At 69.7% G+C, this 48,446-nt stretch carries 20 protein-coding genes and 1 CRISPR repeat array; of the genes, 14 read left to right on the top strand and 6 right to left on the bottom strand.

The window, feature by feature from the left end; all coding sequences use genetic code 11:
* Positions 1–93: 93 nt before the first annotated feature.
* The 4 genes from ACYQ2W_RS10940 to ACYQ2W_RS10925 form a co-directional block, all read right to left on the bottom strand.
* Positions 94–2,055, bottom strand: coding sequence for a RiPP maturation radical SAM C-methyltransferase (locus tag ACYQ2W_RS10940; RefSeq protein ID WP_459866392.1), 1,962 nt, complete (start codon positions 2,053–2,055; stop codon positions 94–96).
* A 263-nt stretch (positions 2,056–2,318) separates the two neighbouring features.
* Positions 2,319–3,296, bottom strand: a complete 978-nt coding sequence (locus ACYQ2W_RS10935) for a TauD/TfdA family dioxygenase (protein ID WP_459866389.1) — start codon at positions 3,294–3,296, stop codon at positions 2,319–2,321.
* Entirely contained in the window at positions 3,293–10,288 is a 6,996-nt protein-coding gene (locus ACYQ2W_RS10930; RefSeq protein WP_459866386.1) for an amino acid adenylation domain-containing protein, read from the bottom strand. The genes ACYQ2W_RS10935 and ACYQ2W_RS10930 overlap by 4 nt, the downstream gene beginning before the upstream one ends.
* 843 nt (positions 10,289–11,131) lie before the next feature.
* On the bottom strand, positions 11,132–23,776 hold the full coding sequence (locus tag ACYQ2W_RS10925) for a non-ribosomal peptide synthetase (protein WP_459866383.1): 12,645 nt from the start codon (positions 23,774–23,776) through the stop codon (positions 11,132–11,134).
* A 342-nt stretch (positions 23,777–24,118) separates the two neighbouring features.
* On the opposite strand from ACYQ2W_RS10925, the gene ACYQ2W_RS10920 reads away from it, so the two are divergent.
* From ACYQ2W_RS10920 to cas2, 14 genes are all read left to right on the top strand, one after another.
* Entirely contained in the window at positions 24,119–24,340 is a 222-nt protein-coding gene (locus tag ACYQ2W_RS10920) for an MbtH family protein (protein WP_459866380.1), read from the top strand.
* A 176-nt stretch (positions 24,341–24,516) separates the two neighbouring features.
* The gene (locus ACYQ2W_RS10915; RefSeq protein WP_459866377.1) at positions 24,517–25,257 is read left to right on the top strand and encodes a hypothetical protein; all 741 of its coding nucleotides are present in this window, start codon (positions 24,517–24,519) and stop codon (positions 25,255–25,257) included.
* Positions 25,254–26,495: an outer membrane beta-barrel protein gene (locus tag ACYQ2W_RS10910; protein WP_459866374.1), complete on the top strand. Its 1,242-nt coding sequence runs from the start codon at positions 25,254–25,256 to the stop codon at positions 26,493–26,495. Before ACYQ2W_RS10915 ends, ACYQ2W_RS10910 begins: the two co-directional genes overlap by 4 nt.
* A gap of 185 nt (positions 26,496–26,680) precedes the next feature.
* On the top strand, positions 26,681–28,690 hold the full coding sequence (locus tag ACYQ2W_RS10905; protein WP_459866371.1) for an autotransporter domain-containing protein: 2,010 nt from the start codon (positions 26,681–26,683) through the stop codon (positions 28,688–28,690).
* Positions 28,691–28,785: 95 nt separating this feature from the next.
* Positions 28,786–29,292: a YcjF family protein gene (locus ACYQ2W_RS10900; protein ID WP_459866368.1), complete on the top strand. Its 507-nt coding sequence runs from the start codon at positions 28,786–28,788 to the stop codon at positions 29,290–29,292.
* 74 nt (positions 29,293–29,366) lie between these two features.
* Positions 29,367–29,561, top strand: a complete 195-nt coding sequence (locus tag ACYQ2W_RS10895) for a hypothetical protein (RefSeq protein WP_459866365.1) — start codon at positions 29,367–29,369, stop codon at positions 29,559–29,561.
* A 30-nt stretch (positions 29,562–29,591) separates the two neighbouring features.
* Entirely contained in the window at positions 29,592–31,307 is a 1,716-nt protein-coding gene (locus ACYQ2W_RS10890; protein ID WP_459866362.1) for a cyclic peptide export ABC transporter, read from the top strand.
* Between the two features lie 169 nt (positions 31,308–31,476).
* A complete protein-coding gene (locus ACYQ2W_RS10885) occupies positions 31,477–32,706 on the top strand; it encodes a prohibitin family protein (RefSeq protein WP_459866359.1) in 1,230 nt (409 codons plus the stop codon).
* A gap of 81 nt (positions 32,707–32,787) precedes the next feature.
* Complete coding sequence (locus ACYQ2W_RS10880) at positions 32,788–34,257, top strand: Cas10/Cmr2 second palm domain-containing protein (RefSeq protein WP_459866356.1); 1,470 nt, start codon at positions 32,788–32,790, stop codon at positions 34,255–34,257.
* On the top strand, positions 34,254–36,044 hold the full coding sequence (locus ACYQ2W_RS10875) for an RAMP superfamily CRISPR-associated protein (RefSeq protein ID WP_459866353.1): 1,791 nt from the start codon (positions 34,254–34,256) through the stop codon (positions 36,042–36,044). The genes ACYQ2W_RS10880 and ACYQ2W_RS10875 overlap by 4 nt, the downstream gene beginning before the upstream one ends.
* Complete coding sequence (locus ACYQ2W_RS10870) at positions 36,034–37,497, top strand: RAMP superfamily CRISPR-associated protein (protein WP_459866350.1); 1,464 nt, start codon at positions 36,034–36,036, stop codon at positions 37,495–37,497. Before ACYQ2W_RS10875 ends, ACYQ2W_RS10870 begins: the two co-directional genes overlap by 11 nt.
* Positions 37,494–39,377: a TIGR03986 family type III CRISPR-associated RAMP protein gene (locus ACYQ2W_RS10865; protein WP_459866347.1), complete on the top strand. Its 1,884-nt coding sequence runs from the start codon at positions 37,494–37,496 to the stop codon at positions 39,375–39,377. Before ACYQ2W_RS10870 ends, ACYQ2W_RS10865 begins: the two co-directional genes overlap by 4 nt.
* A 245-nt stretch (positions 39,378–39,622) precedes the next feature.
* Entirely contained in the window at positions 39,623–42,637 is a 3,015-nt protein-coding gene (cas1, locus tag ACYQ2W_RS10860; protein ID WP_459866344.1) for a CRISPR-associated endonuclease Cas1, read from the top strand.
* 12 nt (positions 42,638–42,649) lie between these two features.
* Complete coding sequence (gene cas2 / locus ACYQ2W_RS10855; protein WP_459866341.1) at positions 42,650–42,928, top strand: CRISPR-associated endonuclease Cas2; 279 nt, start codon at positions 42,650–42,652, stop codon at positions 42,926–42,928.
* Between the two features lie 243 nt (positions 42,929–43,171).
* A CRISPR array of direct repeats spans positions 43,172–45,371; the repeat unit is 35 nt; unit sequence GTCGCAGACCCCTTAGCCGCAGAGGCTGTTGAAAC.
* A gap of 257 nt (positions 45,372–45,628) precedes the next feature.
* On the opposite strand, the gene ACYQ2W_RS10850 is transcribed toward cas2, so the two are convergent.
* Both ACYQ2W_RS10850 and ACYQ2W_RS10845 read right to left on the bottom strand, forming a co-directional pair.
* A complete protein-coding gene (locus ACYQ2W_RS10850) occupies positions 45,629–46,444 on the bottom strand; it encodes a hypothetical protein (protein WP_459866338.1) in 816 nt (271 codons plus the stop codon).
* Entirely contained in the window at positions 46,432–48,018 is a 1,587-nt protein-coding gene (locus ACYQ2W_RS10845; protein ID WP_459866335.1) for a hypothetical protein, read from the bottom strand. The genes ACYQ2W_RS10850 and ACYQ2W_RS10845 overlap by 13 nt, the downstream gene beginning before the upstream one ends.
* Positions 48,019–48,446 lie beyond the last annotated feature (428 nt).

Raw genomic sequence — 48,446 nt, 5'->3', positions numbered from 1 at the left:
GTACCGGGTTACGACGCAGAGCGTCCAAGGTACCGGGTTACGACGCAGAGCGTCGTAACCAGAGAACCGGCGACCCGTGGTTGAACCCCGAACTCAGAAGGTCAACCCCAAAGCCGCCGCCTCGGCGCTGCCGCGGGGGCCGGTGAAGTCATGGAGGCCGGCGTCCAGCGGGTGGCGGGTGCCCTCCATCACCAGCGACATCACCCGTGAGCCCTCCTCGAAGAGCAGCCCCTGATCGCGCAGGTAGGCGAGGCTCTCGCGCTTTTCCTCCGCGATGGTATTCACCGAGCAGGGCTCCTCCAGCTCGCGCAGCAACGCGACGTCCTCCTCCTCCAGCTCGTGCTCCAGCCGGTGGCCGCTGCGCGAGTCCTCGACCAGCCAACCCATGTCGTCCTCCACCAGCCGCAACCGCGGCGCGCCGCCCGCGGACTCCCAGCGCTCGCGCCAGCGCGCCACCGCCTCCACCAGGTGGCCCAGGTGTTCGGCCAGGTCCACTTGGTAGGGGGCGTCGATGTTGCGGTCGCGGAAGTAGTAGGCGAGGTTGGCGATCACCTGCGGCGCGAAGGGGTAGATCAGCTCGTGGTAGTCGAGCGGCTCCAGATCGAGACCGTAGTCTGCGTAACCGGTGAAGTAGGGGCTGAAGCGGTCGAAGCGCACCGGGAAGGCCCCCGACGGCGGCGGCAGGTGGACCAGCCGGGGGAGGTTCTTGCGGTACATCTCGAAGGTGTCGGCGGCCTCGCCGGGGAAGCCCACCAGCAGGTTCCACACCGGCTTCACCCCGGCCGCCGCGCAGTCGCCGAGGAAGCGGAGGTTGTTGAAGGCGGTGGTCCCCTTGCGCATCAGCTTGAGGGTCTTGGTGGCCAGCGACTCCACCCCCGGCTGCACCTCCATCACCCGCGCACGGGCCAAGGTGCGTAGCTGCTCGCGGCTCAGATCGGCGCGCACCTCGTAGAACAGGCTGACGTGCCCGGGCACCTTCAGCTCCGGCAGCAGTTGGTCGACGTAGCTGCGCGGGATGATGTTGTCGACGCTGGCGAAGCGCTTGGCCCGGTCGGCGTAGCGGCCCACCAGCGCCTCGATGGTGGCGCGCGCGGCTGCGATACCCATCTCGCGGAAGCCCATGTTGGCCCCGTTCAGCCCGCAGAAGGTGCAGTGCGCCTTCTCCCCCCACCAGCAGCCGCGGGAGGTCTCGAAGAGCAGCTCGATCTCGTCGGCGCGATGCTCGCCGAAGTGGCGGGCGTAGGAGTCGAGATAGACCGTGTAGTCCACCGCCACCGCCTGCTCGATGGGCCGCTCGGCGCCGTTGGCGGCGATCCCGTCGAGCTGCATCTCGGGCTTGGCGTCCCCCGGCAACGGCGGCTCGGCCAAGGCGGCGATGGAGCGGCTGTTGGCGCGGCAGAAGACCCCGTCGATGGCGGCCGGCGCCGCCTCGTCACCGGCCAGTTTCGCCTCGACGAAGCGCGGGAAGGAGCGCAGCGCGTGGCCGGCGAAGACGTAGTCGATCCACGGCACATGGTGGACGATCTCGATCCCCATGGTGCCCTCGCAGTTGGCCCCGCCCATCACCACGGTGGCCTTTGCGCCGCGCGCCTTCAGCCGGCGGGCCAGGGCGAAGCTGGGGACGTTCTGGAAGAACATCGAGGTGAGGCCGACGATGTCGGCCTCCATCAACCCGCAGCGATCGATCATCGCGTCGAGGATCGCCGGCAGCTCGGCGCGCACCGGCGCCAGCTCCCGTTGGTAGCGCGCCACCTGTTCGGCGCCGAAGTGGTGGCTGTAGCGGGAGAAGTAGGCCTCCTCGTTGACCGTCAGGTCGGGGAAGGCGGCCTCGCGGAACAGCCACTCGCCGAAGCCGCAGGTGTGGCCGGCGAGGCTCTCGGAGATCCAGGCGTAGAGCTCCGCGCCGACCCGCGCGCCGAAGTCGTGATTGAGGTAGTGGACCGCCACCTCCACCCGATCGCCGAAGCGCTCGGCGAGCACGCTCTCCAACTGGTGCAGCGCGATCGAGGGGAGCTGCAGCGAGGAGAAGGGCATATTGACCAGGGCGATACGCATGGTGGCGTTCTCCATCGAATCAGAGCAAGAGAATGAAGAGGAAAAGGTCCGCAAATGAACGCGAATAAACGCAAATAGGGCGGGCCGTGCCCGCCGCAGCCTATCCGCCAGCACCAACCTTGGACACGGGGTTCACCGCCTCCTTGAGGCTTGTACCTTCCCGTAGGAGCGGCCCCTAGGCCGCGATCGGCGCGGAGGAAGGCTCCTCGGTTCGGCTGACGGTAGTAAACGGAAACGGCGTCATCGCGGCCTAAGGGCCGCTCCTACAGGGGGAAGCTCGACATCATTTTGCCGAAGCTCACCAGCACCTTGCGGCTGCCGGTGAACGGACGGCGGCCGTGGGCGGAGAGCATGTTGTCGAAGAGCATCACGTCTCCCACCCGCCAGTCGAACTGGCGGGCACAGGCGGCGAAGGCGTCGCGCACCCGGTCGAGGATCTCCGCTTCGATCGGCGCACCGTCGCCATAGTAGGCGTTCCGCGGCAACCCCTCCTCGCCGAAGATATCGAGCAGATCCTCCATCACCTCCGCGCCCAGCGCCGAGGGGTGAAAGAGGTGCGCCTGATTGAACCAGAGGCGATCGCCGGTAACCGGGTGACGGGCGGTGCCCTGGCACACCTGGCGGGTGCGCAGGTGGCCGTCGGCGAGCCACTCGAACTGGATGTCGTTGGCCGCGCAGTAGGCCTCCACCCCCTGCGGGTCGTCGGTCTGGAAGACGGTGCGCCAATCGAGATCGAAGCCGTCGTGGTAGTTGCGCACGTACTGCACCCCGCGCCGCTCGAATTCGGCCACGATCTCCTCGCCGATCGCCCCGGTAATGGCGCGCACGTCGGCCATCGGGCTCTGCCCGCCGCTGTCGGGGGCATCGACGCAGCCGAACAGCATGCGCAGCGGCCAGTCGCGCTGGTAGGCGTTCTCGCAGTGGAGCAGGATCTCCCGCTCGGCCGGGTACTCGGTGGTGGTGAGCACCCCGTCGGCCAGTTCGGTACGCGGGGTGGAGCGGTAGACGTAGCCGGCCGGCTGCGGGATCAGACGATCGCGCACCCGCTTGAAATCGTCCTCGTCGCGCGCCCCGAAATCGCGCAGCAGCACCACCGGATAGTCGGCGGCCAGCGCCTCGATCGCCGCGAGGTTCGCCTCGGTCCAGGCGGCGGCATCGGTCACCGGCCCGTCGGGGCGCACCACCACCGCCCACGGCTCGTCGCCGTAGAGCCGCTCCACCGTGCCGTCGATCATCGTCATCGCTGCGTCTCCCAAAGTCGTTCGATTCGCTCCGCCAGCCCCGCGGACCGGAGGATCGTGCGGTGGCTCCCCGCCGCCACCTCCACCGTCAGCGCGCGGAACACCGCGTTCCAGCCCAGGTCGGGCGCCTCGCCGGCGCGCGGATTGTCGGCGGCGCGGATCAGCGCCGCCCCACCGGGAACCTCGCCGAAGCGGTGTTCGGCGGCGATGCGGATATTCTCCCGCACCCGCGCCACCGTCGCCTCGTCCGCCCCGATCTCCGCCGCCGCCGCGGCCACCTCCCGGTCGGCCGCGCCGTCGTCGAAGCGCCCCGGTGCGGCGGCGTCGATCAACGCCAGCCGCACGTCCCGCCCGTCACGCCGCAGCCGCTCGGCCACCGCCGCGGCGATCGTCGCCCCCAGCGACCACCCCGCAAGGCGGATCACCCCGCCCGGCTCATCGGCGGCGATGGATTGCGCATAGGCGTCGGCCTGCTCGCCGAGCGAGGCGAAGCCTCTTCCCTGCTCCACCGCCACCACCCGCGCCCCGTTGCACCAGGCACCGGCCAGCCCCCCGTAACTCCGTCCGGAGCCATCCACCGGATGAAACAGATAGGCCGCCGGCCTCTCCCCGTCACGAAGCCCACGCAACCGACACGCCCCCTCCTCCCGCTCCAGTGCCCCCGACAGGCCGGCGGCATCGGGGTGGGCGAAGAGCAGGGCCAGCGGCACCGGGCGTCCCAGCCGCTCGCCGAGGCGGGCGACCAGCTTCACCGCCAGCAGCGAGTGGCCGCCGAGGGTGAAGAAGTCGCGGTGGCGACCCGGCCGCCCCGGCAATCCCAGCACCTCGGCGAAGACCTCGAGGATCGCCGCCTCATTTGCCGACAGCGGCACCTCGTCACCTTCGCCATGGGCCGGTCGCGGATCGCCCAGCGCGCCGCGATCCACCTTGCCGGTGGCGGTCGCCGGCAGCCGTTCGAGGATGGTGATGTAGGCGGGGAGCATGGTCGCCGGCAGCCGCGCGGCGAGCCCGGCGCGCAGCGCCCCCTCGCTCCCCGGGGCCGGCCCCGAGACCCACACCGCCAGCGCCGCGCCGTCCTCCCCGTCCACCCGCTTGGCCGCCGCCTGTTCCACCTCCGGCAGGGCGGCGAGCGCCGCCTCGATCTCATCGAGTTCGATACGCACGCCGCGGATCTTCACCTGGCGGTCGTCGCGGCCGACGAAGCGCAGCCGCCCGTCGCCGCCGACCCGCACCCGGTCGCCGCTGCGGTAGGCGCGACCGCCACCACCACGGGGATCGGCGACGAAGCGGGCCTGCTCCTCCGCCGGCGCGCCCAGATAGCCGAGACCGACCCCCACCCCGGCCACCCACAGCTCGCCGATGGCGCCGGGGATCGCCGGCAGGCCGACACCGTCCATCACCAGCGCCGCCATACCGGAAATCGGCGTGCCGATGTCGGGGCCTTCCGGGCGCGCGACGTCGCACGCCCCGTGGGTGGTGCAGATGGTCGCCTCGCAGGGCCCGTAAGCGTTGAGCAGCCGCCGCCCCGGCGCCCAGCGCCGCACCAGGTCGGCGGTGAGCGCCTCGCCGGCGGTAACCAGGGTGGTCAACCCGGGCAGATCGACCGCGCCGAGGGCGGCCAGCGCCGAGGGGGTGATGGTCAGATGGGAGACCTTCCGCTCGGCCAGGGTCGCCGCCAGCGGCGCCCCGGCGGCCAGCGCATCGCGTTCGGCCAGCACCAGGGTGCCGCCGTTGCCGAGGGTGGTGAAGACCTCCCACACCCAGGCGTCGAAGGCCGGCGCGGCGAGCTGGAGGACGCGGGCGCCGGGGCCGATGGCCAGATCGGCGCCGATCGCCGCGATCAGGTTGGCCAGCCCCGCGCGGGGCAGCGCCACCCCCTTCGGCTCGCCGGTGGAGCCGCTGGTGAACTGGACGTAGGCGGGAGGCCCCTCCCCGCTCATCAGCTCCGGCAGGTGAACCAGCCTCTCCTCCATGCGCGCCCGCCGCTCACCGGGGAGCAGCGGATCGATCAGCGCCAGGGTACGGTTGCGCAGCAACGCCGAGAGGGCGCGGACCACCCGCTCCAGGGTGGCCTCGACACCGACCACCGCCACCGGCCCGGCCCCCCACTCCACCGCCCGCGCGCGCTCGAACAGCTCGCCGTAGGTGAGCGTCTCCGTGTTGGATTCCACCGCCGGCAGGTCACGGTGGCGCTCCAGCGCCTCCTCCAGCCGCGTGCTCAACGGCCGCTCCTCGGCGGGCGGCGGCCCGGCAAGCCAGGCGCGGGCGAGATCGGCCCGGGCCACCGCCGGCAGCCGCTCCACCGGCGTGCCGGCCTCCCGCACCAGCCCGTAGAGCAGGGTGACGAAGGCGCGTCCCCAGGCCGCCACGGTCGCCTCGTCGAGCAGTGTCCGATCGTAGATCAGGCCGCCCTCGATGGCCCCGTCGCGGCCGCGGGCGAGGGTCAGCGAGAGGTCGAACGGCGCGGTGGCGACCGGCAGCGGCCACGCCTCGGGGGCCAGCGCCGCGGTCCCCTTGAGGTCCGCCGCGGCGAGCCGCGCCTCCTGCCAGTCGAGCACCGTGTGCAGCAGCGGCGTGCGCCCCGCCACGCGGGGCGGGTTGAGCGCCTCGACGATGCGCGCGAGCGGTGTGCGCGAATGCCTCAACAACCCCGCCATCGCCTCCCGTACCTCGCCGAACAGCGCGTTGCCGGGCGTCTCGCCGGCCACCTTGAGGCGCAGCGGCAGGGTGTTGAGGAACAGCCCCGCCACCCGTTCGAAGCCCTCCGGGCGGTCGCTCACCGGGATGCCGATCACCACCTCCTCGGCCCCGCTCAGGCGGTGCAACAGCAGGGCGTAGGCGGTCACCAGCAGGCCGTGGAGGGTGCCCCCGCGGCGGCGCACGTGGGCCTCGGCGGCGACCACCGCCGTATGCTCGATGCGGAAGGCGAGCGAGCCGCCGCGCGGGCGGTGATGGAGACCGCGGGGACGGTCGGTGGGGAGATCGAGGAGCGGTGGAGGCGCGGCCAGCCGCGCGCGCCAGTAGGCCAGCTCCGCCTCGCCCTCGCGTTCCTGTTGGCGCGCCCACCAGCCGGCGTAGGCGCGGTACTCCGCCGCCGGTGCGGGGCCGGGGTCGCCGCCGGCGAGCAGGGTGATCAGCTCGGCGAGGAGCAGCGACAGGGTCCCGCCGTCGCTGACGATGTGGTGCAGCGAGAGGATCATCACCCCCTCCCCCGCCTCGCCGGTGACGAAGCTCAGCCGCGCACTCTCCCCCCGTTCCAACGCGAAGGGATGGGCGGCGTCTCGGGTGGCGGTTTCGATCACCGTTGTCTCCATACCGCGGTCACCGGAGACGACGCGGGGCGCCACCCATCCCTCATTATCGAGTTGGATGGTGGGACCCTCCTCGCCTTCGGGGTAGGCGGTGCGCAGGATCGGGTGGCGGGCCGCCAGGCGGGTGAAGACCTCAGTGAGGGCACGTTCGGGGTCGGGCAGGCGAAGGCGGACGGCGGCCTGCATGATGTAGGCGCCACCCTCGGCGGCGAGCCGCCGCTCCAGCCAGAGCTGGGCCTCGCCGGGGGATATCCGTGGAGACTCCCCTTCGACCAAGCGGGTGGCGGGGCCCACGTCGGCGACCGGCGCCTCTTCGCCGGGGACCAAGAGTTCGGCGATACCGCGGGCGCTGTGCCCGCGGTGGACCACATCGTTGGCGATCTCGCCACCCAATTCGCGCTTCAGCGCGGCCACCGCGCGGATGGCGTTGAGCGAGGTACCGCCCGCCGCGAAGAAGTCGGCATCGGCCTCCAGCTCCGGCTGCTTCAACACCCGGCGCAGAATCGCCAGCACCGCCGCCAGCCCGGCGGGGACCTCCGCGGCCGGCGGGAAGAGCCGCTGCGCCATCGCCCGCGGGGTGGGCGCCGCGGTCAGTTCGTTGAAGCCCAGCTCCACCCCGTGGTCGCGCTTGATCCGGGCGAGCAGGCGGATCGCGGTGAGCGAGCTGCCGCCGGCGGCGAACAGATCGGTATCGGCGTCGGCCGCGCCCTTGAGCACGCCGCGCCACAGCTCGACCAGCGCCGCCAGCCGCGCGTCGTCGACCGGCGCAGGGGCGGCCTTGCGCTCCACCGGCGGCAGCGGCTCGGCGGCGAGCCGGGCGCGGTCCACCTTGCCGTTGACGGTCAGCGGCAACTGCTCGCGCATCACGATCCGATCGGGCAGCAGGTGGGCCGGCAGCACCCGCGCCAGCCCCTCGCGGCAGGCGGCCGGTGTCGCCGTGCCGACCACGAAGGCGACCAGCTTGCGCTCACCGCCCTCCTCCAGCGCCGCCACCGCGGCGCTGCGCACGCCGTTCAGATGACCCAGCGCCGCCTCGATCTCGCCCGGCTCGATGCGGTAGCCGCGCACCTTGAGCTGGTCGTCGAGGCGCCCCAGGTACTCCAGGTTGCCGTCGGCGAGGAAGCGCACCCGGTCGCCGGTGCGATAGATCCGCGCCTGCGGGTCGTCGCCGAAGGGATCGGGGAGGAAGCGCTCGGCGGTGAGTTCGGGCCGCCGCCAGTAGCCGCGGGCGACGCCGGCGCCGCCGATGTAGAGCTCACCCACCGCGCCGGCCGGCAGCAGGTTGCGGTGGGCATCGAGCACGTAGAGCCGGGTGTTGTCGATCGCCCGGCCGATCGGCACCGCGCCGCGCTCCCCGTCGCGCGCCTCGAACACCGCGCAGCCGACCACCGTCTCAGTGGGGCCGTACTCGTTGATCAGGCGGATCGACGGCGCGCCGCGGCGCCACGGGTTGCTGGTGGTGGCGAGCAGCGCCTCGCCGCCGATGACGAGGGCGGCGGTGCCGCCCCGCTGCTCGGCGATCGGCCGCAGCTCGGCGAGCAGGTCGAGGTGCGCCGGGGTGAGCTTGACGAAGCTGTAACCAGCCCCCGCGGCGAGCCGCTCGGCCAGCGCCTCGACCGCCCCGGCTTCGGGCAGCAGGTGGACCGGCCGGCCGGCCACCAGCGGCGCCCAGAAACTGAGCACGGTGGCGTCGAACGCCGTGGCGGTGACCACCGGGGCGCCGTTGCCGGCGGCCACGTGGTAGTGCTCGACGGCCCAGTTCAAATAGTTGACCACCCCGCGGTGGGGCACCATCACCCCCTTCGGACGGCCGGTGGAGCCGGAGGTGTAGATCAGGTAGGCGAGGTCGTCGGAAGTAGGCGACTGCCGCGCCTGCGGTACACCACCTCCGCCGAGGTGCTCGAAACGCCCTTCCGCCACCGCCTGGAAACGGGCGATGCCGTCCTCCGCCACCCGCTCCACCACCACCCGTTCGGCGGCAGAGAAGAGGATCGCCGCCGGCTCGGCGTCGTCGATCAGGTCGCCCAGCCGCGCCTCCGGGGTGGTCACCTCCAGCGGGACGTAGGCGGCCCCCACCCGCAGCACGCCGAGCATCGCCACCGGCAGGGCAACGCCCCGCGGCAGCAGGATCAACACCCGGTCGCCGCGGCCGACACCGGCGGCGGCCAACTGCCCGGCCAACGCCTCGGCCCGTCCGGTGAGTCCGGCGAAATCGAGCGCGCCGTCTTCGGCGAGCACCGCTGTCGCCGCGGGGGTCTGTGCCGCCGCCTCGAAGACCCAACGGTCGAGGGTGGTCTCCGGCAGCGCCCGCGCCTCGCCCCGCCCCGCGGTGCGCAGTGCCGCCGCCTCCTCCTCTCCCACCAGGGAGAACGCACTGAGCAGCGTCTCGCGATTGGCGCAGATCCACTCGATGGCGGCGCGATAGCGCCCCGCCAGCGAGGCGGCGAGTCCCTCCGGCAGCACGCCGCGGGCGTGGTCGAAGCCGGCGCGGATCCCCTCGTCGGTGCGCACCATGGAGAGCATCAGGTCGAACTTGGCGGTGCCGCGGTCGCAGTCGATGGGGGTCAGCGTCGCCCCATCCAACTTCGGCGGCAGGATGCCGGCATCGTCGAAGTTGAAGAACAGCCGCGCCACCTTCTCGCCCGCGCCGCGGGACTCGGCGAGCCGGCGCATCAACCGCTCGAAGGGGATCTCCCGCTCCTCCAGGGCATCGACCACCGCCTCGCGCACGCCGGCGAGCAGGGCGTCGACGCTCTGCGCCGGGTCGAGGTCGAGGGCGAGCACCACGGTGTTGACGAAGCAGCCGACGGTGCCGTGCAACTCGGCGCGGTCGCGTAGCGCCACCGGGGTGCCGATGGCGAGGCGATCGCGGTCGCCGAGACGCGCGACCAGCAGCGCGTAGGCCGCGGCGAGCAGCGCGTAGGGGCTCACCCCGGCCTCCCGCGCCCGCTCCTCGACACCGGCCACCAGCGCCGGCTCCAGAACGAACGGGATCATCGCCGCGTCGCCGTCTACGGCGGACTCCGGCCGCGGCGGCAGGCCGAGATCGAAAGGCACCTCACGCAGCCGCTCCACCGCCCGCTCCAGACGCGCCTGCGCCTGCACCCCCTCCAGCTGTTCGAGCTGCCACGCCCCCCAATCGGCATATTGCAGCTCCACTTCCGGCAGCGCGCTCGCGCTGCCGGTGTTGTAGGCGGCGGCCAGTTCGTCGAGCAGCAGGCGGATCGACCAGCCGTCCACCGCGATGTGGTGGAAGACCAGGATCAGCGCCACGGGCCGCCCGCCGACGGTGGCCAGCGCGGCGCGGATCGGCGGCTCGCGGTGGAGATCGAAGGGGTGGGCCGCCTCGCGCGCGGTGAATTCGGACAACGCCGAGGCATCCGCCAGCGGCACCACCCGCAACAGGTCGGGCAACGCCTCGGCGATCGCCTGCACCGGCCCCGTCTCCTCGTCGCGGTAGACGGTGCGCAGGATCTCGTGACGGTCGACCAGCGCGCCCAAGGCGGCGCGTAGCGCGACGAGGTCGAGGCGGCCCTCAACGGCGTAGGCCACCGGCACGTTGTAGCGGGTGGAGGCGGGCTGCGCCCACTGCTCGGCGAGGATGCCCGCCTGGATGGTGGAGAGCGGCAGGTCGGGTTCGGCGACGAACTCCACCGCGGCCAATCGTTCGGCCTCACTCATCGATTACGCGCTCCAATTGGGGATGGAGAGGAAGAGAAGAGTTCACGCAGAGGGCGCGGAGGAGCAGAGAACGCAGAGCCCTCTCTTCTCTGCGCGCGCTGCGTGACAAAAGCGGTAGGCGTAAGCATTCGGGTAGGGTGTGCCGACGACAGGAGGCGCACCACTTCGTAGAGACCGGTGCGCCTCCTATCGTCGGCACACCCTACGTTCTCAGTCTGCATCGACGCACTCCGCCGGTTGGGGCAATGTAATCGGGTCTGGGATCATCAACGTCGGTCGGACCATTTTGGGCGCTGAAGGCCGGGCAAGGAAGCGGTGCGCGCGGTATTTGTATCGTCTTCACATTCCGTTTTCACGGTAAATCCGCACATATTTTTGGCGATGTCCGGGTTAGCTGTTGCATTTGATTGCCGGCCCCGGGGTTTCCTGTGGGAGCGACCCTTAGGGCTCGCGAAAGAATAACTTCCTGTTTTGGAACGCCGATCCGCTCCGCCCGGCGGCGTTGCGCAAAGGGTTGCATACAACGAGTATGCGCCCCTTTGCGCGCCTTGCCGGGCGGGCGTCTCAACGCCCCAAAACAGGAAGTTATTCTTTCGCGAGCCCTTAGGCCGCGATCATAACGGAGTAGGGCATTTGAATTCGGCTCGCGGCAGGGGCGGACACGGCGCCCGGCTTCCGCCGTTGGAGTACACGCCCGGGCGTGTACGGATTTCCCGCCACGTTCTGGGAAAACGCTGCATTTTTTTGCTCGTACAGCCCCAAGGCTGTACTCCATCCGATTCAATCAGCGCTTCCTTTGCACACTGTTATACGCCCGTTGGGCTTCGCTGCGCTCAACCCAACCTACGACGGACGGGAGCGGCGGCTGCGACGCTGGATCGGGCCGCCGCCGCCCGACGGCGCATCGCCGCGCGCCGCCTCCACGGCGGCGGCCATGGCACGGAGCGCGGGGTGGTCGAAGACCGCCCGCAGCGGCAGCTCCACCCCCAGCCGCTCGCGGATCAGCGCCACCAGCTTCACCCCCAGCAGCGAGTGGCCGCCGGCGGCGAAGAAACCCTCCTCGGGCCGGTAGCCGCCACCACCCAACAACTCGCCCCACAGCCCGGCCAGCGTCCGCTCGGTCTCGCTGGCGTAGCTCACCTCACTCCGCTCCATCTCGCCCTCGTCCGCCAGGACGAGGGCGTTGCGATCCAGCTTGCCGTTGGCGTTCAGCGGCAGGGCGTCGAGGAGGAAGATCCGTCGCGGCACCATCCACTCCGGCAGCCGTTCGGCCAGCGAGGCACGCCAGCGGCGCGGCGCCTGGTCATCGGCAGAGGCCACCACCCAGGCATAGAGGGCACGATCCGCGGCGCCGTCACCGCCGCCCCGCTCGCGCAGCTCCACCGCCACCTGCTCGGCCCCGCTCACCTCGCGCAGCGCCACCTCGATCTCGCCCGGCTCGATGCGGAAGCCGCGCAGCTTGATCTGCCGATCGACCCGCCCGAGGTACTCGACGGCCCCATCGGCGCGGCGGCGCACCCGGTCGCCGGTGCGATACATGCGCGCGCCCGGCACGTTGGAGAAGGGATCGGCGACGAAGCTCTCGGCGGTGAGACCGGGACGACCGAGGTAGCCGTCGGCAAGGCCCGCGCCGCCGATCCACAGCTCGCCGGCGACGCCGCGCGGCAGCGGCTCCAGCCAGGGATCGAGGACGTACAGGGCGGTAGCGCGGATCGGCCCGCCGATGGGCACTCGCCGCGCGCCCTCCGCCACCGCGTCGACCGGGAAGAAGCTGGCGAAGGTGGTGGTCTCGGTAGGGCCGTAGGCGTTGACCAGACGCAGCGCCGGCCAGCGCCGGCGCGCCTCGCGCACCGCCGTCACATCGGCCGCCTCGCCACCGAACAGCACCTCCTCCAGGCCGCCGAAGGCGTCCGCCCCGGCGAACACCAGCCGGTTGAACAGCGCGCTGGTGAGGAAGGTGGAGTGGACCTCGGCGCGGACGAAGGCCGCCGCCAGCGCCTCCGGCTGGTAGCTCGCCTCGCGCTCGATCACCACGCAGGTGGCGCCGTTCAACAGCGCGCACCAGATCTCGTAGGTGGCGGCGTCGAAGGCGGTGGTGGCGATCTGGGCGATCCGCTTGCCGGGGGCGAACTCGGCAAAGGTCGGCTCCAGCGCCAGCCGCAGCACCGCCCGCTGGGGGATGCGGATCCCCTTGGGGCGGCCGGTGGAGCCGCTGGTGAACATCAGGTAGGCGGCATCCGCACCAAGAAGCGACGGCGGCCGGAACGGCTTCGACTCCGCCGGAAGTTCGCCGCAGGAGACCACCGCCACGGACTCACCCAACCAGTCGGGGTGGCCGCCGTCGCTGATTACCAGACGGATTTCGGCGTCTTCGGCCATTTCGGCCAGACGCGGGCCCGGCTGCTCCGGGTCGAGCGGAACGTAGGCGCCGCCGGCCTTGAGCACTGCCAGGAACAGCGCGATCTGCTCGACGCCGCGGGCCATGTGAATGCCCACCGGCTCGCCGCGCCCGACCCCGCGGGCGCTCAGCCCGGCGGCCAGGGCGTCGCTCCGCGCGTCCAGCTCGCGGTAGCTCATCACCTCGCCGTCCGGCCCCTCCAGGGCCGGACGGTCGCCGTGCAGCGCCGCCATTTCGGCGAAGCGCGAGACCACCGTGCCTTCCGGGGCGGCGCGCGCGTCCACCGCCTCGGGTCCTGCCACCTCGGCCCGCCACTCGGCGCTCCCCGGGGCGAGCAGCGCCAGCCCCGCCAGCGGCTGCTCCGGCCGCTCGGCGAGCGCCTCCAGCACCCGCGTGTAGCCGCGGCCGATGCGCCGCGCCCCGGCCTCGCTGAACAGGTCGTCGGCGTAGTGCAGCACCAGATCGAGGCGCCCGCCGAAGTCGTCGAAGGCGAAGGTGAGGTCGTAGCGGGCGCTCACCGCGTCGCTGTGCACCGGCGTCACCGCGGCCCCCTCCAGTTCGAGGGCCATGCGGTCGGCCGGTTGCAGCACCATCATCACGCGGAACAGCGGGGTGCGCGCCGAGCGGTCGAGGTTGAGCGCGTGGACCACCCGGTCGAGCGGCAGCTCCTGCCAGGTGAACCCCTCCAGCACCTCGCGGCGCGCCACCTCCAGCGCGTCGTCGAGGGTCGTCGCCTCCGCCAGACGCAGGCGCAGCGGCACGGTGTTGACGAAGTAGCCCACCAGCTCGCGGGTCTCCTCGCGATCGCGGCCGGAGGCGGGGGTGCCGACCACCACGTCGTCCTGCCCGGAGAGCCGCTCCAGGGTCACCCCGAGGCCGGCCAGCAGCAGCATGAACAGCGTCGCCTGACGCTCCCGCGCCCGCCGGCGCAGGCCGTCGGCGAGGCGCGCCGGGATCGGCAGGCGCAGGATCGAGCCGCTGAAGGCGCGGGCATCCTCGCGGACCAGCTCCTCGGGCAGCTCCAACTGCTCCGGCGCGCCGCGCAACCGCTCGGCAACGGCAGCCAACGCCTTTGCGGACTCCTCGCCATCCAGCCGCGCCCGCTGCCACAACGCCCAGTCGTAGTATTCGATCGCGTGGGGCGGCGGCGCGAAGGGGCGGCCACGGCGGCGGGCGTGGTAGGCGGCGGTGAGGTCGCGGTAGAGCACCGGCGCCGAGGCACCGTCGGTGACCGAGTGGTGCATCACCAGCGAGAGCAGATGACGGCCGTCCGGCAGTTCGCCCAGCGCCACCCGCAACGGCAGCTCCCGCTCCAGGTCGAAGCGATAGCGGGCGTGGCCGTGGAACCAGGCGCGGATTCCCGCCTCGTCCGCGGAGGGGAGGCCCTCGACGAGCAGCTCGGGCGCGGCCTCCGCGGTCAGCCGCACCACCGGCCGGCCGTCCTCCTCCGGCATCCGCCCGCGCAGCACCTCGTGGCGGGCGGTCAGGTCGGCGAAGGCGGCGGCCAGCGCGTCGAGGTCGAGGGGGCCGTCGATGAGGAAGCCGTCGGGGACGTTGTAGGACTCGCTCCCCTCCACCCGCGAGAGGAACCAGAGCTGGTCCTGGCCCGGCGCGGGGAGCAGCTCGGCGCCGGCCGGGCGGCGGGTCAGCGGGGCGCCGTCGGCGCGGCGCGCCTGACGCACCGCGCGGGCCAGCGCGCGCGGGGTGGCGTGGGAGAAGACCACGTTGGCCGGCAACTCCACGCCGAGCGCCTTACGCAGACGACCCGCCACCTGCACCGCCAACAGCGAGTGCCCCCCATGGGCGAAGAAGTTCTCCTCCACTCCGAGGTTCTCCAAGGCGAGAACCTCGGAGAACAGGGAACAGCAGATCTCTTCCTCGGGGGTCTCGGGGTGGCCGGAGGCACTGCCGGCCTTCATTTCAGGGGCGGGCAGGGCCTTGCGGTCGAGTTTGCCGCTGACGGTCAGTGGGAGTTCGGGGAGGAGCACCCAGTCGCTCGGGACCATGTAGTCGGGGAGGCGCTCGCGCAGGTAGGGGCCGAGGTCGGCGGGAGGGGCGTTCTCCGCGGTGACCAGGTAGCCGACCAGCCGCTGGTCGCCGGGGCGGTCCTCGCGCAGCACCACCGCCGCCTCGCGGACCTGCGGGTGGGCGGCGAGCAGCGCCTCGATCTCGCCCGGCTCGATGCGGAAGCCGCGCAGCTTCACTTGGAAATCGGAGCGCCCGAGGTAGATCAGCGCACCGTCGGCGCGCCGCCGCGCGCGGTCGCCGGTCTTGTACATCCGCGCACCGGGCTCCGCTGAGTGGGGATCGGCGATGAAGGTCTCGGCGGTCAGACCGGGGCGATTCAGGTAGCCCCGCGCCAACTGCACCCCACCGATCCACAAATCCCCCGCCACGCCGACTGGCACCGGCTCCAGCGCCCCGTCGAGCACATAGAGCCGGGTGTTGGCGATGGCCTGCCCAATCGGCACCGGCTCCCCCTCGGCAGCGGAGCAGGCCCAATGGGTCACATCGATCGCCGCCTCGGTCGGCCCGTACAAATTCTGTAATGTCGCCTCCGCGGGGGCGGCGCGATAAAAGTCCGCCACGGTCGCCGCCGGCAACGCCTCCCCACTGGAGACCACCGTGCGCAACGCCCGGCACTCCCCCAGCGCCGCCCCCGCGGAGGCGATGAAGGTGCGCAGCATGGAGGGGACGAAGTGCAGGGTGGTGATCGCCTCGTCGCGGATCAGCCGCGCCAGGTAGTCCGGGTCGCGGTGACCGCCCGGCTTCGCCACCACCAGGCAGGCCCCGGTGATCAACGGCCAGAAGAACTCCCACACCGAGACGTCGAAGGTATATGGGGTCTTCTGCAACACCCGGTCACCGTCACCGATGGGGAACGCCTGCTGCATCCACAGCAGCCGGTTCTCCAAGCCGCGATGACGGTTCATCACCCCCTTCGGCCGGCCGGTGGAGCCGGAGGTATAGATGACGTAGGCGAGCCCCTGCGGGTCCACCGCGACCTCCGGATCGCCGGCCGCCGCCGCGCGACGCCCGCCGCGACCCGCCTCATCCACCAGCACGGTGCGCCCGCCGTGGCTCGGCAGCCTTTCGAGCAGCGCGCTGTGGGTCACCACCACCGGGGCCGCCGCATCCTCGATCATGAAGCGCAGCCGCTCCTCGGGCAGCTCCGGGTCGAGCGGCACGTAGGCGCCGCCCGCCTTCATCACCGCCAACAGCGCGGTGACCAGCTCCATCGAACGCTCCAGCGCCACGCCCACCCGCACCTCCGCGCCGACCCCGGCGCGGAGCAGCCGCCGGGCCAGGGTGTTGGCCCGCTGGTTGAGTTCACCGTAGGCGATCTCGTGGCCCGCGAAGCGCAGCGCCGGCCACTCCGGCACCGCCGCGGCGAGCGCCTCGAAGCGGCGGTGGACCGGGATGAAGGGGCCGTAGTCCCTCCCGGTGTCGTTGACCCCGTCGAGCAGCCAGTCACGCTCCGCCTCGCTCACCAGCGGCAGCGTGGAGACTCGCCCGGCGGCCCCTTCGGCCAGTCGGCCAAGCAGACGCAGGAAGCGCTCGATCCAGGTTCGGGCGGTGGCCTCGGTGAAGAGGTCGCCGGCGTACTCCAGGGCGCAGACCAGCCCCGGCCCCTGCTTGAGTACCTGGAGCTGTAGATCGAACTTGGCGGTGCCCGCATGGAGCAGCTTCGGCGTGCCGCGCAGATCACCGAAGGCGAGCGCCGGCTGCGCCTCATCGGTGAAGGCGATCATCGCCTGGAAGAGCGGCGTGTAGCGGGTGTCGCGGGGCGGATCGAGGGTCTCGATCAACCGATCCAGCGGCACCGCGTCGGCGATGGCGGCGGTAACCCGGTCGTGCACGCGGCCGATCAGGGTGGCCGCATCGGGATCGTCGTCGAGGGTCACCCGCAGCACCGCGGTGTCGGCGAAGAAGCCCACCACGCCCTCGGTTTCGGCCGCCTCGCGGCCATCGTAGGGGATGCCGAGCAGCAGATCGTCGCTGCCGGCGGTGCGCGCCAGCAGCAGCGCATAGGCGGTGGTGAGCAGGGCGAAGGGGGTGACGCCGAGGGCGCGGGCGCGCTCACGCAGCCGCCGCTCCAGCTCCGCGTCGACGGTCGCCGCGACCACCGCGCCGAGGTGGCTGCGCTGCGCCGGACGGGGGAAGTCGGTGGGCAACTCCAGTTGCGTGGGCGCCCCCTTCAACGCCTCCAGCGCACGCGCCAACGCCGCCTCGTCGCGCTCCGCACGCGGACTACCGTAGCGCCACGCCACCCAGTCCGCATAGCTCACCGGTAGCGCTTGGCGCGCTACCGGATGGTTCGCGATGCGGGCGTTGTAGAGGGCGCTCAGGTCGTTGAGCAGCGGGGCCACCGAATGGCCGTCCACGGCGATGTGGTGGGCGACCAGGATCAGTGCCGAACGGGTCCCGCCGAAACGCAGCAGATAGGCGCGTAGCGGCGGTTCGGCGGAAAGGTCGAAACGGAGCCGGGCCAGTTCCCCCGCCCGCTCCTCGACCAAGGCCTCCACCTCGGCGGACTCCATCGCCGGATGATCTTCCAGCGACAGCGTCACCGCCTCCGCCGGCAGCAGCCGGCCGCTCACCCGGTCGCCGACCACCACCGCGGTACGCAGCGCGGCATGGCGCTCGACCAGATCGTGCAGCGCGCCGCGCAGCGGCCCCTCCTCCACCACCCCGTCAAACAGTGAGGCGAGCGGCACGCTGTAGGCGAGGCTACCGCCGTCGATCCGCTCCATCAGCGCGAGCCGCGCCTGCATCGGCGAGACCGGCCGCTCGTCGCCGGCCCACGCCCGCGCCTCGATCGCCGCCCCGGCCGCACCTGCGCGTTCGATGGACTCGGCCATCTCCGCCAGCCGCGGGCGGGCGAACAGCTCGCGCAGCGGCAGCGCCACGCCGAAGCGCTCGCGAATCCGCGCCGCCAGCCGCACCCCGAGCAGCGAGTGGCCACCCGCGGCGAAAAAGCCTTCTTCGGGGCGATAGCCGCCACCGCCCATCAACTCCGCCCACAACTCCGCCAAGGCACGCTGGGTCTCAGTGGCATAGCGCATCTCCGCCACGGACATCTCTCCCTCGTCCGGCAGGACGAGGGCGTCGCGGTCCAGCTTGCCGTTGGGGGTGAGCGGGAAGGACTCCAGGATGCCGATGCGCCGCGGCACCATCCACTCGGGCAGCCGCGCGGCCAGTTCGCCACGCCAGCCGCGCACCACCTCCGGGTCGGCCCCGGCGGGACGCACCACCCAGGCGTAGAGGGCGCGGTCGCCACCCGCCCGCTCGCGCGCCTCGACCGCCACCTGCTCGACGCCGCAGACCGCGCGCAGCGCCGCCTCGATCTCGCCGGGCTCGATGCGGAAGCCGCGCAGCTTGATCTGGCGGTCGATCCGCCCGAGGTACTCGACGGTGCCCTCGGCGCGCCGCCGCACCCGGTCGCCGGTGCGGTACATGCGCGCCCCCGGCGCGGGCGAGAAGGGGTCGGCGACGAAACGCTCGGCGCTCATCGACGGCGCACCGACGTAGCCGTCGGCCAGCCCCGCGCCGCCGATCCACAGCTCGCCGGCGACGCCGCGCGGCACCGGCTCCAGATAGGGGTCGAGGACATACAGCGCGGTGCCGCGGATCGGCGAGCCGATGGGGATGGTGCGGGCATCCGCGGGGATCTCGCCGGTCTCGTGGCAGGCGGCGAAGGTGGTGGTCTCGGTGGGGCCGTAGCCGTTGACGAAGCGCACCGCGGGCCAGCGCCGGCGCGCCTCGCGCACCGCGTCGACGTCCGCCGCCTCGCCACCGAAGAGCACTTCGTGGAAGCCGCCGAAGGCGTCGGCCGCGGCGAACACCGCGCGGTTGAACACCGATACGGTGAGGAAGGTGGAGTGGACCCGTGCCCGCTGGAAGGCGGCCGCCAGCGCCTCCGCCTCGTAGGCCGCCTCACGCTCGATCACCACGCAGGTGGCGCCGTTCAACAGCGCGCACCAGATCTCGTAGGTGGCGGCGTCGAAGGCGGTGGTGGCGATCTGCGCCACCCGCTTGCCTGGGCCGAATTGGGCGAAGCCCGGCTCCACCGCCAGGCGCAGCACTGCCCGGTGGGGGATGCGGATCCCCTTGGGGCGGCCGGTGGAGCCGCTGGTGAACATAAGATAGGCGGCATCAGCCCCAAGCGACGGCGGCAGTTGCGTTCCGGACTCCGCCGGTAGTTCGGCAAGAGAAACCACCGCCACAGACTCATCCAACCATTCGGGGTGGCCGCCGTCGCTAATGACCAGACGGATTCCGGCGTCCTCGGCCATTTCGGCGAGACGCGGGCCCGGCTGTTCCGGGTCGAGGGGGACGTAGGCCCCACCGGCCTTGAGCACCGCCAGGAACAGCGTGATCTGCTCGACGCCGCGGGCCATGTGGACGCCCACCGGCTCGCCACGCACGACCCCGTGGGCGAGTAGTCCGGCGGCCAAGGCATCGCTGCGAGCCGTCAATTCGCGATAGGAGATCACCTCTCCGTCCGGCCCCTCAAGGGCCGGACGGTCGCCGTGCAGCGCGGCGATCTCGGCGAAGCGCCCGACCACCGAGCCGGCGGGGGCGCCGCGGGAGTCGACCACGTCAGGGCCTTCGATCTCCGCCTGCCGCGCCGCAGAGCCGGGGGCGAACAGCGGTACCCGGCCCACCGCCGTCTCCGGCCGTTCGGCAAGCGCTTCGAGGATCTGCTCGAACGCCTCGGCGAAGCGTTCGGCGCCGCCGGGAGGGAAGAGACCGTCGGCGTGCTCGATGGTGATCTCCATCGCCGTGCCGTCGTCGGCGCAGAGCAGCGCCAGATCCATCTTCGCCTGAAGCTGGGGCAGCACCCGCGCGGTGACCTCGGCGTCACCCAGCCGCAGCTCGCCGAGGTGGGGGGCGTGGGTGGTGAGCAGCACCTGGAAGGGGGCGGCGCCCTCCCCTTCTCCCGCCGCCTCCCGCGCCTCGATGATCCGGCCGAGCGGCACCGCGGCATCGGCCAGCGCCTCGCTCAGCGCCGCGCGGGCGCCCTCCAACAGCGTCTCCAGAGACCGCTCGGGATCGACCGCGAGGCGCAGCGGCACGGTATTGAGCAGCATGCCGACGGTGTCGCCCAGCGCCTCGTCGCCGCGCTGGCTCACCGGGGTACCGATCACCACCTCCTCACCACCGCCGAAACGGTGCAGCGCCACCGCCAGGGCGGTGTGCAGCAGCATGAACGGGGTCACCCCGGCGGCACGGGCGCGAGCGCCGAGGCGGCGGCGCAACGGCGGTTCGACCGAGAGCGTCTCGACCCGAGCGCCGCCGTCGCCCGCCCGCTCGCGGGACAGCGGCGAGACGCCGACCACGCCGTGCAGCCGCTCCACCCAGCGGGCGAGGGCCGCCGCTTCCGCGCCGCCGTCGGTGAAGTCGAGCCGCTCCTCGGCGCTCAGCGGATCGGCGCCCGGCGGCGGCAACCGCTCGGCGAGGGCCGCGGCGTCCAGCGCCGGTTCGGCCGTGGCGAGGGCGTAGGCACGCTCCACGGCGCGGCCGACGATGGCGATGGAATCGGCGTCGGCGGCGATGTGGTGGAAGACCAGCAGCAGCCGCCAGCGGTCGTCGTCGAGTTGATAGATGCGGGCGCGCAAGGGCAGCTCGCGATCCAGGCGGAAGGGACGCGCCGCCTCCTCCGCTCCGTAGGTTGGGCTGACCTCAGGAAGCCCAACGGGCGGGACGACGATCCAATCGGGTCGCGGCTCCACCCTCAGGCCGTCGTCGCCCTCGACGAAGCGACTGTGCAGCAGCGGGTGGCGGCGCTGCACCGCGGCCACCGCGCGGGCCAACGCCGCGCCATCCAGCGCGCCGTGGATCTCCACCATCCCGGCCATGTTGTAGGCCACCGATTCGGGCGCCCGCTGTTGCAGCGCCCACAGTTGGGTCTCGGCGGCGCTGGCCGGGCGGCTCGTCCCCGGCGGACGCGGTGCCGACGAGCACGCCTCGGCCCGGCGCGCTTCGCGCAGGTGGCGGGCCAGCGCCCGCGGCGTCGGGTAGGCGAACAGCGCGTTGGCGGGCAGCTCCACCCCGAGCGCCGCACGCAGCCGGGCGACCAGTTGCACCGCCAGCAACGAATGCCCACCAAACGAAAAGAAGTTCTCCCCCACTCCGAAATCCTCCAAAGCGAGGATTTCGGAGAATAGGTTGCAGCAGAGGATCTCCTCGGGGCTCTGCGGGCGGGCGGTGTCGTGGCTCGCCTTGGCCTCCGGGGCGGGGAGGGTCTTGCGGTCGAGTTTGCCGCTGGCGGTAAGGGGGAGCTCGGGCAGGGTCACCCAGTCGGTGGGGACCATATACTCCGGGAGCTGCTCACGCAGGTAACGATCGAGGTCGGCGAGGGGGACGTTCTCCGCGGTCACCAGATAGCCGACCAGCCGCGGGTCGCCGGGGCGATCCTCGCGCAGCGCCACCGCCGCATCGCGGATCCGCGGGTGGTCCCGCAGGCGTGCCTCGATCTCGCCCAGCTCGATGCGGAAACCGCGCAGCTTCACCTGGAAGTCGGAGCGGCCGAGGTAGATCAGCGCGCAGTCCTCGCGCCGTTCTGCACGGTCGCCGGTACGGTACATCCGCGCACCCGGTTGCGGCGAATGGGGATCGGCGATGAAGGTCTCGGCGGTCAGGCCGGGGCGGTTCAGATAACCCCGCGCCAACTGCACCCCGCCGATCCACAGGTCGCCCGCCACCCCCACCGGCACCGGCTCCAACGCCCCGTCGAGCACGTAGAGACGGGTATTGGCAATGGCATGACCGATCGGCAGCGGCTCCTTGTCAGTGGCGGAGCAGGCCCAATGGGTCACGTCGATCGCCGCCTCGGTCGGCCCGTACAAATTCTGTAATGTCGCCTCCGCAGGGGCGGCGCGATAAAAGTCCTCCACCGTCCCGGCCGGCAGCGCCTCCCCACTGGAGACCACCGTCCGCAACGCCCGGCACTCCCCCAGCGCCGCCCCTGCGGAGGCGATGAAGGTGCGCAGCATCGAGGGGACGAAGTGCAGCGTGGTGATCGCCTCGTCGCGGATCAGCCGCGCCAGATAATCGGGATCACGATGACCGCCCGGCTTGGCCACCACCAGGCAGGCCCCGGTGATCAACGGCCAGAAGAACTCCCACACCGAGACGTCGAAGGTGTACGGGGTCTTCTGCAGCACCCGGTCGCCCGCGCCGATGGGGAACGCCTGCTGCATCCACAACAGCCGGTTCTCCAGGCCGCGATGGCGGTTCATCACCCCCTTGGGGCGACCGGTGGAGCCGGAGGTGTAGATCACGTAGGCGAGCTGCTCGGGGCCGATCTCGACCTCCGGTCCCTCCCCCTCGCCGATCTCGTCGACGAAGAGGGTCCGCTCGCCGCGCACCGCGAGCGAGCGGCGGGTCACCACCCACGCCGCCGCGGCATCCCCGATCATGAAGCGCAACCGCTCCGCGGGCAGCTCCGGGTCGAGCGGCAGATAGGCGCCGCCGGCCTTGACCACCGCCAGCAGCGCCACCACCAGTTCGACGGAACGCTCCAGGGCGACGCCCACCACGCCTTCGCGACCGAGCCCCTCCGCCAGCAGCCGCCGGGCAAGGCCGTTGGCGCGCCGGTCGAGTTCGCCGTAGCTCAGCCCGCCCCCCTCGAAACGCAGCGCCGGCCGCTCGGGGTGGGCGGCGGCCAGCGCCGCGAAACGGCGATGGACCGGGACGAACGGACCGTAGTCCCGCTCCGTGCGGTTGACCCCGTGGAGCAGCCAGTGGCGCTCCGCGGCACTCGACAACGGCGCCGCCGAGATCACCCCCTCGCCGCCCTCGGCGAGCCAGCCGAGCACCCGCTCGAACTGCCGCGCCAGGCGATCGGCCTGAGTCTCGTCGAAGGCGCCGAGGGAGAGATCGAGGTCCACCTCGACCCGCTCGGCATCCCCGTACTCGCGCACGAAGAGTTCGATCGGGGTGCGCTCGACGCCGTTGAGCAGTACCCGCGGCACCGCCGCGCGCGCCGCGCCGAAGGGCAGTTCGCCATACTCCACCCGCTCGTAGGAGAGGTTCAGGTCGAACAGCTGCAGGCGCCGCCGGGCGGCCAGCCCGAGGCCGCGGTTGACCTCGCTCAACGGGAAACGGGCGTGGCGGATCGCCTCGCGGGTGGCCCGTTCGAGGCGCCCGAGCAGCCCCTCCACGGTGGTCTGCCGATCGACCCGCACGCGCGGCGCGGCGGTCAGCGAGAAGAGCCCGAAGGTCGCCTTGTCGCGCGCCCCGACGCGGTTATGCACCGGCAGGCCGAAGGCGATCTCCTCGGCCCCGGAGTGGACGTGGAAGAGGATCAGCGCGGCGGCGGTGAAGAGCCGCGCCGGGGTGGTGCCACGCGCCGCGGCGACCGCCCGCAGCCGGTCCATCCGTTCGCCCGCGACGGCGATGCGGCGCAGCGTGGTGGCCGCCGGCGCCCGCCCCTCCAGGATCCCCGGCAGCGCCTCCACCAGGCGATCGGGCAGGCTACGGAAGGCCGCGTCCCAATAGGCGCGGTTGCGCTCGAAACGGGTTCCCCCGACGAACCGCAGGTCGCCCTCCACCGCCTCGGAAAAAGACGGCGCCGCGGGCAATTGCGGCGACTCGCCGCGGGCCAGCGCGCCGTAGACCGCCGCCGCCTCGCGCACCAGGATGCCGTTGGCCCAGGCGTCCATGTTGAGGTGGTGATAACTCATCACCCACAGGTGGCGCTCGGCGGCGACGGCGATCAGGTCGAAGCGGAAGGTCGGCCCCCCCGCCAGCGGGATCGTCCGCCGCCCCAGCGCCTCGGCCAGCCGCTCGGCGGCCGACTCGGCATCGTCCTCGGCGGAAAGGTCGTGCAGGGCGAGAAAACGCGCCGGACGGGGCGCCTCGATCTGTACCGGCTCCGTCGACGCACCCGCCACCGACGGCGTCAGCCGCAACGCCTGATGGCGCTCCCACAGGTGGGCCAGGGAGCGCTCCAACAGGGCGGGGTCGAGCGGGCCGTCGATACGGCAACAGGCGGAGACGGTATGCACCGCCGAAGCGGGGAAGAGGGCATGTTCCCGCCAGATCTCGCGTTGCGCCAGGGAGAGGGGCAAGCGGAAGGTCATCGGGTTAGGGAGACTGAATGGGACAAGACACCGCGCACCCGAAAGTTGGCCGAAGCTGCGGCGAAACCGCGAAAAGGTGGGCCATTTTGTCCAATGCCCCCCCCTTTTGCAAACCCCCGGTCGGGCCCGTGCCGCCCTGCGGAACAACCCGTGTCGGCGGCACCGACACCTCCGCCGGGGCACGATCCAAAATGCGGGGAAAGGCCCGGATTTGCACCACGGGAGGCGGCGGCCTATACATTGGCCGCCGGAACGGTTGAAATAGGCAACAACGCCTGACGCCGAAGGGGGGGGCACGCCCGTCCCCGCTCCGCCTCCCCAACGAACCTGACCGGATACGCCATGAGCCCCACCACCGCCCCCCTCCCGCCGACCACCGACGAGGCTCCGGCCGCCACCACTCACCGCGTGCTCGTCAACCACGAGGAGCAGTACTGCCTGTGGCCCGCGGAGAAGGCGATCCCGGCGGGCTGGAGCGAGACCTTCAACGGCCCGCGCCAGGCCTGCCTCGACCATATCGAGGCGGTGTGGACCGACATGCGGCCGAAGAGCGTCCGCGACTGATGCGAATCATCAACCGCGGATCGACGCAGATCGACGCAGATTTTTTCCATCCGAATCTGCGTCGATCTGCGTTAATCTGCGGTTCGTCCGTTCTTACGGTTTGGCGCTGAACGATCGTTGTTGTAGTTACCGCTGCGCCGTCCCCTGCCCACCGGATCACCGACACTGCCCCCACCATGAAACAGTACGCCCCCCTGCTCGCCGCCGCGCTGCTCACCTTCGCCGGCAACGCCCTCGCCACCCGGCCGATGGAGGAGGCGATCGCCGACAACCCCGACGGCGGCGAGGCGATCCCCCCCAGCGGCCTGCACGCCACCACCACCGGCTCGCATGTGCTGCTGTTCGACGACGGCAGCTGGAAGCCGCGCCCCAACTATCCGGGGGCCTCGACCACCGCGATCACCGACCACGGGCGCACCGTCGAGCTGGTGGAGAAGGCCGACCCCGCCGGCCGCCTGCGCCGCGAGTGGCGCTTCACCAGCCCGTCGCGCGGGATGATCCAGGTCATCGTCTCCCGCGCCATCACCACCGACCGCAGCGCCCACAGCAACCGCGACAACTGCATTCCGGTGATCACCGTGCGCAACCTCACCGACTCCAGCGTGTTCCGGCTGATTGCCGAGCTGGAGTTCAAGACCGAAGGGAGCAACGGCTCGGCGATCAGCGTGATGCTCGGCCCCCTCGACGGCGGCGAGGAGGAGGAGAAGGTGGCCAGCCCGCTCTTCGTCCCCCAGTGCGAGTACCTCAGCGGCACCCTCCACGTCCCCTACTGCACCTACGCCAACGGCCTCGACTGCCGCGCGCTGGTCACCACCTCACGCTACGGCACCATCCCGCTGGAGATGGCCCCCGTGGAGCCGGCGCCGCCGCTGCCCCCGGTGCCGCCCCCGCCGTCGAGCGAAGGAGCGAAGAAATGAGCCCCGCCGCCCCGCTCCGCGGCCTGCCGGGCGCCGTCCTGTTCGGCCTGCTGAGCGTCGCCGCCGGGCCGCTCCGCGCCCAGGACGCCCCCCTCCCGGCGGCCCGGGGATTCGAACCCCACCAGGGGATCGAGGCCGGCGGCTTCACCCTCTACAGCCGCCTCCAGCTCGGCCTGGAGAGCACCAGCAACGTGCGCCTCGACCCCACCAACCAGGGCGACGTGGAGAAGGTGCTGGCGATCGATGCGGCGGCCCGCTCGAAGTGGTCGCGCCACTCCCTCGCCGCCACCGTCAGCTACCTGGAGAAGCGGGCGAGCGACGTCAAGGAGCAGAAGAACGAGGCCCTCTCGGCCACCCTCAGCGGGCGCATCGACCTCGCCAAGGGGTGGGACGTGAAGCTCGGCGTGCTCTCCGAGGAGAGCGTCATCGGCAAGAACGATCCGATGCAGTTCAGCGGCGCGCTCAACGCCACCAACCACATCGACACCCTGGAGGGGGCCCTGGAGTGGAAGGGCGAACACCTCTTCGCCAACCTCCTGGCGCGCAACCAGGACATCTACAACGAGACCCACGTCGATGTCACCGTACTCAACCGGATCCAGATCCAGGACCGCACCGAGCGCAATCTCACCGCCCAGCTGGGCCGCCGCTACGACTGGGGCCAGGCCTACCTCTTCGCCGGCCCGGTCGAGGTGCGCTACAGCGGCTCGGCGGTGATCCTCCCCGAGGATCGCGACTCCGACGGGGTGCGCGCCGGTCTCGGCGCCGAATTCAAGCGCGGCCCCTGGCAGGGCGTGGCGCGGCTGATCGCCTTCTCCCAGGAGTTCGACGCACCGACCATCCCCGATGTCTCGTCACTGGTCGGCACCGCCCAGCTGAGCTATCAGGTGAGCGACCGCTGGTCGCTGGCCGGCGCCCTCCAGCGCACCTTCGACGAGACCAACATCACCGGCTCCGGGGGGCTCTTCACCAACCTCGCCACCGTCGGCACCCTCTTCCAGCCGCGCAAGGATTTCTATTTCAAGGTGGGCCCCAGCTACCGCTTCTACGAGATCGCCGGCACCTCGGTGGAGGCCGAGAGCCTGACCCTCGACGCCACCGCCGCCTGGCAGGTGACCGAGCGGCTGGAGCTGCTGCTCAACGCCACCATCTCCAACCAGACGGTCAACGACCCGCTGATCGCCAACCTCCAATACGGCGAGCGGGCCGCCACCCTGTCGACGGTCTTTACCTTTTAGGGGCCCCTTGCGGGACACCGTCCCCCGTAGGATGGGCAAAGGAGCGATAGCGACGTGCCCATCGAACGGAGGCAATGAATTCCACCGTGGCAGTGCCGTTTGGATGGGCACGCTGCGCTTTGCCCATCCTACGTTGGAGTCCCCCTTCGTCGTCGGGCGAACGGGGCACGCTTGAGGAAGACGCCATGGCTACGCAACCCGCCCGCCCCCACCACCGGCCGCTCCTCGCCGCCGCGCTGCTCGCCGCGCTGCCCGCTACCGTCCTGGCCGAACGCTACGTCTTCCTCGGCGACAGCCTGGTAGACAACCAGAACAGCTACCTCGCCACCGCCCTGATCGAACCGAACAACGTCGTCCCCTCCTCCCCCCCCTACTGGCAGGGGCGCTTCTCCAACGGCCCCAACTGGACCGACCGGCTGGCCCCCGACCAGCTCTCCTACATCGACTACTACTTCAGCGCCGCCGACTGCGCGGCACAGAACGCCGGCAACCAGCTGGCCGGGCTGTGCGGCCGTACCGACGACCCGGGGGCGCAGCCCGCCAGCCTCAGTTTCGCCTTCGGCGGCTCCCGCGCCGGCAGCGAGGAGCTGCCCAACGCCCCCGGCATGCTCACCGTGATCAACGATCTGCTCGGCTACGACGCCAACGACGTGGTCGCCGACCTCTCCGGCGCCACCTTCGCCATCCTCACCGGCGGCAACGACTACACCAACTACGTTCTCGACCCCGGCGACGTCGGCGAGCAGCAGGTGGTGGACCAGACCCTCGCCGACATCGGCACGGGGATCGGCTGGATCGCCGCCCTCCAGCCGAAGCGGGTGCTGGTGCTCAACCTCTTCGACCTCGACCGGGTGCCGACGCTGGTCGCCTTCTTCGACGACACCCAGACGGCCAGCGTCGGCCGGCTCTCCGCGCTGCACAATGCGGGACTGCCCGCCACCCTGGCCGCGGCGCGCGCCGCCACCGGTCTCGACATCGTGCTGGTCGATCTGGCCGCCCTCTACGACGACATCGGCGCCAACCCCGCCCGCTACGGCTTCACCAACCTCACCGGCTCCTGCCTGAAGACCGACGGCAGCGGCGAGGCCACCGGCGATTGCAGCGACGATGAGAGCACCGACGCCACCCTCTTCTGGGACGGCCAGCACCCCACCACCGCCGCCCACGCCTACATCGCCGACCTGGTCTCCGCCACCGTGCGGGCGGTGGACGTCGGCGGCGCGCAACTCACCGCGCTGGGCGACTCCGCCCTGGAGCAGGCGCGCAACCTCAACGCCACGCTGCGCGACCCGCTGGACGGCCCCTTCGCCGCGACCGGCGGGACGCGCGCCGAGCGGCGCGACGGCAACCGCCGCTACTTCCTGGTCGCCGGCGGCGGCAACGGCCGGCGCAGCGCCGGCGACGACTTCGGCGGCTACCGCTACGACGACCGCCTGCTCGCCGCCGGCGTCGCCTTCCGGCCCGACGCCTACCACCATCAGCTGGAGCTGGGCGCCCACCTCGGCCACCTCGCCCTCGACGCCGACCTTTACGGCGGCGGCTCCTTCGACAACCGGGCGCTCGCCGTCGGCGGCTTCGCCCGCTGGCAACGCGACCGTCTCACCCTCACCGCGCGGGCCAGCCTGCTCGACTTCACGCTCGACGATCTGGAACGGCCCACCGGCTTTCCGGTGCTGCCCACCGCCCGCGGCAAGACCGACGGCTGGGGCATCGGCGCCGAACTGGAGGCGCGGCTGGAACACCCTGCGGAGCGCGGCGGGCGCCCCTTCCACCTCGCCACCTTCGGCCGCCTCGACGCCAACTGGGCACGCCTCGGCGGCTTCCGCGAACGGGACGCCGCCTTCCTCGACCTCGCCGTGGAACGGAGCGAACTGGGCGAGCTGCGCGCCGGCCTCGGCGTCGAGGCGTGGTGGGAGCGCCCCACCGCCTCCGGCGTGGTCCGCCCCGCCCTGCGCGCGGCGCTGGAGTACGACCTGCTCGACGACCGGCGCAGCCTCGACGCCACCCTCTCCTCCGGCCAGCGGGTGAGCGCCGCAGGCGAGGCACCGGGACGGGCCGCCCTCGACCTGAGCGCCGGCCTCGGCTACGCCAACCGCAAGGGGCTGCGCGCCGAACTGGCCCTCGCCGCCCGCCTCGGCAGCGGCGGCGAGCGCCTGCGCCTCGCCCCGCGGCTCACCGTCAGCCAGTCGTTCTGATCCGGCGGTAGCAACCGCTCCATTCCATCAGGTATGATCGGGCCTCGCGCCCATTCGACGGCCGGACACCCCATACCACCCCAAGGAGAGTTCCCATGGCAGACGAAGTGTTGACCCCCAACGCGGATGACCAGATGCGTACCCGACGGCAGGACGAGGCCCGTTCCATCATCCAGACCTATATGGGATGGTCGGCGGGCGCCAGCTTCCTGCCGGTTCCGCTGGTCGATCTGGCGGCGGTGACCGGCGTGCAGATCAAGATGGTGGCGGACATCGCCGCCCTCTATCAGGTGCCCTTCTCCGCCAACGTCGTCAAGACGATCATCGCCGGTCTGGTCGGCAGCGCACTGCCCTACACCCTGACGCGCAGCGCCACCAGCCTGGTCAAGTCGATCCCCCTCGTCGGCACCGCCATGGGCCTGCTGACCGGACCGGCGCTCACCGTCGCCTCCACCTACGCCATCGGCCGGGTCTTCATCCAGCACTTCGAGTCCGGCGGCAACCTGTTCAACTTCGACCCCGACGCGATGCGCGCCTACTACCGCAGCGAGTTCGAGAAGGGCGTCGAGCAGGCGACCGAAGAGCAGAAGGCCGCCGCCTGATCCCTTCCTCCCCCTCGGCACCGCCCGTCGCCGGGAAGGCGGCGGGCGGTGCGCCTTTTTCGGGAATCCCGCCCATGAGCCCATTGATGCTCGGTATCTACACCCTGCTCTGCGCGCTGCTCGCGGTCGCCGGCCGCGACACCCGCATCGGGGCGATGGGTACCTTCCTCCTCGCCCTGCTCTTCACCCCGCTCGCCGTCGGCATCGTGCTGACCATCCTGCGGCCGATGCCCAAGCCGCGCCCCCAGCAACACGACGGCCGCTGCTGACCGCCCGGAAAACTGTCGGAGCCCCCCTGCATGGAGACCGCCTTCGTCTCGCGCTCGCTGGCCTCCAGCAGCCTGGGCCGCTTCCTCGCCCGTGAGGCGACCCTTTCGCCGCGCCGCGCGCTCACCGTCGCCGCCACCGCGGGGCTGGCCAACGCGCTGATCCTGGCGGTGATCAACTCGGCGGCCGAACACGCCGAGCAGTCCCACAGCCGGCCGCTGTTCGCCATCTTCTTCGCCGCCGCGATGATCATCTATGTGGTCTCCCAGCGCTGGATCCTGACCCAGGCGGCCGAACAGGTGGAGGCGATCATCCACCGCGTGCGCATGCGCATCGTCAGCGAGCTGCACCACTGCGAGCTGCTCGACGTCGAACACCTCGGCCGCGCCGCGATCTACAGCGGCGTCGCCCGCCACATGCAGACCCTCTCGCAGTCCGCCTCGACGATCACCATCGCGGTGCAGATGGCGATCCTGATCCTCTTCACCAGCCTCTACATCGCCTACATCTCGCTCACCTCCTTCCTCACCCTGGCGGTGTTCATGGCGATCGCGCTCTCCATCTACTGGCGTAAGTCGTTCTCGGTGAAGAACGACCTGACCGTCACCCTGGAGATGGACAACGACGTCTACACCACCATCGACGACCTGCTCGACGGCTTCAAGGAAGCCAAGCTGAGCCGCCTCAAGGCGCGTGAGATCATCGCCCGGATCAGCGAGATCAGCGGCCGCGCATCCCACATGCGCGGCAACACCCAGATCCTGCTGGCGAAGAACTTCGTCTTCTCCCAGACCTCCTTCTACCTGCTGCTCGGCACCATGGTCTTCGTCGTGCCGCTGCTCACCTCCGGCTACTCCGACGTGGTGCAGAAATCGACCACCGCGGTGCTCTTCATCATCGGCCCGATCTCCGGACTGATCGGCTCGATCCCGATCTTCGAGAACGCCTCCGCCGCCGCCGAGGCGGTGATGGCGCTGGAGGAGCGGCTGAAGAAGCTCTCCGGCCTGGAGCTGGAGGGCGAGGCCGAGCGGCGCGAGCACGAGGAGCAGGCGGTGGGCCAGCCCTCGCAGTTCCACGACTTCCGGACGATCGAGCTGCAGGGGGCGGTATTCCGCTACGAGACGCCGGGCGGCGACCCGCGCGACAGCTTCTCCATCGGCCCCATCGACCTCACTCTGCACCGCGGCGAAGTGCTCTTCATCACCGGCGGCAACGGCTCCGGCAAGTCGACCCTGCTGCGCGTGCTCACCGGCCTCTACCCGCTGGCCGAGGGACGCATCGTGGTCGACGGCAAGCGGCTCAAGGGGGAGCAGATCCAGGAGTACCGCGAGCTGTTCGCCACCGTATTCGGCGACTTCCACCTCTTCTCCCAGCTCTACGGGGTCACCGACGACGCCCTCGAGGAGGCGCCGCAGTGGCTCGACACCCTGGAGATCCGTGACAAGGTGCAGTTCAAGGGGCGCGCCTTCTCCACCCTCGAGCTCTCCAGCGGCCAGCGCAAGCGGCTCGCGCTGATCGGCTCGGCACTGGAACACCGCCCGATCCTGGTGCTCGACGAGTGGGCCGCCGACCAGGACCCGATGTTCCGCCGCACCTTCTACCGCGACATCCTCGAACTGCTGCGCGCCGACGAGGTGACGATCATCGCGGTGACCCACGACAACCGCTTCTTCGACGCCGCCGACCGGCAGATGCACATGGAGGACGGGCTGATCGGTGCCTACGACCCGGAGTTGTTCCATGATTGACCGGCATTTCTTACCTGCCTCCGTAGCGAGGGTGTCGAGATCCCGTCGTGACGGGGCGCGCGGACCGGAGGGCGACGAAGGCATGGCCACCCCCATGTTGAGGAGCTCGGAGGGAGCACGCCCCGTCACGGCGGGAAGATCGACAACCGCAGTAGGAGGCAGGTAAGAAATGCCGGTCAACCGCTTCAAGACCGCCATCACCGACTGGGTCGACCGCCACTGGGTGGAATTCTTCGCCTTCGGCGCCCTGCTGCTGCTGCTGCTGGTGGTGCTCTGGCCGCTGATCGTCTACAACGTGCCGCCGGGCCACGTCGGGGTGATGTGGCACCGTTTCTTCGGCGGCACCGTCACCCTGCCCAAGAGCCAGCTCCGCGAGGGGCTGCACGTGATCTGGCCGTGGGACAAGATCTACATCTACGACGCCCGCCTGCAGAAGCTCCAGGAGGAGGTGAAGGGGCTGAGCGTCGACGGCCTGGAGATCAGCGTCAACCTCTCCAGCCGCTTCGTCATCGTCAGCGACTACGCCGGCTACCTGCACAAGGCGATCGGCCCCAACTACGTCGAGACCCTGCTGCGCCCGCAGCTGCGCACCCTGATCCTCACCTACCTCTCCGAACACGAGGCCGCCGACCTCTACTCGACCCGCCGCGAACAGGTGCAGACCGTGGTGCAGACCCGCTTCCAGGCGGCGCTCGCCCACATCTCCTCCAACGTCCCGTTCGACGAGTCCTACGTCAACCTGGAGGACGTGCTGATCGAGGAGATCCACCTGCCCGACTTCGTCAGCGCGGCGATCGAGCAGAAGGAGCGGGTGCGCCACATGAGCGAGGCCTACGTCTTCCGCCTCCAGTTGGAGGAGAAGGAGCGCCAGCGCAAGCGCATCGAGGCGGAAGGCATCCGCAGCTTCCAGGAGATCGTCGCCCCCGGCATCACCGACAGCTACCTGCGCTGGCGCGGCATCGAGGCGACCCTGCAACTGGCCCAGTCGAACAACGCCAAGGTGATCATGGTCGGCGGCGCCGACGGCCTGCCGGTCATCCTCAACACCGAAGGGGGCAACGCCCCCGTCCCCCCCCCCTACGCCCCTTACGCCGCCGCCCCGCCGTACGCCGGCGCGGCACTGCCCTACGCCAGCCCGGCACCGGCGACCGCGCAGCCGCCCGCAGACGCGAACGCACCGCAACAGACATCGGACGCCACCGCTGCACCACCCCAGCCCAGCGGGAGCCCCGCCCCCTCCCCGGCCAATGGAAACCAAGGCCGCAGCCTCCTCGACCCCTTCACCGACCTGCTGCGCGGCGGCGCCATGGCCGGCCCCAATCCGCTCACCGCCTCCGGCTTCGCCCTGCAACGGGACATGATGAACCCGCCGGGCAGCGCCCCCGACACTGCCCGCTGAAGAGTATTTCCTTTTTCCGATACAAATTCCGTCGAAAAAGTGGCAGATTCCAAGGACGGCCCAAACTGCGGGAATGGAGCAATGAACGACGGTAACGGAACGGCGATGTTGAGGATCGAGGGGGTCAATCTGGCGGCGGTCCTCGACGACACGGATGACATCAGCGTACGGCGAGGCGCCGGACTGCTCCTTCGCCAAGCGATTCTTCAGATCGAGGAGCGGTGGCAGAACGAACTTACCGCGGTTTCCACCGGCGCGTCCGTCGGTTTGTTCAGGCTGAATGGCGACACCAAGGCGGAAGATATTCGCGAGGAAGTCGCCCACTACTTGAACCACGACGAGAACTACCGCCATCTTACCTTCGTCGTCGATATCGACCGAAGCGGCTCCTTTGCTGAGCGCCGCGAAGCGCTGATCGCGAAGAATCGCTTCCGCCAGCTCTCCCAACCTTCCCTCGCCCTGCCCGCTCCGGGTCTCTCCGACAAGGTCTGCGACTACGACCGGTTGCGCCCTGCCGATGGCGGGGCGAAATTGAAGAAGCGCGAACACGCCTCCGGTTCGGTGCGCGCCCGTTTCGAGTTCGGGCGCAAGCAGAGGCAGCGCTTCTACGCCGACGAACTCGGCATGGAGGAGAGCGAACTCCCCGCCTTCACCGACGATCTTCACGAGCTGACGGACTCGAACGAGTACGGAAACCTCAATGAGAAAATGGCGGTGATCTATTTCGATGGCAACAAGTTCGGCGAAATACAGCGGGATTTCTGCAAGGATGAAAAGGGCCAAGCCGAATGGGATAGCGCGCTGGGAAATTATCGCCGCGGCTATTTGCAGGACCTGATCCTTCTGGCTCGGGAGGATGAAGCTTTCCTCTCCCCGAACGGCGAACGTCTCCGCCTTGAGCTGCTCCTGTGGGGCGGAGACGAAATCATGCTGGTCGTTCCCGCCTGGCGTGGCTTCGAAGTGCTCCACCACTTCTATTCCCGGAGCGAAAAATGGACCTTCAAAGGCCGAGCCCTACGTCACGCCGGAGGGCTCGTCTTCTGTCACCGCAAAACCCCCATCCCGCGGGTGACCACCCTCGCCAAGCAACTGGCCGAACGGGCGAAAGGCGAGAAGGGAAAATTCAGCAAGGAGAATCGCTACGACTACCTGGTGCTGGAATCCATTGATTTCCCCGCCGAACCGCTGGAGCAGTTCCTGGAGAAGCGTTATGGATCGATGGCCTACGACCAGCAGCCGCTGCTCGTCCAGTCGCCCCCGCCCTACGAATTCCTGCCTTCCGTGCGCCCCATTCTCGACCCGCTACCCTTCAGGCCGTTCCGTGCCCTTGCCGAATCGTTGATACAGGGCGTGGATTGCGAGAAGCGAGTGGCGCGGTTGAACGAACTGATCGGTGACGGTACCCATGAGGAAGCATTGACCAAGCTGGAGAAGAAGGTGGCCAGACGGCTCTTCCCCGGCATTGCCGACGAGCATTGGGGCTGGCGCTGGCTCCATCTGGTGGAGCTTTGGGATTACATCGCGCCGCAGCCGACAAGGAGTCCCCGATGAGCACCCGCTATCGAATCCCGGTCGAGATCATGCTGGAGGCACCGATTCTTAGCCAAGGCGTGGGGAGTCGCCGCTTCGGCATCGACACCGCCATGCAGCGGGACACCCGGTGCCGCCCCGCCCTCCCCGGCCCTCTCGTCCGTGGCAACCTGCGCGAAGCGCTGGAGTCGTTCGCCGGCATCGACGGCGCCCCGGACCAAACGACCATCGACGACTGGTTCGGCCCTCCCCCTCCCAAATCGGGACGCAACGACGGCGACTTCGAGCCACGCCGGGCCCGCCTCAATTTTTCGCCGTGGTGGTCCGACACCCGATGGGAGGAGTCCACCGCAGGTTCCGCTCGTCACCGCATCAGTATCGACCCGGTGAGTGGTACCGTCGCCCGCGGTGCCCTCCAAGTCATCGAGAGCCCCTACCCCGCCGGTGCGAGGCCGCGCTTCTCCGGTACGGTCCACCTGCGGAGCGCAGACCCGAAGGAGGCCCGGGAAGTGGCGAAGTGGCTTCAACGGGGACTCGCCTATACCGCCGCCTTCGGCGCGCTCAAAGGGATCGGCTTCGGCCGAGTGCTGGAGGTGGAGGTTGGTGAACCGCAAGCAGCGGTCACCTCCCCCCTGGAGTGGCCTGGCGCGGAAGAGGAGACGGTCGGATTGCGCATGTCGCTCGATCGCCCGTTCTGCATTGCCCGTCCGGCGGTCGGAGAGAACAACCGCTTCGACAGCGAGACCTTCATCCCCGGCGGCGCCATCATCGGCAGCATCGCCAACCGCTGCGCCGCCAACCCCGGACGCTGGCCGGCGATCGAACGACACCTCAGCAACCTCCAGTGCCACCATGCCCTGGCGGTGGAGCGGGGAGCGAAGCGGCGACCGCTTTCCCCGCCGCTCACCGTGGCAACGGTCGACGGGAAACTCTATGACGTTGCCACCTGCTCCGGTTCAGGATTGATCGGCGGCAAGGCCCCCGCCTTCTCGCCCGATTGGAAGGACGCGGAGTGGGAGACGGCGACCACTTTCTGCGGGGCCGTCGATCCGCCACGGCGCCTCGACGTGCGTACCGCCATCGATCGCGAATCGGGAACCGCCGCCGAGCAGCGGCTCTTCTCCATGGAGAGCGTCATCCCCGATCACCATCATTGGCTCTCCCGCCTCGATCTCGGGCGGGTACCGGATGAAGAGCGCGCCGCGGTGCGCGATGCGCTGCAGGAGCTGCTCGCCGACGGACTCGAAGGGATCGGCAAGACCAAGGCGCACGCCGCCGTAACCCTCGAGCCATCTCCCGCGCTCCACCTCGATGAATATCCGCCCCTTCATGACGGACTCGCCGTGGTCACTCTACTCACCCCGGCCCGTCTTCTTCCCAGCGATTTGAGCCTCCCCGCAAGCAACGGCGGCGAGGCCTTGGAGGCCGCCTATCGCGAGAGCTGGGAGCGGCTCTCCGAAGGCTCCCTGGAGCTGAAACGTTTCTTCGCCCGGCAGCGCCTCCAAGGGGGGCGTTACTGGTGGGGCCGCTTCGGTCGCCGTCGCCACGACCCGGCGGCCCCCTATGTACCGGACATCCTCACCGCAGAGGGGGCCGTTTTCGTGCTCGCCCCGGTCGCGGGCCGCGAGGAAGCCGCCGAGAAGCACCTGCGCCAGTGGCGCCGTTTCGGTCTGCCGCAGTTGGAGATGCAATTGGAGGATTGGCAGTGCAATCCGGCCATCGCCACCAACGGTTACGGCGAGATCGCAGTCAACCTGAAACTGCACTGGGAACGTGCGCCCGGCGAGGAACAATGGCATGGACTCTAAAGACACCTGTCGGCGCATCTGGATCCACGGCACCCTCACCTGCGACTCCCCTCTCCATGTGGGTGACGGCGAGGAGCGCCTGCTCAAGGAGCGGGAGAGCCGCGAAGAGCGCTACCACGATTCGCCGGGGCGCTACCTGACCCTCTACGGTGGCCTGGACGACCTCCCGCGAATTCCCGCCTCCACCCTGCGCGGAAGCCTCCGTGCCGCCTTCGGCGAGGAGGACGGTGAACTCTTCGGTTACGCCCGCGGAGAGAGCGGTCGCGCCGGTGCCCTGCGCCTCTTCGATGCCACCCCGCGCCGCAGCGATCCACCGCCCTGCCACCGCAACGACGGCAGTTGGTCGGAACAGCGGCGAACCATCCTCCATCATGGGGTTTCCCTTGATCCGCGCACCGGCACCGCGAAAGATCACCACCTCTTCACTTTCGAACTGTTTCCGGCCGGAACCCGATTCGATGTCGCGATGGAACTCCATCCCGTGGGGGGACTACCGTTGCACTCGCTGCTCGATCGGCTACTGGAGCGCTTCACCCACTGGAACGGAGGCCTCGATGGCGCCATCGGTCGCGGGCGCGGCCACGGCTGGGGGCGGGTGAGCTGGAGCACCGATCGGATCCGAGGCCTCACCGAGGCGGGACTTCGCCGGTGGCTCGACGAAGGAGGACCGATCGAGTCGGACTCCTTTACCGAGCGTCTGGAATACGAATTCCCGCAGGAACAGCGCGAGATGGCCGCTCCCGTACAACTGGTCATTCGTCCCGACGGCCCGCTGTTGGTCAATGCCCCGACGCTGGTATCCGACGAAGAGGGCGAGGCCAAACTGGTATTCCTGCGCGACGCCGGGGATCACGCGGTGATCCCCGCCTCCACCCTGCGCGGGCTGGTCCGCGGTCGCGCCCGACGGATCCTCGCCACCATCGCCCACCGCCACTTCAACGCCCCCGCGGACAAGGCGGGCGAACAGGTCGATCCGTTGGTGATGCGGCTGTTCGGCGACGAGGGACGCCGCGGCACCCTGAGCTTCGGCGATGCCCGCTCGGAGAAGAAGGCGGAACCCCACCATCAGTTTTTCAACGCCATCGACCGGTTTACCGGCGGGGTGGCGGATGGTGCCCTCTATCAGGTGGAAGCGGCCAACTGTGACCTTCTGCGCGGGGATCTGCGCATCGATCACGAACGTCTCCCCGACGACCCGTGGTGGAAGGGGCTGCTGCTGCTGATCGCGCGCGATGCGATGGACGGAGCGCTGGCCGTCGGCTGGGGCAAGGCGCGGGGTTTTGGTGCCTTCCGCCTCGCCATCGAGCACGCTGGGGAGCGCTACGACGACGTGGCGGAAGCGCTCGGCGCCCTCGAGCGGGCGGGCGAGTCCCCGCGGCAGTGGGTCGAGGCGCTCCACCGGCGAATCGAGCGACAGCTCAAGGGAGAAACCGACGAGGAGCAGGCGGCATGAAACCGTTTCACAACCCCTATCACTTCATCCCGGTCACCGGCCGCGTCAACGGCAAGGCGACCGACGCGGTTCCCTACGCCAAGCTGAATGCTCCCCAGCGGTGCGAGCGCCACGACCTGGCCCACCGCGACGGACTCGGCGGCACCCTGCGCGGGCGCGTCACGCTGGAAAGCCCCACCTTCGTCGGCGGCGAACTGACTCGCGAGGACCCCGCTGCCCCGGCCCGCTTCACCCCTTACCTGCGCAATGGTCTCCCCGCGATCCCCGGCAACACCCTTCGCGGCCTGGTCGGTGGGATTGCCGAGGCACTCAGCCAGTCGGCCCTGCGCCGGCTCGACGACCCGTCCTACAGCGTCCGCCAGACCGCCAACGAGGCCAACGGAAAGACCGAGCTCGGTGAATTGCGCCGGGACGGCGACCGCTGGATCCTGCGCTCGCTCTCCTCCTTCAAGGTGCCCACGCGAGAGGCCATGCGCCTGTTCAACGGCGGAGATGGCAGCGGTCGCTGTTACGGCGATCCCCAGGGAAAGAAGGTGTTCGCGGAACCGGGCGTGGGGAGGATCGAAGGCCGCCTGCGGATTCTCGACCTGCCCCGCGACGACAACCCGGGCGGTCGCGAAAACGATCGCTTCGTGTATGCCCATGAGCGGTCCCACGCCTTCCCCGTCGAGCCTGCCGCCGTCGCCACCTATGTGGCGCTGTGTGAAGAGCGCTGGAAAGCCAGCAAAGATGCCGATCAGCGACTCCCCTACCTCTACCACGGTCTGCCCGATGCCCAAGGGAAGGAGCCGTGGAGACCTCGCGACGGCCTCACCCTCTACTACCGCGAAAAGGGCGGCCGCGTGGTCGAACTGAGCCCCTCGCAGATCTGGCGCGACGCCATCGGTCACGGCGCGCACCACTACTTCGGCGCGTTGGGCAAGAACCTGCTCCCCTGGGGATATGGCGACCGCGACGCCCTCACTCCCGCCGAGCGGCTCTTCGGCGTCGTCGAGGAGCAACCGGAAGCGAAGAGGGGCGAGACCGGCCGCAACCTGGCCTCCCGCGTGCGCTTCTTCGACGCAAGCCTCCCCGAGGGCACGCCGGACGGCGAGCTCTACCACGGCTCCGAGGTGACCCTGCGCATCCTCTCCTCGCCGAAGCCGCCTTCGCCCGCGATGTACTTCCACCCCAAGGGGAAAATGGGCCAGTGGCTGGCGAAAAAGGACCTGAAGGAGGGGCGCCAGACGATCCATCCCAACGGCCGCAAATACTACCTGCACCACCCGCAGGAACAGATCAAGTCGGAGCGCTGGAAGACCGCCACCGACGACAACCCGAAACAGAAGGTCCGGGTGCGCCCGCTGAAGAGCGGACTCGTATTCCACTTCGAAATCCGCTTCGACAACCTCACCACTGCCGAACTCACCCTTCTCCACACCGCGCTGCATCCGGGCGAGGAGTTTCGCCACCGTCTCGGCCTCGGCAAGTCCCTCGGCCTCGGCCGCGTGCGGCTGGAGGTCGATTCGATCGAACTGCGCGACGCCGCGGCCCGCTACGGCCTCGACGCCCTGGAGGCCCCCGCCATCGCCGAGCGCTGGACGCCCGACGAGAAGACGCCGAAGTGGCTCCGCGACCGTTCGCTGATCGACAGCGAAACCCTGGAGATCCTGCGCACCCTGGGCGATCCCGCCCGACTGGCCGACGGCGCGGCGGTGCATACGCCGTTGGCGGCTGACCAGATAACCGCGGGAAAATCCGAAGAAGAGACCTTCAAGTGGTTCGTCAACAACGACCGCGCCGGAATACAACCCGCCAACCGCCAAGCTCTCTCTTCGGTCCCCGGCTGGAGCAGCGAAAAACGACTGCCGACGCTCCTACCCAATCGGAGAGAGGAATAAGTAATTCGCGCTTCGCCGCATCCTTTCCCTCCCTATTTGGTACCGCACATGTACGGACATCTTCATCGACGGAGGGACACAGAAGACAAAGTCTATGTCCTAGCCGGCTGTCGCATCCTGAAGCGGCTTCACCCCGGCGCGATGGGCACGTTGCCAATTGTTGTGCCTGCCGCGTCGCGGCTGAGATTGCTCCTACGGGTGGATATCGCCGAGAACAACCAACTCGGGCATAGCGATATTTTTCCGTGCCCCTGAAACCCTTCTTCATGTTCGACCTCACCCCCCTGCTCCCCCTGCGCGCGCTCACCATCACCCTGCGCTTCACCGCCCCGGCGCACTTCCGCTTCTTCCACCAGCCGGCGCTCACCGCCTTCGTTCGCAGCCTGCTCGACTCCCCCGACGATTACGATACCCGGCTGACCATCGATACCGCCGAATCGGGACGCACCGACTACCTCGCGGGCGACCGCTACCGCTTCTCGGTCACCGCCCTGCCCGGTGGAGAGGGGCTGCTGGATCGACTGGTGGAGCGGTTGCGCCAACTGCCCGCCGGGGCGCCGCTTACCGACCGGATGCTCCCCCTGCGCGACAATGTGGAGCTGGAGTCGTGCGTAGACCTCTTCACCGGCGAAGCGGCGGAGCGCGCCGGTGGACTGGCCGCCTACGACGCCGCCGCCCTGGAGCGCGAATGCGCCCTGTGGAGCGAGGCGCCAACCCCGCTCTACCTGCGCTGGCTCAGCCCCGCACGGCTGCTCCGCGCCAAGGAGGAACGGAAGGACGCGACCGGCGAGCACCGCTTCTGCCGCGACCCCCATCACCTGGACGGCCCTCTCCTCGCCGCCCGGCTCCATGACGCCCTGGCCGACCTGCTGCGCCGCCGCGGCGAAACGCCTGCACCCCGGGACGACGTGGCGCCGCTCCAACTCCCCGCCGCCGATCTCTTCTGGGTCGCCGCCGGGTACCGCGATGAGGCCGGCGGCGAGCACGCCATGGGTGGGGTACTCGGCCAGTTGCTGCTTCACTGGGACGCCCCGCCGATGACGGATTGGTGGCGACGGCTGGTCCTCGGCCAATACCTGGGGATCGGCCAGCGCCGCAGCTTCGGCTGGGGGCGCTACCGGCTGGAGACGCGGGAGGCGGACCACACCCTGACCCGCGTCGAGGCCGCCGACACCCTGCTCCGCCACGCCGCGCGCCCCGACAACCTGCTGGCCGCCCACCGGGCGATGGAAGAGAACCGCGCCCGCCGCGCTCCCCGCCCCCCATTGCCCGAAGAGGACGAGGAAGAACCGTGGGACGGCGAGGTGATCGACGAAACGGAGGAGGCGACCGATGACGACGAGCGCGAGGCCGCCCTCGCCGAAACCGCCCGCACCCTCACCACGCCCGCCTACCGGGTACCGCCATTGAAAGGGGTGGTCGCCCGCGACCCCGACGGCGAACTCCGCGCCCTGGCCGTCCCCCCCTTCCGGGACCGGGTTGCCCAGCGTGCCGTCGCGCAAACCCTCGGCCCGGCCCTCGACGGCCTGATGTACGAGGCGAGCTTCGGTTTCCGGCCCGGACGCTCCCGCCACGACGCGGCCCGCCGCATCCAGGCCCTCTACCGCGAGGGCTACCGCTGGGTCTTCGAGTCGGACATCGACGACTTCTTCGATAGCGTCGATCTCAGCCACCTCGCCCTGCGCCTGGAGTGCCTCTATCACGACGACGCGCTGGTCGCCCGGCTGATGGCGTGGATGGGCGCCCCGGTGGTCTACCGGGGCGAACGGATCGAGCGCCGCCGCGGCCTGCCCCAGGGCTCGCCGCTGAGTCCGCTGCTGGCCAACCTGATGCTCGACGACTTCGACCACGACCTCCAGGCCCGCGGCTTCCGCCTGGTGCGCTTCGCCGACGACTTCGTGGTGCTGGCCAAGCGGCGGGAGCAGGCCGACGAGGCCGCCGCCCTGGTCCGCCGCTCCCTGGCCGACTGGGGGCTCACCCTCAACGAGGCGAAGACCCGGGTGATCCCCTTCGAACAGGGGTTCCGCTACCTCGGCTTCCTGTTCATGAACGAGCTGGTGCTCGACGTCGGCGGTCGCTACGCGAAGGGCGACGCCCCGCCCCCGCCGCCGCCCGGCTGGCTCGCCCGGGTACCCGTCCGCGAACCGCTGCCGCTCAAGGGATTCGACGCCGCCTCCCCCGCCGTGGCCCCTGCCGCCGCCGGGCGGGCGCCGACGGGGGACGCGCCCGCCGCCATCGGCGAGCGGGGTGAGGCGGGCACCCTGGTCGTGGTCAGCGGCGAACCGGCGCTGGTCACCACCCACGAAGGGCGGCTCAACATCGCCCGCGACGAGGAGACCCTGCTCGACCTCCCCTTCGACCACGCCGAGGCGCTGCTGCTGGTCGGCAGGCACCACATCACCACCCCCGCCCTGCGCGCCGCCCTGGAACACGGCCTGCCGGTCCACTTCGCCACCGCCCGGGGACACTACGAGGGGTGCGCCTGGAACGGCCGCGCCGGCGCCGACGGCAGCCGGCTCTGGCTGCTCCAGCAGCAGCGCATGGCCGATCCGTCCGCCGCCCTGACCGCCGCCCGCGCCCTGGTCTCCGCCCGCCTCACCCACCAACGCGAAGTCCTGCGCCAGGCCGTCTCCCGCGCCGCCGGCGGCGAGGCGGCGGCCCGCCAGGCCGAGGCGATCGCCCGCCAACTCCCCACCGTCGAAAGCGCCGCCGATCTCGCCGCCCTCAACGGCGTCGAAGGGACCGCCGCCCGCGCCTACTTCACCGCGCTGGCGGCGCGGATTCCCGCGGAGTGGGGCTTCGCGGGGCGCAACCGCCGCCCGCCCCGCGACCCCTTCAACGCCCTGCTCTCGCTGGGCTACACCGTGCTCTACGCCCATGTCGAGAGCCTGCTGAGGGTGGACGGCCTGCTCCCCTGGATCGGCGTCTACCACCAGCCCCACGGCCGCCACGCGGTGCTCGCCTCCGACCTGATGGAGCCCTTCCGCCACCTGGTGGAGCGGGCCGCCCTCGCCGCGGCACTTCGCCGACGACTCGATCCGGAGAGGGATTTCGTCCTCGGCGAACGGGGCTGCTTCCTCACCAAGGAGGCCCGCCGCCGCTGGCTCACCCTGCTGGAGGAGCGCTTCCAGCGCCCGGTCACCGCCCGCGGCGACGACCACCCCCGCCCCCTTCACCAGCAGCTCCACCGCCAGAACCGGGCGCTGATCGCCTGGATCCGCGGCGAGGCGGAGCGCTTCACCCCGTTCCGCCAACGCTGAGGCCCCAACCCCATGCACCTCTATCTGGTCTGTTTCGACATCTCCGACGACCGCGACCGCAACCGTGCCGGCAAACGGCTGCTGCGCCACGGCGAACGGGTCCAGGAGTCGGTGTTCGAGGTGAGCTTGCGCGACGACGTGGCGCTGGAGCGGCTGCGCGAAGAGTTGCGCCCGCTGGTGGACCGCGACGACGATCTGCGTTTCTACCACCTCTGCGCCCAGTGCCGGGAGCGCTCCAGCGACCTCGACGGCGGGCGGGTCGCCCACTACCCGGCGGCGGTGATACTCTGAGCGCGCAGAACCATGCGACGACGCCTCTTTTCGGCACGGTTCGGCGGCACTCGCCAAGCCAGCGTTCGAAAATCGTAACCCATTGATTTCATAGACAACAGACAAAAACGTGCCGCCAACCACGAAAATCAATCACTTAGCGACGATTCGGACTCCCCGACGGCTCCCGGAGGGTGTAAAATGGCGCGTGCCGCCAATTTGGGGGTCTAACTCCGCGTCGTGGAAGCGTTTTTCGGGGGTGCTGTCGCAGACCCCTTAGCCGCAGAGGCTGTTGAAACATCGCGACCGCTCTGATCGCCGGCGCCGCCGCCCTCGTCGCAGACCCCTTAGCCGCAGAGGCTGTTGAAACCATGCGCCCAGTGCTTGATACTCCATACATAGAGTTGTCGCAGACCCCTTAGCCGCAGAGGCTGTTGAAACTCGCTCTTCTTTGCGTAGCCACTCTTTGTCCTCCAGTCGCAGACCCCTTAGCCGCAGAGGCTGTTGAAACCGTATAGGCTAAGCGCCTGGTCGTACGGAAGCTTACGGTCGCAGACCCCTTAGCCGCAGAGGCTGTTGAAACGGGTGCGGCGGGTGGTGGTACAACCGATGCCGAAGGTCGCAGACCCCTTAGCCGCAGAGGCTGTTGAAACCATCCCCCCAACGGTGAACAACAGGAGACCCCCCGTCGCAGACCCCTTAGCCGCAGAGGCTGTTGAAACTTCTGTTTTGATGGGGAGCGCATTTTTCCTTTTTTGTCGCAGACCCCTTAGCCGCAGAGGCTGTTGAAACCACTTCGGATGCCGTTTGCCGGGTGCCGGAGACGTGTCGCAGACCCCTTAGCCGCAGAGGCTGTTGAAACTAGGATGAGTCCCAGTGCCCGTCCTCGTCGCCGGTCGCAGACCCCTTAGCCGCAGAGGCTGTTGAAACTCATCATCCATCAGCATCACGGCGGCATCAAAATCTAGTCGCAGACCCCTTAGCCGCAGAGGCTGTTGAAACGACCGGACTGTACGGTCTGGATGTGCTGCACCAGGGTGTCGCAGACCCCTTAGCCGCAGAGGCTGTTGAAACTGGCCAGTTCTTTGCCTTCCTTGTCCCGGAAAATGTCGCAGACCCCTTAGCCGCAGAGGCTGTTGAAACTTCCAGCACGGGCTCCTGCTCCGGCTGGGGTTCGTCGCAGACCCCTTAGCCGCAGAGGCTGTTGAAACTTCTAACAATCTCGAACCTTGATTTGCGCGTAACCAGTCGCAGACCCCTTAGCCGCAGAGGCTGTTGAAACACCTCAAACCTTTCATTGGCTTGCTTCCAGTAATGTCGCAGACCCCTTAGCCGCAGAGGCTGTTGAAACATGCGGACACCGGGGAGAGGCCCGAGGTGGACGTCGCAGACCCCTTAGCCGCAGAGGCTGTTGAAACGTGCCGTCTGACAATGTGATGGCCCGGCCTTTGGTCGCAGACCCCTTAGCCGCAGAGGCTGTTGAAACTTGACGGGAAACGGCCAGGCGTTGTACTTGGCCGGTCGCAGACCCCTTAGCCGCAGAGGCTGTTGAAACGGCTGATTGCGCGACTTGAAGTGGATGGCAATCTTGTCGCAGACCCCTTAGCCGCAGAGGCTGTTGAAACAAGCTGCAGCAGGGCTTCACCCTCATCGAAAGGGTCGCAGACCCCTTAGCCGCAGAGGCTGTTGAAACCAGAGCTTGGTACGGCGCGCGGCCTCGCTTTCTTGTCGCAGACCCCTTAGCCGCAGAGGCTGTTGAAACAAGAAGATCAAGCTTTTCAGAACGCATCCAGTCGTCGCAGCCCCCTTAGCCGCAGAGGCTGTTGAAACTTTCAGCACTTCTTGCAGACAGATAGAGGGAATCTTGTCGCAGACCCCTTAGCCGCAGAGGCTGTTGAAACTATAAACATCTAGAAGCTGATTGGCAGGCCTCCGCAATAGTCGCAGACCCCTTAGCCGCAGAGGCTGTTGAAACCAGCTCCCTCATCCCAGCCTTTGTTGATGATAAATGTCGCAGCCCCCTTAGCCGCAGAGGCTGTTGAAACTGGTCCCCGCTTTCGTCTCAGTTTGGCCCTGGATTGTCGCAGACCCCTTAGCCGCAGAGGCTGTTGAAACTTTTGGCAGCAGCGACAATCTCGTTGATTGCGTTGTCGCAGACCCCTTAGCCGCAGAGGCTGTTGAAACTGGCGCTGGGTGTAGCCGGTGTAGCCGCCGATGCCGAGTCGCAGACCCCTTAGCCGCAGAGGCTGTTGAAACGTGCTCTGGTCAGTGCTGCCAGTGCGAGTCCGAGTCGCAGACCCCTTAGCCGCAGAGGCTGTTGAAACGTCGACCGAGCTTGCAACGGCAAACGCCGCGGTCGTCGCAGACCCCTTAGCCGCAGAGGCTGTTGAAACAATGCCCCCGACGATCAGCCCCAATGTCACGAGGATGTCGCAGACCCCTTAGCCGCAGAGGCTGTTGAAACTGGTGGGTTGTGCGGGTCGGGTGTCGCCCTGCTTGTCCCAGACCCCTTGGCCGTAGAGGCGAAACCAGGGGCTTGCCCAGCTCCTTGGTCCTTTCGATGAGTTGTAGATTGGCGCGGGAGTCATCGCCGCAGCAGGCACGTCCCGCCCTATGCCGCTACGCGACGGGTGTTGCGGAGCGATGGGAAGGACGGGGGGACGGTGGGCTATCGGCCAGTAGAGCGCGCGGCGTCGGCCTCGTGGCGGGATCCACGGCTGCTCAGGGCAGCGCTTCGACCAATTCGGTGAGCTTGTCTTCGAAGTCGACCGGCAGAACGGTGCGAGGTGCGCCCCAGTAGCCCCGCTCGGGAAGCGAGCCGCCGTACCAGCCACCGGGAAACCGTTCGGCGGCGGCGAGGATCAGCCCCCCCTCGCCGAAGAGGTTCACCTCGCCGGGGCTCACCACCAGTAAATTGCGGTAGCCGGGGCCGCCGAGTTCGGGGGCGAGGCGATCGGTCAGCGGGGCGCAGCGCCCGTGAGGCAGTTCGGCGCGGGTAAGACGACCGCCGGCGTGCATCTCGATCGCGACGGCGGCCCGTTCCGCGGCCTCCTCCTCCTCCGCGCCGATGCCCTGGGCGGCCCGTTCGGCGGCACGGATTTCGGCCATCTCCTCGCGGCTCGCACCCAGTTCGGCCATCGCCGGCAGGTAGCCGCGGTCGTTGGCGGCGATCAGTGCCAACCGGCGACTCCACGCCGCCGCCGGTAGTCCGAGCAGGACGAACACCTGTTCCAGCGAGGTGGGGCGTTGCGCCCCGGACCGCTCTCCGTGGTGGTCGATGATGACGATCCGTTGCGGATCGAGGCCGAGATCCTCCTCCAGCTCGATCAGCACCGGAGTCTCGCCTGCGGCGAGCGCCCGCTCGATCTCCTTGCGATAGGCCGAGGCCCGCGCGCCCCAGCCGAGACCGCGGTCGTGGTAGCGACCGGGGGCGTGGCGGGCGAGCAGCTCGGTGATGGCGACCATCTCCAGGTCGCGGCCGCCGAGAAAGAAGCGCAGTGGCGCCGGCGCGGCACCGCCTTCCGTCAACGCGGGCATCGGCGTCTCCACCACTCGACCACTCTCCCGCACGCCCGTGAGCCACACACCGACCCGAACGACCGGCCGACCCACCGGCCAATACAGTCACCGGCGGCGAACACCCCCTTCGCCGCGAAGGTCAGCAGGATCAGCGCAAGGAAGGAGACGACGATCGGCCAGAACACCCACGACGGTACCCACGCCACGCAGTCGGTCAACGACTTCATCACCGTGTCGCTGCCCCAGACGCCGACCACGATGGAGATGAACAGCCCGGCGGTGGCGACGTAGGTGAGCCGGGTGGTGACGTCGGCCTGGCGCCGCTGGTCGTCGGCGTCGAGGAACTGGTTGATCGCCTGGGCCTCCGCGGTCACATCGCCGTAGAGCCGGTCCACCCCGAGATGGGCCCGCCACCGCTCGAAGAGCTCCTGCCCCTGGGTCTGGCCGGTCACCTCGTGGAACCAGTAGCGGTGAGTGAAGCGCAGCAACCGGGTCAAATCTCCCCGCACCGCGGCAAAGAACTCGCGCCGCCCGGGTCCGGAGATATCCCGCCCCTTGAGCCGCTCCACCGCCAGGGTGAGGTCATGGGCGATAGCCAGCAGTGCCGCGCGTTGGAGGTGGACCAGCCGCCCCAATTGGAGGTAGTGGCGACGGAAGTGCTGCTCGCCGTCGCCGGTGAAGAATTGGGCGTCGCCGGATGCCGAGTCATCCCGGCCGACCATCAGGAAGGCGTAGCCGCTGGTGAGGAAGCGGGTGCTCATCCACCCCTCCCCTCCCGGCGTGGCGTGGTCCCAAAAACGGTCGTAGCAGTGCTCCGCCTCGAACGATTCCAGGAACGAACGGGCATAGGGGAGCTGGAATCGGTCGCCCGATTCATCGGCGAAGGCGAGACGCACCCAATCCGCGCGGGTCAGAGTTTCCGGCTGGGCGAGAGCGAGCCACGCCATGAACGGAATGCGGTCATCGCCGAGCTGGGAGGCCACAATCGTTCCGCCGTTCAACGGGTATCCCTCGAAGACGATCGGTTCGAGCAAATGACGCCAATGCGCATCGACCGGCGACTGGCTGCTTTCCCGGACCGTGTCGGTGAACGCCCCCACGTTGGTGCCTGCGGACTGACCTCCGTCGCTCCAACTCACGCGTGCGGGGTAATGGCCCGCGATGAACTCGCCGTTGCGCGTCTCGGACGGCCCCCAGTAAGGAGGGTAGGCGCGCCGGAAACGATCGAGCAGGTCGTGGACGGTATCGAGTGACATCGCCGTTTCGGAGGCCACCTCCAACAGCAGCAGGGCAACGCCGATATCCTCGAAATAGTGCAGTTCGATCCGCGCCACCTCCAGAACGAGGGTCTTGCCAGCCCGTTTGTCCGTATCGGGGCGCAGGTCGATCTCGGCCTTCTCGATATCGGTGCGGCACCAAACCGAAACCGCATGCGAAGCCGGATCGAAGAAGATGCGCTGGATGAAGGGGTGAAAATAGACGAATCCGGCGTAGTCACCCTGTGCCTCGACGCCCCCCGGCTCCCGCGGCCCGTTCCCGCCACGGCACCATTCTCTCCCCTCCACCTCATGCCAAACGGAGTTGGCGCCCATCTGTTCACGAATATCATCGCCAGCGGGAATGCCCTTCCCATTGCGGAGATGAATCTTCAGCGGCCACAGGAGAATTTGGCGAAACTTCGTGACGGTGCGCCCCCCGAGCCCCACTTCCCCCTCGTTTCCAGACGTCACCATAGAACCGACCCTCCCTCTTTTTCTCTCCATTATGCGGGTTCCGAACCGGCCCGGCCAAACCCGGTGGCGCCATCGAAGCGGGCCCCCCATGTCTACTCGTCACCGGGTAGTGACATCCTGATGAGCGGTTTGGATTTCAGCGACAGCAGGCTCTCCGGCGCCCCGCCAAAGGTCCGCTTCGTGTTGAAAGACCAAGTTGGGCGGAAGCGTGTTCGTGAACAATCACCGCTACCGTTTTCGGTACAGTCGGACATCCTCGTTTTTCGGATGAAACAAAAAACCCGCCA

This window comes from Endothiovibrio diazotrophicus (genome assembly GCF_054657215.1).
This window is presented reverse-complemented; position numbering and strand designations above follow the sequence as displayed.

Bases quoted from the DNA above. Each gene is read 5' to 3' on its own strand.
- ACYQ2W_RS10940 (WP_459866392.1), bottom strand. From the start codon at position 2,055: ATGCGTATCGCCCTGGTCAATATGCCCTTCTCCTCGCTGCAGCTCCCC.
- ACYQ2W_RS10935 (WP_459866389.1), bottom strand. From the start codon at position 3,296: ATGACGATGATCGACGGCACGGTGGAGCGGCTCTACGGCGACGAGCCG.
- ACYQ2W_RS10930 (WP_459866386.1), bottom strand. From the start codon at position 10,288: ATGAGTGAGGCCGAACGATTGGCCGCGGTGGAGTTCGTCGCCGAACCC.
- ACYQ2W_RS10925 (WP_459866383.1), bottom strand. From the start codon at position 23,776: ATGACCTTCCGCTTGCCCCTCTCCCTGGCGCAACGCGAGATCTGGCGG.
- ACYQ2W_RS10920 (WP_459866380.1), top strand. From the start codon at position 24,119: ATGAGCCCCACCACCGCCCCCCTCCCGCCGACCACCGACGAGGCTCCG.
- ACYQ2W_RS10915 (WP_459866377.1), top strand. From the start codon at position 24,517: ATGAAACAGTACGCCCCCCTGCTCGCCGCCGCGCTGCTCACCTTCGCC.
- ACYQ2W_RS10910 (WP_459866374.1), top strand. From the start codon at position 25,254: ATGAGCCCCGCCGCCCCGCTCCGCGGCCTGCCGGGCGCCGTCCTGTTC.
- ACYQ2W_RS10905 (WP_459866371.1), top strand. From the start codon at position 26,681: ATGGCTACGCAACCCGCCCGCCCCCACCACCGGCCGCTCCTCGCCGCC.
- ACYQ2W_RS10900 (WP_459866368.1), top strand. From the start codon at position 28,786: ATGGCAGACGAAGTGTTGACCCCCAACGCGGATGACCAGATGCGTACC.
- ACYQ2W_RS10895 (WP_459866365.1), top strand. From the start codon at position 29,367: ATGAGCCCATTGATGCTCGGTATCTACACCCTGCTCTGCGCGCTGCTC.
- ACYQ2W_RS10890 (WP_459866362.1), top strand. From the start codon at position 29,592: ATGGAGACCGCCTTCGTCTCGCGCTCGCTGGCCTCCAGCAGCCTGGGC.
- ACYQ2W_RS10885 (WP_459866359.1), top strand. From the start codon at position 31,477: ATGCCGGTCAACCGCTTCAAGACCGCCATCACCGACTGGGTCGACCGC.
- ACYQ2W_RS10880 (WP_459866356.1), top strand. From the start codon at position 32,788: ATGAACGACGGTAACGGAACGGCGATGTTGAGGATCGAGGGGGTCAAT.
- ACYQ2W_RS10875 (WP_459866353.1), top strand. From the start codon at position 34,254: ATGAGCACCCGCTATCGAATCCCGGTCGAGATCATGCTGGAGGCACCG.
- ACYQ2W_RS10870 (WP_459866350.1), top strand. From the start codon at position 36,034: ATGGACTCTAAAGACACCTGTCGGCGCATCTGGATCCACGGCACCCTC.
- ACYQ2W_RS10865 (WP_459866347.1), top strand. From the start codon at position 37,494: ATGAAACCGTTTCACAACCCCTATCACTTCATCCCGGTCACCGGCCGC.
- cas2 (WP_459866341.1), top strand. From the start codon at position 42,650: ATGCACCTCTATCTGGTCTGTTTCGACATCTCCGACGACCGCGACCGC.
- ACYQ2W_RS10850 (WP_459866338.1), bottom strand. From the start codon at position 46,444: ATGCCCGCGTTGACGGAAGGCGGTGCCGCGCCGGCGCCACTGCGCTTC.
- ACYQ2W_RS10845 (WP_459866335.1), bottom strand. From the start codon at position 48,018: ATGGGCGCCAACTCCGTTTGGCATGAGGTGGAGGGGAGAGAATGGTGC.